At 68.4% G+C, this 57,671-nt stretch carries 46 protein-coding genes and 1 tRNA gene (2 of these 47 running past the window's edge); 27 read left to right on the top strand and 20 right to left on the bottom strand.

Annotation, left to right across the window (positions count from 1 at the left end; genetic code table 11):
- The 3 genes from RPIT_RS00795 to RPIT_RS00785 form a co-directional block, all read right to left on the bottom strand.
- Positions 1–220: the beginning of a cytochrome P450 gene (locus RPIT_RS00795; RefSeq protein WP_077339619.1), read on the bottom strand. 1,001 nt of this gene lie to the left of the window's left edge; only the first 220 of its 1,221 coding nucleotides appear in the window; the start codon lies at positions 218–220; its stop codon lies off the left edge, out of view.
- Between the two features lie 40 nt (positions 221–260).
- Positions 261–1,313 carry an aromatic acid exporter family protein gene (locus RPIT_RS00790; RefSeq protein WP_143028232.1) on the bottom strand — a complete coding sequence of 351 codons (1,053 nt, stop codon included), beginning with the start codon at positions 1,311–1,313 and terminating at the stop codon, positions 261–263.
- 73 nt (positions 1,314–1,386) lie between these two features.
- Positions 1,387–3,657 carry a catalase gene (locus tag RPIT_RS00785; RefSeq protein ID WP_077339615.1) on the bottom strand — a complete coding sequence of 757 codons (2,271 nt, stop codon included), beginning with the start codon at positions 3,655–3,657 and terminating at the stop codon, positions 1,387–1,389.
- A gap of 260 nt (positions 3,658–3,917) precedes the next feature.
- Here RPIT_RS00785 and RPIT_RS00780 point away from each other — a divergent pair, with 260 nt between their 5' ends.
- The 3 genes from RPIT_RS00780 to RPIT_RS00770 all read left to right on the top strand — a co-directional run bounded on the left by RPIT_RS00780 (position 3,918) and on the right by RPIT_RS00770 (position 9,020).
- Positions 3,918–5,603 (top strand): glycoside hydrolase family 10-like protein, encoded by a 1,686-nt coding sequence (locus RPIT_RS00780; protein WP_077339613.1) that lies wholly within the window; start codon positions 3,918–3,920, stop codon positions 5,601–5,603.
- Positions 5,604–5,912: 309 nt separating this feature from the next.
- On the top strand, positions 5,913–7,034 hold the full coding sequence (locus tag RPIT_RS00775; protein WP_162274456.1) for a lycopene cyclase family protein: 1,122 nt from the start codon (positions 5,913–5,915) through the stop codon (positions 7,032–7,034).
- 648 nt (positions 7,035–7,682) lie between these two features.
- Positions 7,683–9,020 (top strand): serine hydrolase domain-containing protein, encoded by a 1,338-nt coding sequence (locus tag RPIT_RS00770; protein WP_077339609.1) that lies wholly within the window; start codon positions 7,683–7,685, stop codon positions 9,018–9,020.
- A gap of 175 nt (positions 9,021–9,195) precedes the next feature.
- Here the strand turns inward: RPIT_RS00770 and RPIT_RS00765 are convergent, their stop codons facing one another.
- The gene (locus RPIT_RS00765) at positions 9,196–9,645 is read right to left on the bottom strand and encodes a YfbM family protein (RefSeq protein ID WP_162274455.1); all 450 of its coding nucleotides are present in this window, start codon (positions 9,643–9,645) and stop codon (positions 9,196–9,198) included.
- A 74-nt stretch (positions 9,646–9,719) separates the two neighbouring features.
- Here RPIT_RS00765 and RPIT_RS00760 point away from each other — a divergent pair, with 74 nt between their 5' ends.
- From RPIT_RS00760 to serB, 4 genes are all read left to right on the top strand, one after another.
- A complete protein-coding gene (locus RPIT_RS00760; protein WP_077339606.1) occupies positions 9,720–10,715 on the top strand; it encodes a class I SAM-dependent methyltransferase in 996 nt (331 codons plus the stop codon).
- A 143-nt stretch (positions 10,716–10,858) separates the two neighbouring features.
- Entirely contained in the window at positions 10,859–12,289 is a 1,431-nt protein-coding gene (locus RPIT_RS00755) for a S1C family serine protease (protein WP_077339604.1), read from the top strand.
- Between the two features lie 232 nt (positions 12,290–12,521).
- Positions 12,522–14,270, top strand: coding sequence for a SulP family inorganic anion transporter (locus RPIT_RS00750; RefSeq protein ID WP_077339602.1), 1,749 nt, complete (start codon positions 12,522–12,524; stop codon positions 14,268–14,270).
- A gap of 21 nt (positions 14,271–14,291) precedes the next feature.
- Complete coding sequence (gene serB, locus RPIT_RS00745) at positions 14,292–15,158, top strand: phosphoserine phosphatase SerB (protein ID WP_226996297.1); 867 nt, start codon at positions 14,292–14,294, stop codon at positions 15,156–15,158.
- A 137-nt stretch (positions 15,159–15,295) separates the two neighbouring features.
- On the opposite strand, the gene RPIT_RS00740 is transcribed toward serB, so the two are convergent.
- Entirely contained in the window at positions 15,296–15,901 is a 606-nt protein-coding gene (locus RPIT_RS00740; protein WP_077339599.1) for a histidine phosphatase family protein, read from the bottom strand.
- A gap of 125 nt (positions 15,902–16,026) precedes the next feature.
- Between RPIT_RS00740 and RPIT_RS00735 the strand changes: the two genes are divergently transcribed.
- The 11 genes from RPIT_RS00735 (at position 16,027) to RPIT_RS00685 (ending at position 27,860) form a co-directional block, all read left to right on the top strand.
- Entirely contained in the window at positions 16,027–17,541 is a 1,515-nt protein-coding gene (locus RPIT_RS00735; protein WP_077339597.1) for an acetyl-CoA hydrolase/transferase family protein, read from the top strand.
- Between the two features lie 236 nt (positions 17,542–17,777).
- Positions 17,778–18,947 carry a M20 metallopeptidase family protein gene (locus tag RPIT_RS00730; RefSeq protein WP_077339583.1) on the top strand — a complete coding sequence of 390 codons (1,170 nt, stop codon included), beginning with the start codon at positions 17,778–17,780 and terminating at the stop codon, positions 18,945–18,947.
- Between the two features lie 61 nt (positions 18,948–19,008).
- Positions 19,009–19,599, top strand: a complete 591-nt coding sequence (locus RPIT_RS00725; protein WP_077339581.1) for a MarC family protein — start codon at positions 19,009–19,011, stop codon at positions 19,597–19,599.
- A 2-nt stretch (positions 19,600–19,601) separates the two neighbouring features.
- Positions 19,602–20,570 carry a non-homologous end-joining DNA ligase gene (ligD, locus tag RPIT_RS00720; protein ID WP_077339579.1) on the top strand — a complete coding sequence of 323 codons (969 nt, stop codon included), beginning with the start codon at positions 19,602–19,604 and terminating at the stop codon, positions 20,568–20,570.
- A gap of 529 nt (positions 20,571–21,099) precedes the next feature.
- The gene (locus RPIT_RS00715; protein WP_077339577.1) at positions 21,100–21,675 is read left to right on the top strand and encodes a hypothetical protein; all 576 of its coding nucleotides are present in this window, start codon (positions 21,100–21,102) and stop codon (positions 21,673–21,675) included.
- 24 nt (positions 21,676–21,699) lie between these two features.
- A complete protein-coding gene (locus RPIT_RS00710) occupies positions 21,700–22,272 on the top strand; it encodes a type II toxin-antitoxin system PemK/MazF family toxin (protein WP_077339575.1) in 573 nt (190 codons plus the stop codon).
- Positions 22,273–22,379: 107 nt separating this feature from the next.
- Positions 22,380–23,393 (top strand): methionine ABC transporter ATP-binding protein, encoded by a 1,014-nt coding sequence (locus RPIT_RS00705; protein WP_077339573.1) that lies wholly within the window; start codon positions 22,380–22,382, stop codon positions 23,391–23,393.
- Positions 23,390–24,070 (top strand): methionine ABC transporter permease, encoded by a 681-nt coding sequence (locus RPIT_RS00700; protein WP_077339559.1) that lies wholly within the window; start codon positions 23,390–23,392, stop codon positions 24,068–24,070. The genes RPIT_RS00705 and RPIT_RS00700 overlap by 4 nt, the downstream gene beginning before the upstream one ends.
- An 85-nt stretch (positions 24,071–24,155) precedes the next feature.
- Positions 24,156–24,959 carry a MetQ/NlpA family ABC transporter substrate-binding protein gene (locus RPIT_RS00695; RefSeq protein ID WP_077339557.1) on the top strand — a complete coding sequence of 268 codons (804 nt, stop codon included), beginning with the start codon at positions 24,156–24,158 and terminating at the stop codon, positions 24,957–24,959.
- A gap of 471 nt (positions 24,960–25,430) precedes the next feature.
- Positions 25,431–26,519 carry a polysaccharide deacetylase family protein gene (locus tag RPIT_RS14795; protein ID WP_093664888.1) on the top strand — a complete coding sequence of 363 codons (1,089 nt, stop codon included), beginning with the start codon at positions 25,431–25,433 and terminating at the stop codon, positions 26,517–26,519.
- 279 nt (positions 26,520–26,798) lie between these two features.
- Positions 26,799–27,860: a GNAT family N-acetyltransferase gene (locus RPIT_RS00685; RefSeq protein ID WP_077339555.1), complete on the top strand. Its 1,062-nt coding sequence runs from the start codon at positions 26,799–26,801 to the stop codon at positions 27,858–27,860.
- Between the two features lie 511 nt (positions 27,861–28,371).
- Here RPIT_RS00685 and RPIT_RS00680 read toward each other — a convergent pair.
- Positions 28,372–29,037: an HAD family hydrolase gene (locus RPIT_RS00680; protein ID WP_077339553.1), complete on the bottom strand. Its 666-nt coding sequence runs from the start codon at positions 29,035–29,037 to the stop codon at positions 28,372–28,374.
- A 119-nt stretch (positions 29,038–29,156) separates the two neighbouring features.
- Between RPIT_RS00680 and RPIT_RS00675 the strand changes: the two genes are divergently transcribed.
- Positions 29,157–30,140, top strand: coding sequence for a DUF368 domain-containing protein (locus RPIT_RS00675; RefSeq protein WP_077339551.1), 984 nt, complete (start codon positions 29,157–29,159; stop codon positions 30,138–30,140).
- Positions 30,141–30,370: 230 nt separating this feature from the next.
- Here RPIT_RS00675 and RPIT_RS00670 read toward each other — a convergent pair whose 3' ends face one another.
- Together RPIT_RS00670 and RPIT_RS00665 are read right to left on the bottom strand one after the other, a co-directional pair.
- Positions 30,371–31,264, bottom strand: coding sequence for a discoidin domain-containing protein (locus RPIT_RS00670; protein WP_162274454.1), 894 nt, complete (start codon positions 31,262–31,264; stop codon positions 30,371–30,373).
- 200 nt (positions 31,265–31,464) lie between these two features.
- Positions 31,465–31,535 (bottom strand) — tRNA-Gly (locus RPIT_RS00665).
- A gap of 70 nt (positions 31,536–31,605) precedes the next feature.
- Between RPIT_RS00665 and RPIT_RS00660 the strand changes: the two genes are divergently transcribed.
- Entirely contained in the window at positions 31,606–34,350 is a 2,745-nt protein-coding gene (locus RPIT_RS00660; RefSeq protein WP_077339547.1) for an FAD-binding and (Fe-S)-binding domain-containing protein, read from the top strand.
- 888 nt (positions 34,351–35,238) lie between these two features.
- Here RPIT_RS00660 and RPIT_RS00655 read toward each other — a convergent pair.
- A complete protein-coding gene (locus tag RPIT_RS00655) occupies positions 35,239–36,360 on the bottom strand; it encodes a 6-phosphofructokinase (RefSeq protein ID WP_077339545.1) in 1,122 nt (373 codons plus the stop codon).
- A 197-nt stretch (positions 36,361–36,557) separates the two neighbouring features.
- Between RPIT_RS00655 and RPIT_RS00650 the strand changes: the two genes are divergently transcribed.
- The 4 genes from RPIT_RS00650 to ppgK all read left to right on the top strand — a co-directional run bounded on the left by RPIT_RS00650 (position 36,558) and on the right by ppgK (position 40,065).
- The gene (locus RPIT_RS00650) at positions 36,558–37,193 is read left to right on the top strand and encodes a DUF1707 SHOCT-like domain-containing protein (RefSeq protein ID WP_077339542.1); all 636 of its coding nucleotides are present in this window, start codon (positions 36,558–36,560) and stop codon (positions 37,191–37,193) included.
- Positions 37,193–37,681 carry a PH domain-containing protein gene (locus RPIT_RS00645; RefSeq protein ID WP_162274453.1) on the top strand — a complete coding sequence of 163 codons (489 nt, stop codon included), beginning with the start codon at positions 37,193–37,195 and terminating at the stop codon, positions 37,679–37,681. Before RPIT_RS00650 ends, RPIT_RS00645 begins: the two co-directional genes overlap by 1 nt.
- 137 nt (positions 37,682–37,818) lie before the next feature.
- A complete protein-coding gene (locus RPIT_RS15485) occupies positions 37,819–39,225 on the top strand; it encodes a PH domain-containing protein (protein ID WP_226996296.1) in 1,407 nt (468 codons plus the stop codon).
- A 69-nt stretch (positions 39,226–39,294) separates the two neighbouring features.
- Positions 39,295–40,065 (top strand): polyphosphate--glucose phosphotransferase, encoded by a 771-nt coding sequence (ppgK, locus tag RPIT_RS15480; protein WP_226996295.1) that lies wholly within the window; start codon positions 39,295–39,297, stop codon positions 40,063–40,065.
- Between the two features lie 184 nt (positions 40,066–40,249).
- Here ppgK and argS read toward each other — a convergent pair whose 3' ends face one another.
- The 7 genes from argS to pgi form a co-directional block, all read right to left on the bottom strand.
- On the bottom strand, positions 40,250–41,884 hold the full coding sequence (gene argS / locus RPIT_RS00635; protein WP_077339538.1) for an arginine--tRNA ligase: 1,635 nt from the start codon (positions 41,882–41,884) through the stop codon (positions 40,250–40,252).
- 186 nt (positions 41,885–42,070) lie between these two features.
- Positions 42,071–43,654, bottom strand: a complete 1,584-nt coding sequence (locus RPIT_RS00630) for a xylulokinase (protein ID WP_077339525.1) — start codon at positions 43,652–43,654, stop codon at positions 42,071–42,073.
- Positions 43,655–43,753: 99 nt separating this feature from the next.
- A complete protein-coding gene (locus tag RPIT_RS00625; RefSeq protein ID WP_077339523.1) occupies positions 43,754–44,527 on the bottom strand; it encodes a DeoR/GlpR family DNA-binding transcription regulator in 774 nt (257 codons plus the stop codon).
- Positions 44,528–44,650: 123 nt separating this feature from the next.
- The gene (locus tag RPIT_RS00620; RefSeq protein WP_226996294.1) at positions 44,651–45,340 is read right to left on the bottom strand and encodes a potassium channel family protein; all 690 of its coding nucleotides are present in this window, start codon (positions 45,338–45,340) and stop codon (positions 44,651–44,653) included.
- Positions 45,333–46,670: a TrkH family potassium uptake protein gene (locus tag RPIT_RS00615; RefSeq protein ID WP_226996293.1), complete on the bottom strand. Its 1,338-nt coding sequence runs from the start codon at positions 46,668–46,670 to the stop codon at positions 45,333–45,335. The genes RPIT_RS00620 and RPIT_RS00615 overlap by 8 nt, the downstream gene beginning before the upstream one ends.
- 48 nt (positions 46,671–46,718) lie before the next feature.
- On the bottom strand, positions 46,719–47,414 hold the full coding sequence (locus RPIT_RS00610) for a SanA/YdcF family protein (protein WP_218121591.1): 696 nt from the start codon (positions 47,412–47,414) through the stop codon (positions 46,719–46,721).
- Entirely contained in the window at positions 47,407–49,080 is a 1,674-nt protein-coding gene (gene pgi / locus RPIT_RS00605) for a glucose-6-phosphate isomerase (protein ID WP_077339519.1), read from the bottom strand. Before pgi ends, RPIT_RS00610 begins: the two co-directional genes overlap by 8 nt.
- A 102-nt stretch (positions 49,081–49,182) precedes the next feature.
- Between pgi and RPIT_RS00600 the strand changes: the two genes are divergently transcribed.
- Positions 49,183–50,148 carry an NAD(P)H-quinone oxidoreductase gene (locus RPIT_RS00600; protein ID WP_077339517.1) on the top strand — a complete coding sequence of 322 codons (966 nt, stop codon included), beginning with the start codon at positions 49,183–49,185 and terminating at the stop codon, positions 50,146–50,148.
- Between the two features lie 431 nt (positions 50,149–50,579).
- Here RPIT_RS00600 and RPIT_RS00595 read toward each other — a convergent pair whose 3' ends face one another.
- Both RPIT_RS00595 and RPIT_RS00590 read right to left on the bottom strand, forming a co-directional pair.
- Entirely contained in the window at positions 50,580–52,052 is a 1,473-nt protein-coding gene (locus tag RPIT_RS00595) for a glycosyltransferase (RefSeq protein ID WP_077339515.1), read from the bottom strand.
- A complete protein-coding gene (locus tag RPIT_RS00590; RefSeq protein WP_077339513.1) occupies positions 52,049–53,341 on the bottom strand; it encodes a nucleotide sugar dehydrogenase in 1,293 nt (430 codons plus the stop codon). Before RPIT_RS00590 ends, RPIT_RS00595 begins: the two co-directional genes overlap by 4 nt.
- Before the next feature lie 153 nt (positions 53,342–53,494).
- On the opposite strand from RPIT_RS00590, the gene tdh reads away from it, so the two are divergent.
- Entirely contained in the window at positions 53,495–54,520 is a 1,026-nt protein-coding gene (gene tdh, locus RPIT_RS00585) for an L-threonine 3-dehydrogenase (RefSeq protein WP_077339511.1), read from the top strand.
- 20 nt (positions 54,521–54,540) lie between these two features.
- Positions 54,541–55,710, top strand: a complete 1,170-nt coding sequence (locus RPIT_RS00580) for a glycine C-acetyltransferase (protein WP_077344142.1) — start codon at positions 54,541–54,543, stop codon at positions 55,708–55,710.
- A 228-nt stretch (positions 55,711–55,938) separates the two neighbouring features.
- On the opposite strand, the gene RPIT_RS00575 is transcribed toward RPIT_RS00580, so the two are convergent.
- Together RPIT_RS00575 and RPIT_RS00570 are read right to left on the bottom strand one after the other, a co-directional pair.
- Positions 55,939–56,928, bottom strand: coding sequence for a Gfo/Idh/MocA family protein (locus RPIT_RS00575; RefSeq protein ID WP_077344141.1), 990 nt, complete (start codon positions 56,926–56,928; stop codon positions 55,939–55,941).
- Between the two features lie 2 nt (positions 56,929–56,930).
- Positions 56,931–57,671, bottom strand: partial view of a DegT/DnrJ/EryC1/StrS family aminotransferase gene (locus tag RPIT_RS00570; protein ID WP_077339509.1) — the 3' portion only. Its footprint extends 348 nt past the window's final position; 741 of the gene's 1,089 nt are visible here — the last part of the coding sequence; its start codon lies off the right edge, out of view — the gene reads right to left on this strand; its stop codon occupies positions 56,931–56,933.

The raw sequence follows: 57,671 nt of genomic DNA, 5'->3' as shown, positions 1-57,671 counted from the left end.
GCGGCTCCCCGTCCATGAACAGGATCGGCTGGTCGGCCATCGTGCCGTCGGGAATGGACTCGGAGTTGAAGCCCGCCTGCGCGGTGGCGTCACGCTGACGCAGGATCTGGCGCACCGCTTCGGTCGAGCGCACGCGCCAGACGCCGTCGAAGCTCTCCACTCTCGGGGAAGTGGCCTCCCCTGGTTTGACGGAGATCCGTCGGCAAGCGCCCTCGCTCATGCCGACCAGCGTACTCCTCGCCCCAGACACACCGGACGGGTCAGGAGTCCTCGACGACGGGCAGACTGCTGAGCGCCGTGCTGAGCGAGAGCTGAGCGGAGGCGGCGATGATCCCCGCCAGATAACGGCCCTCGACGTCGTCGAACTCCGCGTTGTGGACCTGGTTCATCAGGTCGGTGACATCCGCCCGGACCCGCTCCGCCAGCTCCGCGGTCGGGGTTTCGATCACGTCGGCGAGGCCCGCGAAGGCCGTGGCCGTGGCCCGGCGCAGCTGGAGGTCGAGTACCCGGTAGTCGTCGCGCTGCACGTCCTGCAGGACGACCCCGACGTCCTGGACCATGAACGCGATGTGCGCCAGCGACCGCGCCCGATCCTGGAGCGAGCGGCGGACGCCCTCGTAGCGGACCGCCCGCGGGTTGCCCTCGGTGGACCGCTTCACCTTTTCCAGCGCCTGCCGCAGCCGATCGCGCTCGTTGTCGATCTCGTCGAAGACCGCCTCCAGCTGCTCCGCGTCCGGTTCATCTCGCTCGCGCAGCAACTCTGCGACCCGGCGCAGCTGCACCACGAGCTCCGCCCGCAGCCCTTCAGCCGCGTCGCTGAGCGACGTGAGGTTCATCTTCGGCACCGCGGCGTTGACCGCCAGCCCGATCAGCGCACCGGTCAGGATCTGCCCCACGTAGATGAGGATGTAGTCCTGCGGCGGGTCGCCGGAGAAGATCAGCACGAACAGCGCAGCGGTTGCCACCCAGTGCCGCTGCTCCCCGAGGAAACGCAGGCCGCCCAGTGCCGTGCCGATGACCACCACCAGCCCCACGGTCAGCGCGTTGGGCCACGAGATGATCTGCATCAGCGCTGCGACCAGCGCACCGAGTATGATCGCAGCCGTGGCGCGGATCGCCTCGCGCACCGAGTCGCTGATAGCCGGATAGATGACCGAGATGCCGCCCAGCGAGGCGTAGTAGGCGTACTCCGCCATCACACCCGGGAACTGTGCGCCGACAACCCACCCAAGCCCCGCCGCGAGCCCGGACTTGAGCGCCAGCAGAGCACGCTCGTGCAGCATCACCCGGCGGAGCCGGGCGATCAAATTCACTGGTGGGGTCGATCCGCCGCCTCTCGGACGCTGTCGGCCGTTGACGACTCCACGTGATCGGCGTTCGACATGTTCACTCCTTCGCAGTGGGTTTGGCGGTCGGGAACCGTTCCCAGACCCTATGGGTGGCGAGCAACTTTGCCAGCTCGGCGACGGCGGCCGCAGGCTCCTCAGCGACGACGCCGGCCGCGTCCGCCGGGATGCCGGCGGCCTCCAGCACCGCGGTCGCCCCCGGGGTGACGGCGATCGCCTTGCAGTGGCGGAACATCTCGCCGAGCATCTTCACCACCCGCGGGTCGACGGGCTTCCCCGACGTCGAGTGGCCGGCCTTGGCGTCGAAGGTGGGCTCAGCGTCCGGCGCGGGCGCCGGCGCCTCCACCACCACGGCCGCGTCGAACTCGATCGACGCCGCGGTCAGGAACGTGCGATCGACGACGACGTCACCCAGCTTGCCGCCATGGGGAGCGGTGACGAACGGCAGCATGCCCGCGGCCATGACGGCATCCTTGGCCGCCGTGATGGCGGCGGGCTCGGTGTCGGCGTCGACGATGAGCGCGATCTTGCGGCCGGTCACCGGCCACGTGCCCCGGATCTGGGACAGCGCAGGGCTCGGCTCGACGTCTGCGGCTGGCGGCACCGTCGGCTCCGGCGCCGGCAGGCCGAGTGCCTTGGCCACCTCGGCGCAGAGGTCGGCGTCGATGTTGGCCAGGCACTGCAGCTGCCGGACACGGATCGATTCCTCGTAGCACTTGCCAAGCTCGAAGACGTAGGCCCTCGTCAGATGTTGGCGCTCCACGTCGGTCAGCGAGCGGACGAACAGCGTCGCCTGGCTGAAGTGGTCGTCGAAGCTCTCGGACAGCTCCCGCACCTTCGCGCCCTCGACGCGCTGCGGGACGTCGATGAACGCGCCGCTGTCGTCGTCGGCGACGGCCGGGTTGCCGCCGTCGAGCGAGTTCGGGCGGTACGGCGCCACCCCGCCGTGGACGGCGTGCTGGTGGAAGCCGTCGCGGAACATGTCGTTGACCGGGCAGTGGGCGCGGTTGATCGGGATCTGGCTGAAGTTCGGCCCGCCCAGGCGGGTGATCTGCGTGTCGATGTAGGAGAACAGCCGCACCTGCAGCAGGGGGTCGTTCGTGATGTCGATGCCGGGCACCAGGTTGCCGGGGTTGAACATCACCTGCTCCACCTCCGCGAAGAAGTTGGTGGGGCGGCGGTTGAGCGTCATCGTGCCGATGATCTCGACGGGGCAGAGCTCCTCGGGGACGATCTTGGTGGGGTCGAGCAGGTCGATGCCCTCGAAGGTTTCGTCGTCGCTGTCCGGCATCACCTGCACGCCGAGGTCGTAGGACGGGAAGGCGCCGGCGTCGATCGCGTCATAGAGGTCGCGGCGGTGGAAGTCGGGGTCGTTGCCCGCCGTCATCTGGGTCTCTTCCCAGACCTGGCTGTGGATGCCCTGCTTCGGCTTCCAGTGGAACTTCACCAGGCTGGTCTCGCCCGCCTCGTTGATGAGCCGGAAGGTGTGGATGCCGAAGCCCTCCATCATCCGATACGACAGCGGGATGGCCCGGTCGGACATGCTCCAGGCCACGTGGGCCTGTGCCTCTGTGTGGAGGGAGACGAAGTCCCAGAACGTGTCATGGGCGCTCTGCGCCTGCGGGATCTCGCGGTCGGGCTCGGGCTTGACCGCGTGCACGATGTCGGGGAACTTGATGCCCTCTTGGATGAAGAAGACGGGGATGTTGTTGCCGACGAGGTCGTAGTTGCCCTCTGAGGTGTAGAACTTCGTCGCGAACCCGCGGGTGTCGCGGACGGTGTCGGAGGAGCCGCGGAACCCGGCGACCGTCGAGAACCGGACGAAGACGTCGGTCTCGACGCCCTTCTTCAGGAAGGCAGCGCGGCAGATCTTCTCCGCCCGGCCGTTCGCGACGAACACGCCGTGCGCTCCGGTGCCGCGCGCGTGCACGACGCGCTCGGGGATGCGTTCGTGGTCGAAGTGCGTGATCTTCTCGCGGAGGTGGTGATCCTGCAGCAGCACCGGGCCGCGGGGGCCCGCTTTGAGCGCGTGGTCGGTGCTGCGCAGCCGCGCGCCCTGCGCGGTGGTGAGGTACTCGCCCTGCTGCGCCTTGGACTCGGGCGGAGCACCGGTGGGAGCCCCGGTCGGGGTGACCGTCTCGGGAGAACCCTGCGACGGCTTGGGCGGCGGCGGTGCGACGGGGGCCGTCGGCTCCTCCACCGGCGGATTCTCGATGCCGGGGCCGGGCGGCGGAGCCGAGAGGGCGGCGTCGTCGGCAGGTGCGACCTTCTTGGCAGCTGGCTTCTTCGAGGGCGACTTCTTAGTGGCCATTCGCGGTTCTCCTTCGTCGGACCCCCGGACCGCTCGCGATCCAGAGGCATCGGGCCTTTCGAGTCTAGGCAGCAGAGCGGCTCATCCGTGCGGGTTTGCCGGAGCCGAACCCCACCCCAAGGGGTGTGTGACGTGGGCCTTCACTTCCGACGGACTCAGGCGTAGCATCGTCAGTACCGGTGGCACCGAGCAGCGTCGACGCCCGCCCCAGCGCACGCCGCGCAGCCCTCCCTCCGCCATCGGCAACCACGGGAGGAATCATGAGAAAGCTGTTGACCGTCCTCATCGCGGGGGTGCTGGCCGCAGCCACGCTTCAACCGATGCCGGCCGCTGCGGCCCCGGCGTCGCAGTGGCGTTCGCTGTGGGTTGACGCGTTCAACCCGGGCTTGTCCTCGCCGCAACGGATCACCCAGGTGGTGGCCGACGCGAAGGCCGCGAACGTCAACACACTGCTGGTGCAGACGGCGCGCCGCTTCGACTGCTTCTGCAACAACTCGACCTACCCCCGTAGCTCGACGATCGCCACGCCCGCGCCGTTCGACCCGCTGGCCGAGGTGATCCGTCAGGGTCACGCCGCCGGGCTCAAGGTGCACGCCTGGTTCAACGTCGGCACGCTGTGGAACAGCGCCACCGCACCGCCCAACCCCGCGCACGTCTACAACACCCACGGCCCGACCGCCACCGGCAGTAACCGCTGGCTCGACAAGCGCTACGACGGTGTCGAGATCGTCGGAAACAACAGCTACATCGACCTGGGCAACCCGGCCGCGGTCGACTACATCGTCGCGGGCGTCAACTCGATCGTGCGGAACTACGAGGTCGACGGCATCAACCTCGACTACATCCGCTACCCCGACCGCAGCGGCACCATCGCAGGCAACGACTGGGGCTACTCCCTCACATCCCTGCAGAGGTTCCGTGCCGCCACCGGCCGGACCGGCACGCCCCTGCCATCAGATGCGCAGTTCTCGCAGTGGCGTCGCGACCAGGTGACCAATGTGGTGCGCCGCATCAGCCAGACGGTCGCCGCTGCTGACCCCTCGGCGGCGCTGTCGGTCAACGGGATCTCGTACGGCACCGGGCCGTCAGCAACGAAGACCTGGCAGCAAACCGACACCTACACTGGCGTGCTTCAGGACTGGTACGGCTGGACCCGGGCCAAGCTCATCGACGCCGTCGTGCTGATGAACTACAAGCGCCAGCACGACACCGCTCAGGCGGCGATGTTCACCTCGTGGAATCAATTCCTGGTCCGCGTCAAGAGTGAGACCGGCCGCCACATGATCTCCGGCACCGCGCTCTACCTCAACACCATCCCGAACTCCGTGCTGCAGGCGCAGCTGGTCACCTCCGCGGGACTCGGCTGGTCGGGCTACAGCTATGCCAACGCCAGTCAGGCTGCGGCCGCGTCGACCTCGACGACGGTGAAGGCCTCCGAACGGCGGGCGCTGACTGCGGCCCTGAAGGCGAGCGTCTTCCCGACTCCGAGCTCGGTGCCCGAAATGACGTGGAAGCCCGACGCCGACGTGTACTCGACCCCCGGCTACCACCAGGTCAACGGCCGCGAGTGGCGCACCACGTGCGAGCCCTACTCCCAGACCGTGCGGTGCCGCACCGAGATCTGGGCGACGATCGTCGTCTACGACGGCGGCGTGTATATCAAGACCAACAAGTGGGCGTTCAACAACCTCACGTACCTGCCGTACATGACAAGGGACGCGTGGGGCACCAACCCGCTCGCCGTGGACTCCGAGGGCTCGGTGTTCATCTCGTCGGGTCGCCAATGGAAGACGGAATGCGACACCGCCCTGACCGGTCCCAACGCGTGCCGGAGCTTCATCTACGTCTACGGCGTGGTGCAGTCGGTGCAGAACCCCGACGGCACCTGGCGCTACTACCGGACCAACATGTGGGTGTTCAACAACATCGTCCGCTTCAAGGTCTGATCCCCTGAGCAGGGCCAGCGAGCGCAGCGAGCAGCCCGTCCGCCGACTCGATCCCTGAGCAGGGCCAGCGAGCGCAGCGAGCAGCCCGTCCGTCGAGGGGTGGTCCCTGGGCAGCTCACGAGGAACGAGTGAGCGTCCGTCGAAGGGTAACGGCCTCGTTGTCTACCACCGCCCCCGACCACAATGGCGGCGACCGACGTCCCGGCCGTAACCCTTCGACAAGCTCAGGGACCAGGACGCGACAAGCTCAGGGACCAGGACGCGACAGGCTCGGGGAGGCGTAGTGGTGGCCCGTGGAATGATGGGCGGGTGAGCAGTTCGTTCGATGTCGCGGTGGTCGGCCTGGGGCCAGCCGGGCGGGCACTCGCGTCGGCCTGCCTCGTCCGCGGGATGCGCGTGCTGGCCGTCGACCCACGGATTGAAGGCCGCTGGACGCCCACCTACGGGATCTGGGGCGACGAGTTGGGGGCACTGCCCGAGAGCGTGATTCGTGAGCGCGTCGTGCATCCCGAGCTGCGGGCGCACGGGCGCTATCCGCTCCGCCGCGACTACCTCGTCCTCGACAACGCCGCACTCCAGGCCGCCCTGCCGTTGGCCGGCGCCGAACTCAGACAAGCGCGCCTGACCGACGACGACGTCACTGCCCTGCTCAGCGAGGCACGTGTCGTCGTCGACGCCCGGGGCGCGCGACCGAACGGGTCCAGGCCCGACGACCCCGCTCCCGCGCAGACCGCGTACGGCATCGTCGTCGAGGCCGCCGCCGCTGCCCCGGCTCTCGACGGGGCCGCCGGTCTGCTGATGGACTGGCGCACCGACTGGGCGGACGACGACGCTCCCGCTCCCCCGACCTTCCTCTACGCGATCCCCGTGGGCAACGGGCGGATCCTGCTCGAGGAGACCTGCCTGGCCGCAGCTCCAGGGCTACCCATCGAAGAGCTGAAGCGCCGGTTGCGGCGGCGACTCCTCCACCGAGGCGTCGCCCCCGACGCGATCGACCATCCGCTGGAGCGTGAGGTGGTCCGCATCCCCATGCGGGGGCGGGGCGAGCCGGCGCCGGCCGGTGTGCTGGCGGTGGGCACCGCCGGACGAGGCGGCAACATCGTCACGGGCTACTCGGTGGCCCACGCGCTCAAGCGCGCTGAGACCCTCGCCGACGAGCTCGCCGCAGGCAGAGCGCTCCGCTCCGCGGACCCGATCGGGCCGACGGATCTGTTCCGCGAGATGGGGCTGCGAGCCCTGCTGCGGCTCGACACCCCCGGGACACTCGCGCTGTTCGAGGCTTTCGGCCGGATCCCGACGGCGTCCCAGCGGGAGTTCATGTCGCGCGACGCCAGCGCGGCCGGCCTCGCAAGGGCGATGTGGGGCATGTTCGTACGCATGCCCGTGCGGGCCAAGGGGGCCCTGGTCGCCGCGACCCTCGGCCCCGCCTAGCTCCCTGAGCAGCGAGGAGCGTCCGTCGAACCGGTCCCTGAGCAGCTCGCGAGGAACGAGCGAGCGTCCGTCGAAGGGTAACGACCCAGTTCCCCACCGTCCGCCCCCGACCACAGGGGCGGCGACCACCGTCACGGCCGTAACCCTTCGACAAGCTCAGGGACCTGAACCCTGAGCAGCGACGAGCGCCAGCGAGGAGCGTCCGTCGAAGGGTAACGACCCAGTTCCCCACCGTCCGCCCCCGACCACAGGGGCGGCGACCACCGTCACGGCCGTAACCCTTCGACAAGCTCAGGGATCAATGAACGACAAGCTCAGGGATCAATGATGTTCCGCCCCCGCTGACCATCACCCGACCAGGGGCCCCGCCGATCAACCCGGCGGGGCCCCTCGACGCCAACGGACCGCACAGGACGCCAATCGATAGCCAAAGACGCCCGCGAGACTCAGCGACGCCCCTGAGATCTCGGGGGCGTCGCTGATTCTGGTCGGCGGAAAGCGTTGTCGGTTGGCGTTTGCGGCTCTCGGTTGGCGTTCGAACCGCCCGATTGGCGATCGAGCAGTGACTCCGGTACCCGGCGCGACACCACCCTGCGCAATATGTCGATTCACCCGACAACGCCCATGAGGTGCGGTTAGGTTCTCACTGTGAGGGAGCGTCGACGTCTGTGGCCACGCGTCCTGGTGGGTGTGATCGTTGTGATCATCATCGCCCTGCTGGGCGGGTACTGGTACGCGCGCCCTCTGCTCCTCACCGGAACGGGGTATGCCGCCCACAACGAGTGCGCGCTACGGACGATCGGTGGTCGCAGCAACGTCGAGGCCGACCTTCCCTCCAACCCCCTCGTGCCGTACCTGCGCACCACCGACGACGAGGCCTCGGTCCGCGCCAGCGTGCTCGGTGTGCTCGCCGTGCAGCGGGCCCACGCCGCGGAGGGATACGGCTGCACCGTCGGTGCCCAGGCGCCAGAACTGCCGGAGCCCACGCGCGTCCTGGATTCCAACCCCGTGCTCACCAGAGCCCTCGTCCCACCCCCGGCTGACCTTGAGAGCGCCATCAACAGGGCTTTCGGCGACGACCTCGACCACGACGCGAAAGCCGCGCTGGGCACCCGCGCCGTCGTCGTCCTCCACGAAGGCCGCCTCGTGGCTGAGCGCTACGCCGACGGCTTCACTGAGTTCTCCCCCCAACTCGGCTGGTCGATGGCGAAGAGCGCGACGAACCTGCTGGTGGGCCGACTGGTACACGACGGCGTGGTCGACATCGACGAGCCACTCGAGATGGGCTGGGCCGACGACGCGAGTGGGGCGATCACCCTCGATGATCTGCTGCGCATGCGCAGCGGGCTGGCCTGGGACGAGACCTACGACCTCGGCACGCCGATCACCTCGATGCTGTACCTGCAGCGCGACATGGGCGCCTTCGCGGCCGGTCAACCGCAGGAGCACCCAGTCGGAACCGTGCAGGAGTACTCGAGCGGCAGCACCAACATCGTCTGCAAGGCCCTCGTCCAGGCCACCGGCCAGGGCGCGGACCTGCCCCGTTCCGAGCTGTTCGCCCCGCTCGGGCTGAGCCGCGCCGTCTGGGAGCCCGACGGTGCGGGCGTGCCCGTGTGCAGCTCCTACCTGTGGGCAACCCCCCGCGAGTTCGCGGTCCTGGGCCAGTTCGCGCTCGACGACGGCGTCGTCGGCGGGGAACGGCTGCTCCCCGAGGGCTGGATCGCCGAGTCGACGACGGCCGAACCCGTCGTCGAGGCCGAGGACTCCGGATACGGGTCGTCGTGGTGGGTGAACCTGCGCCCCGACGGCACTCTGTCGAAGCCCAATCTTCCCGCCGACGCCTACTGGATGCAGGGCCACGACGGCCAGCGCACCTATGTGGTGCCGTCGGCGGACCTCGTGGTGGTGCGGATGGGCTTCAGCCCGGACGCGCCCGACCTCCGCGCCGACCAGTTGGTGATCGACCTCGTCTCGGTCCTCGGCTGACCGTCGGCCTCTGCCTGACGAACGGCCGCCTGCAAAGAGGATCCCCTCACTTCGTCCTGAAAAAACGACTTGCCAAGACCTATAGCGCGGTCGAGGCACGTTTTCTCAGGATGAACCCGGCCGACTGCGTGCGTTCCCTGGTTCCTCGCGGCCGAAACCCCCGCAAACGAACGGGTCAGGCGATCGAGATCGCGATCGCGTCGCCCCGGCCGGCTGCGTCGCGGAAGAGGTCGGCGAGAGGTCCGTAGTGCTCGAGCAGGTAGTCGCAGGCGGCGTCGCCCTCGCTCCAGATGCCGGGATAGATGTCGAGCTGGTTCATGCGCTGCGGGTCGAACCGGGCGCGAAGCACCTCCTCCATGGGAAGAGTGGCCGCCACCTGCTGCACCTCGTCCGACGACAGGAGCCGCACTCCGTCGTCGGTCAGTTCCCGGCCGCCCATGATCATGAGGCTGAGCGGCGGGTCTCCCTCCCAGTCGGAGCCGGTGAGCAGGAAGTGGATGCCCTGCCAGGCTTTGTCACAGTCAACGGCAACGTCGGCGTAGTCCCGCTCGATCAGGCTCGGGTCCTCGACCACGTCGTCGACGCAGCCAGCCGGGATCGGGGTGAATGTCGCGAGCATTCCCATGTCAGGCCTCCATTCCTTTGCGCCCATCGTAGTTGCGCACGCGCCCACGTGCGCGAGCCCGCTAGGGTCGGTGCATGCGAGACGTGGTGGACGACCTGATCTGGGACGAAGCGCCGAAGGAGGCCAGCGCGGTCGCGCTGCTGGATGCCCCCGCGCTGGTCGAGGACGCACTCACCCTCACCGACGATGTGAGGGTCTTCTGCGACGACTGGCGCGACGCCGCGCTCGTGCCCTCGGAGCTCCTTGTTGAACACCCGACGGATCTGGCCGGCGTCGATCTCGCCCTCGCCCGCCTACCGAAATCGCTGGCCGCGCTCGACGAGCAGGCCGCGCTGGTCCAGGGCGCGCAGGACGTCACGTTCGTGGGCGGGGCCCGCATCAAGCACATGAACCTCACCATGAACGAGGTACTGGGCAAGCACTTCACGGCGGTGGCCGCGAGCCTGGGCCGGTCCAAGTCCCGCGTGCTGCGGGCCTGGGGTCCCAACGGTCTGGAGTCCGACTGGCCCAAGGTGCGCGACCACGACGACCTTGGCTTCGCGGTGGCCGCCCACGGTGCCACGTTCGGCGGCACCAAGATCGATCCAGGCTCGCGCCTGCTGCTCGCCGCCCTCCGCGGGGCCGGGCGCACCCCCGGGTTGGAGGGCGAGGACGTGCTCGATTTCGGCTGCGGCAACGGCACCCTCGCGATGTGGCTGGCGCGCGACGGCCGCACCGTGTCCGCGCGGGACGTGAGCTGGTCCGCGGTCGCGGGCACCGTCGTCGCGGCCGAGGTGAACGGCGTGGAGGTGGACGCCACCTGGGGCGACGGCCTGGCTGACTACCCGGATGATTCCTTCGACGCCATCGTCACCAACCCCCCGTTCCACAAGGGTTTCGCCAAGGACTCCGCCGACACCCTCGCCATGTTCGACGACGCCGCCCGCGTGCTTCGCCCGGGCGGCCAGCTCTGGTGCGTCTTCAACTCGCACCTGCCGTGGCGCAAGGAGCTCAATGTCCGCGTCGGTCGGACCCAGGTGGCGCTTCAGGACCCGCACTACACGGCAACCGTCACCGTCGCGCGCGCCTGACTCTTCGCTCCCTGAGCCAGACTCTTCGATCCCTGAGCCTGTCGAAGGGTTTCTCGACTCCCAGGGAACCGAAGGGGTCTTCACAGCAAGCTCATAGACTTGGGGCGTTACCTGGAACACGTCAATACGTGAGAAAGGCCACCATGAGCAACGAGCAGATGGGAAACCAGAACCCGCACCCCTGGAGCCGCGAAGGCTGGTCCGGGCAGAGTGCGCGCCCTGAGGGACCGTCGTACCCCACCTCGTCGCCGTCCAGACCCGTCTTCCAGCCCTCGGCTCCTCCCGTCGGACAGCAGGGCCAGCCCCAGTCCGATCCGAGCCGCGGAACCTGGCAACAGCCGCGGCCCGAGCAGTACGGCCCGCAGCGGCCGTCGCAGCCGCAGCCTGGCGGGTCCTGGTACGACGCTCCGCCGCAGTACCGGCCCGCGCCGCAGCCCGCCACTACTCAGAAGCCGGCCAAGCGCCGCACGGGGCTGGCCGGCATGTTGGCGGTCGCCGTTCTGGCGGGCGGCATCGGCGGCGGCACGGGAGTGACCGTCACCAAGATGCTGGAGGACCAGCCGACGGCGACCGCCACGACCACGAGCGCAGGCCCCCAGGGCACCACCACCGAGGTGGTCCAGGCCGATCCGGCAAACCCGAACTGGACCGTCGTCGCTGAGGCGGCGGCCGACTCCGTCGTGGCCATCCAGGTGATGGGCAACGGTTCGGGGGGCCAGGGCTCGGGCGTCGTCATCGACAACGAGGGCCACATCGTCACCAACAACCACGTCATCGCCGGCAGCGGGCAGGGCGCGACCATCACCGTCCTCCTGGGCACCACCTCCTACGAAGCGGAGGTTGTCGGCAGCGACCCATCGACCGACCTGGCGGTCATCAAGTTCGTCGACCCGCCGGCCGAACTCTCTGTCATGAGCTACGGCGATGTCGACACCCTCAACGTCGGCGACCCCGTCATGGCCATCGGCAACCCGCTGGGGCTGGCCGACACCGTCACCACCGGCATCATCTCTGCCCTCGACCGCCCGGTCACCACGCGCGCCGTCGGCAACACGACGATGGCGCAGGGCGACGACGTGGTGGTCACCGCCGCCATCCAGACCAACGCCGCGATCAACCCCGGCAACTCCGGCGGCGCTCTGGTCAACGGCTCGGGTGAGCTCATCGGCATCACGAGTTCGATTGCGGCGCTGCCGTCGGCCGGCAGCGCTCAGGCCGGCAATATCGGGATCGGGTTCGCCATCGGCGCTGACCAGGTCAAGTACGTCGCCGACCAGCTCATCGAGACCGGGGTGGCGAAGCACCCCCGGATCGGGGTCAGCGCGAGCGACATCCGCACCACCGGCCAGGTCGGCGCCGAGGTGGCGACCGTGGTCGACGGTTCGCCCGCCGCCGAGGCCGGCATCCAGGTCGGAGACCTCATCACCGCCGTCGACGGCAAGCCGGTGATGAATATGGAATCGCTGGTCGCGCTCGTGCGCGCAGGCCAGGTAGGCCAGGAGATGAAGATCACCGTGCAGCGTGGCGGGCAGGAGCAGGAGCTCACTGTCATTCCCATCGCCGCCTCCCGCTGACTCGTCTCCTCGAGCGGAAACGCACCGATCGCCCCACCAACGGCTGGTCGGTGCGTTTTCGCTTTCCTGAAGCCCGCCTCCGGCGTTGGACGAGACCTGTGGAAAAGCCGCCCCGCAGGGTGGAGGACCGCTCGCGACCAGGCCTGAGCGTGCCTCCCCACTGAGAGGTCGCGCCGAGCGGTCCCTCACCCCGCGTGTGCCTCCGCGAGCGACAGGGAGTAGAACGGGGGCCATGGTCGACGACACCCGGCGCGAAGCCCCCCGCAACACACCAGCCGAGTCCTGGCGCTTTGCCAGGGTGGCCGCCGCACAGCGAGTCGTCGGGCTCCGGGACCTCGTGCCGGGCCCGGGCGACTACCGCGGAGTCGGCAAGTCGTGGTCGAAGGATCTGGTGGCGGGCGTCACCGTCGGCGTCGTGGCGCTGCCGCTGGCGCTCGGCTTCGGCGTCGCCTCTGGGATGGGCGCTGCCGCGGGAATCGTCACTGCCGTCGTGGCCGGCCTTGTGGCGGCAGTGTTCGGCGGGTCCCACCTGCAGGTGTCGGGCCCGACCGGCGCGATGACCGTCGTGCTGCTCCCCGTCATCGCCCAGCACGGGGTCGGATCCGTGCCGTTGCTCGCCATCCTGGCCGGGATCATCGTGGTGGCCGCCGGAGTAGCTGGTCTCGGCCGCGCTGTCGACATCATCCCGGCGCCGGTCGTCGAGGGCTTCACCATGGGCATCGGCGTGATCATCGCGGTCCAACAGGTGCCACTTCTTCTGGGCACCGAGGCGGTTCGGCACGAGTCGACGGTGGTGTCGAGCTGGCTGACGGCCGTCCAGACAGACTGGGCCGGGGCCTGGGCTCCGTTGACCGTCGGAGCGCTGGTGCTGGTGATCGCTGCGGCGCTGACCAGGTTCGCGCGCAAGCTGCCGGCCGCGCTCATCGCGATCACGGTGGCGACGGTCGTCGTCGAGCTGACCGGGCTCGAGGTCGAGAGGATCGGGTCGCTTCCCGCCGGGTTGCCGCTGCCCCAGCTGCCTACGGTGTCGATCGGCCTCGTCCAGCAACTCGCGGCACCTGCGCTGGCAGTAGCTGCCCTCGCCGCTCTTGAGTCGCTCCTCTCCGCTCGAGTCGCCGACGGCATGCGCCCCGACCTCACCCGGACCAGGCCCGACCGCGAACTGGTCGGGCAGGGTCTGGCGAACGTCGCGTCCGGCCTCTTCGGAGGGCTGCCCGCCACCGGCGCCATCGCCCGCACCGCGGTCAACGTCCGCTCCGGGGCCCGCACCAGGCTGGGATCGATCAGCCACGCGCTTGTGCTGCTGGTCATCGTGTTGGTCCTCTCCCCGGTCGTGGAACGGATTCCCCTGGCTGCCCTGGCTGGCGTACTGGTGGGCACCGCCTTGCGAATGATCGACGTCAGCCTCGCCAGCCGCATGGTGCGGGCCACCAGGGCGGACCGCAACACCTTCCTACTCACGCTGGCCTGCACCGTCGCCCTCGACCTCATCGCCGCCGTCCTTCTCGGCGTTCTCATGGCGGGGGCCATGAGCCTCAGGCACATGGCGTCGTATTCGGTGGTCCGGCGGCAGTCGCTCCCCGTCGACACCCGGGCCGGGCGCGTCGACATCCCCACCGACGCCGAGTGGCTGCGTCCGCTGCTGGGCATGGTGCGGGTGGACGGCGCGCTGTTCTACGGCGACGCGAGGAGGTTCATCCGAGAGGTCACCAGCAAGGAACGCGCCGCCATCATCATCCGCTGCCACCGACTGCAGGTGATGGACGCCTCCGGGGCGTTCGCGCTGAAGGAATCCATCGAGGAGATGGAGCGCCGAGGCGTGGTGGTCGTGGTGCAGGGGATGACCGAATCCCAGATCCGCACGGCCCTACTCCTTGAGGCCATGCGCCCCGAACAGCACTTCCACGAGCTGCCCGACGCGATCGCCGCCGTCCGCGACGCCCTTGCCCCCACCCATGGACCCGTGGCAGGCCGCGGGTGACTCGCCGCTAGCCTGAAGCCCATGCAGATTCGCGTCACCATGGCATCGCAGGGACCCATCCCCACGTCCCTGGTGTCGCTGGTCCCCACGCCCGAGTACGTGATCTCCGACCAGACGCCCTACGGCCACCGCACCAGCATCCTCACCTCCCACGATGATCCCGACGCCCTGCGCACCGCTCTGCGCGCCTTCGCCGGGAATGTCGCGGTGGCCGTCATCACCGGACCACTGGCGCTGCAGCGCGCCAAGCTTCTCCTCATGGATGTCGACTCCACGCTCACCACCACCGAGGCCATCGATCTGCTGGCCGATCATGCGGGGGTCGGAGAAAAGGTGGCCGAAATCACCGGGCGCGCGATGCGCGGCGAACTCGACTTCACCAGCTCCCTGACCGAACGCGTCGCCACCCTCGACGGGCTGCCAACGAGCGTGTTTGACGAGGTGGCCGCAGCCATGACGCTCTCCGACGGCGCGGAGGAACTCATCCGCACCGCCCAGTCCGCTGGCGCCAAAGTGGGCGTCACCTCGGGCGGCTTCACGCAACTGGTCGCTCCGCTCGCCCAGCGGCTCGGCCTGGACTTCTACAACGCCAACGATCTGGAGACCGTCACCGCCGACGGCGTGGAGCGCCTGACCGGCAGGTGCGTCGGGAGCGTCGTCGACCGGGACCAGAAGGCGCGGGACCTGTTGCGCTTCGCCCACGACAACTCGATCGACCCGGCGCTCACCGTCGCAGTCGGCGACGGCGCCAACGACCTGGCGATGTTCGCCGCCGCGGGGCTTTCGGTCGCGTACTGCGCCAAGCCCGTCACCGCCGCCAAGGCCGACGTGTCGCTCAACTTCCCGCGCCTCGACGCCGTCGCCCCCTTCGCCTTCGCCGGCTACTGACCCCGACCTCGATCCCTGAGCTTGTCGAAGGGTCACGGCCTGGGCTGTGGTCACCGCCCCCGCGCCAGGGGCGGCGGTCGGTGTGAGGCCGCTACCCTTCGACAAGCTCAGGGACCAACGAGCGCCAAGCTCAGGGGTCAGACTTCAGCGTTCCACCGGACGATCGCCGGGTTCTCCTTCTCGTAGCCCAGCACGCACAGCGTGCCGGTCTGGAGTGGGAAGTGCGCGGCGAACTCGACGGGCGCGTCGAGCCAGACCATCGCCAGGGCGCGCATCGCGTGGCCGTGGCCGAAGGCGAGCACCCGTCGATGCCCGGAGGACCGCACGCGCTCGACCACCCGGCCCAGCCGCTCAGCGACGTGCTCCTTCGTCTCGCCCGGCTCGTAGCCTTCGCGGTCCAGCTTCGGCGCTCCGTGGGTCCAGATGCGCCAGCCCGGGATCTGCTCGCGGATCTCGGGGGAGGTCAGACCCTCGCCGGGACCGTAGGCCCACTCGACGAGGTCGTCGTCGATCGTGACGTCGTCGAAGCCTGCCAGCTCCGCGGTCTGGATGGCGCGCAGTCGCGGGCTGCTCAGCACCATGCCGAATTCGACGTCAGCGAGCCGTCTGCCCACCTTTTCCGCGTTGGCGCGGCCCTTCTCCAGGAGCCCCAGGTCGGTCACGCTCGTGTGTTGTCCGCTCTCGGACCATTCCGTCGCGCCGTGGCGCACGATCCAGAGCTGAGTGCGGTCGTCGTCGGTCATCGGGGTGTCTCCCTACTCTCGTCCCTCTACCATAGGGCCGCCCGGCCGCGATTGTGAGGTGTGCGGCGAGCCGACCGGGCGAGCCGGTAAGGTGGGCCCCGCACCGCAATCTTCAAGGAGGACAGATGTCAGGTCGCATCCGCAGCGAGGCGTTCAAGAGCAAGGTGATGTCGGCTGTCGACGCCGCCGCGATCGTCGAGAACGGATGGAATATCGGCTTCTCGGGCTTCACCGGCGCCGGCTACCCCAAGGTTTTCCCGCCTGCACTTGCCGAGCGCATCCGCGAGGCGCACGCCCGTGGCGAGGAGTTCATGGTCAGCAGCTGGACAGGCGCGTCGACGGCTCCCGAGCACGACGGTGCTCTGGCCGAGGTCGACGGCGTCCGGTTCCGCGCCCCGTACCAGTCCGATCCGGTGCAGCGCGCCAAGATCAACGACGGCACGACCTACTACTCCGACATCCATCTGTCCCACATGCCCAACCTCGTCGCCCAGGGCTTCCTCGGCGACCTGGACCTGGCCGTCATCGAGGTCACCGCCATCACGGAGGACGGCGAGCTGGTGCCGTCGTCGTCGATCGGCGCCAACCGCACGTACATCGAGAAGGCCAAGCGCATCATCCTCGAGGTCAACGAGTGGCAGTCCGAGGGCCTCTTCGGCATGCACGACGTCTACTACCCGATCGGCAACCTGCCCCCGCACCGGCCGCCGCTGCCCATCACCTCCACGGGTGACCGCATCGGCACGCCCACGATGAAGATCGACCTGGACAAGGTCGTCGCCATCATCGAGACCGACGCACCCGACCGCAACACCCCGTTCAAGGACCTCGACGAAGATTCGCTGAAGATCGCGGGCTACTTCCTCGACTTCCTCGCTGCCGAAGTGAAGGCCGGGCGCCTGCCGGAGAACCTCAACCCGCTGCAGTCGGGCGTCGGCAACATCGCCAACGCGGTGCTCGCGGGCCTGCTCGAGGGGCCGTTCGAGAACATCACCTCCTACACCGAGGTGATCCAGGACGGCATGGTCGACCTGATCGACTCGGGCAAGCTGGCCGTCGCCTCGGCCACCGCCTTCTCGCTGTCGCCGACGGCGGCCGAGCGGATGAACGACAACGCGGCTCACTACGCCAAGAAGATCGTCCTGCGCCCGATGGACGTGTCGAACAACCCTGAGGCGATCCGCCGCATGGGCGTCATCTCCTGCAACGGCATGATCGAGGCCGACATCTACGGCAACGTGAACTCCACCCACGTGATGGGGTCGCGCATGCAGAACGGCATCGGCGGTTCGGGTGACTTCACCCGCAACGCCTTCTTCTCCTGCTTCGTGTCGCCGTCGACGGCGAAGGGCGGCGCCATCTCGGCGATCGTCCCGATGGTCAACCACGTCGACCACACCGAGCACGACGTGTCGGTCATCGTCACCGAGCAGGGTCTTGCGGACCTTCGCGGCCTGGCTCCCCGCCAGCGCGCCGAGAAGATCATCGAGAACTGCGCCCACCCGGATTACCGGGAGCCGCTGCGCGAGTACGTGAAGCTGGCCCACACGAAGGCCAACGGCATGCACACGCCGCACGACCTGCGCACAGCGCTGGGTTGGCACGTCCGCTTCCTCGAGACGGGGACGATGAAGGAGTGACCTGATCCGCGCGTTCTGATCCCCGGTCGGACCACAACGCCAACGGTCAGCGGCTCACGCCACCGAGACCCAGCGACGCCCGCGATATTTCGCGGGCGTCGCTTATTACTGTCGGCGTTCGGCCTTGTCCGTTGGCGTTTGGGCCGATCCGTTGGCGTTCCGGCTTCTTTGCTGGCGCGCTGGTACCAGGTTCGCTGGGGGCTAGCGGGCGGAGTGGATCTGCTAGGAATAGGTCCATGATCGATCTCATCGCCGTGCGCCGCGAACTGCACCAGATCCCTGAGGTGGGGCTCGACCTCCCCCGGACCCAGGAGGCTGTGCTCAAAGCTCTCGACGGCCTGCCGCTCGAGATCACCCTCGGCGAGTCCCTGACGAGCGTCGTCGGCGTGCTGCGTGGCGGCCGCGAGACGCAGGGCAAGCGCCCCGTCGTGCTGCTACGCGCCGACATGGACGCGCTTCCCGTCAAGGAACTGACCGGCCTCGACTACGCCTCCACCAACGGCAACATGCACGCGTGCGGCCACGATCTCCACATGACCATGCTCATCGGCGCTGCACACGAACTGTGCGCTCGGCGCGGCGAGCTGGCGGGCGACGTCATCTTCATGTTCCAGCCCGGCGAAGAAGGGGTCGACGGCGCCAGGTACATGCTCGAGGAAGGGCTCCTCGACGTCGCCGGGCCGCGTCCCGACTACGTGTACGCCATCCACGTCTGGTCCGCACTGGATCCCCACGGCGTGTTCTCCACGAAGCCCGGCACCGTCATGGCCAGCTCCGACATCGCGAAGGTGCGGGTGCTGGGCCGCGGCGGCCACGGCTCGACGCCGCAGCTCGCCGCCGACCCCGTACCGGCCCTCGCCGCCATCACCACCGGTCTCAACACCATGGTGACGCGTAATTTCGACGTTCAGAACCCGGTGGTGGTCACCGTCGGCCTCCTGAGCGCGGGCACCATCGCCAACGTCATCCCCGAGGAGGGGCGGCTGGAGGCGACGCTGCGGACCTTCGACACCGACGTGCGCGCCAAGCTCTTCCAGACGATCGAGCGGCTGGTCGACGGCATCGCCGCCGGCCACGGGGTGACCGGCGAGACCGAGTTCGTCGAGCAGTACCCCGTCACCGTCAACCACGACGCCGAGGCCGACGTCGTCGCCGACGTGGTGCGCGACCTGTTCGGGGACGAGCGCCACCGTCGCTGGGAGAAGCCGCTCGCCGGGGCGGAGGACTTCTCCCGGCTGCTCGAGGAGGTTCCGGGCTGCTTCATCGGGCTGTCGGCCTGCCCTCCCGACGCCGACCCGGACACGGCGCCCTTCAACCACTCGGCCTACGCCCGGTTCGACGACGCCGTTGTGCCCGACGGCGCCCGCCTCTTCGCCGAACTCGCGCTGCGCAAGCTCACCCCGTGAAAGCCGTGGGGGCGCACGCCGTACAGTTGAGCGCCGGCTCCAGAGAAGAGGTATCCCGACGATGACCATGTTGTCCGCTGCCATGACGTTCTTCCTCGTCATGGACCCGCTGGGCAACGTGCCCCTGTTCCTGGCGGCCTTGCGGAAGACGGCCCCTGAGCGTCGGCAGTGGGTGATCCTGCGCGAATGTCTCATCGCACTCGCGATCATGGTCACGTTCCTCTTCGTCGGCCGATTCTTCCTCGAGCTGCTGCACATCGAGAACGCCTCGCTGCAGGCCGCCGGCGGCGTCATCCTCATGCTCATCGCCGTCCGCATGATCTTCCCCACCCCCGAGCGTCCGCTGCATGAGCCCATGACCCACGACGAGCCGTTCATCGTGCCGCTGGCGGTGCCCTACGTCGCGGGCCCGTCACTGCTCGCCGTCGAGGTGGTGCTCGTCAGCCAGAACCCGAGCGGTTGGCCGATCTTCCTCGGCGCCCTCATTGCGGCCTGGCTGGTCGGCACGCTGATCCTCTACTCGTCGGGTTTCCTGCGTCGGGCCGTCGGGGAGCGGGCCCTCATCGCCGTGGAGCGACTGATGGGCATGATCCTGGTCGTGCTCGGCGTGCAGATGCTCTTCGACGGCATCGACACCTTCTTCACGAGCTGACCATGCGCCCGATGCTCGCCACCCCGACGTCCACCCCTGGCCAGCCGCCGACGGGACCCGGCTGGGTGCACGAGGTGAAGTGGGATGGGATCAGGGCGATCGCCACCATCCGCGACGGGCAGGTTCGGTTGACCAACCGCAACGAAGGCGACATCTCCGTCGCCTACCCGGAGGTGGTGCGCGGCGGTGCGGGACTCCCCGACTGCACGATCGACGGCGAGCTCATCGCCCTCGATGATCAGGGCCGGCCGAGCTTCCACGTCATCGCCCACCGGATGCACGCCAGGAACCCGACGCGGATCGTCCGGCACGCAGCCGAACGCCCCGTCACGTTCGTCGCGTTCGACCTGCTCGAGCTGGGCGGGCGGCGCCTGACCTCGTTGCCGCTCACGGAGCGACGCTCCCTGCTCGAAACGCTCGACCTCAACCGCCCAGCGTGGCAGCTGTCGGATCTCTTCGACGACGGCGACGCCCTCGCCGCGCACACCCGCGAGGCGGGGCTGGAGGGGATCCTCAGCAAGCGTGCAGACTCGCCGTACCTCGAGGGCGTCCGCAGCCCGCACTGGGTGAAGACACCGCACCGCTCCGAGATGATCGCGGTGATCGGCGGCTGGATCCCCGAGACCGACTCCCCTGGCAAGCTGGGCGCGCTATGGGTCGGCCATCCCTCCGACGAGGACACCTTCGAGGCGAACCCGGTGCTCTACCCGGTGGGGCGCGTCGGCTCCGGGCTCGGCCACGCGCAGCGCGACGTGCTACTCCAGGTGTTGAAGGACACCGAGCGCCCCACCCCCCCGTTCGACCCAGCCCCGACCGGCCCCGACGCGCGCCGCTCCCGCTGGGTGGAGCCGATGCTCTGCGTCCACGTCCGCTACCTCAACGTCACCCCCGACGGCGTCCTGCGCCAACCGGTGCTGCTGGCACTCCGCCCGGACATCAGCCCTGTCGCCGCTGCGACCACGGTTCCCTGAGAAAAGAGCAAGGAATGAGGGACCGCCCCAAAACGCCTCCCTCACTTGGAAGTGGGCTTCTCTCTTGCCCACTCTGAAGGGGTGAGTTTGGTGACACGCGCGACCATAGTGGTCGTACATGTCGCTGAATGGCACCTTTCGGGACGTGCCGCCTTCCCTCCCCACGATGCCGGAACAACGGGGAAGCTGAGTAGCGGCCGCGAGGAACGAGCAACCGCCCCGAACGTCTCCCTGAGTAGCGGTCGCGAGGAACGAGCAACCGCCCCGAACGTCTCCCTGAGTAGCGGTCGCGAGGAACGAGCAACCGCCCCGAACGTCTCCCTGAGTAGCGGTCGCGAGGAACGAGCAACCGCGTATCGAAGGGCTCGCGACACGACCGCTCACCCCGGTGCAGTGCGACGTCGAGGGACGCCCCTCGATACGGTCGCTCGTTCCTCGCTCCCTACTCGGGGAAACGGAAGGGAAACGTCGCTCGTTCCTCGCGCCCGCTACTCAGAGACATCTGTCGTGCCTCGCGTAGGCTGGTGGGGTGACCGAGCCGAAGCAGATCGCGACTCTCCCCCCCAACGAGGAGATTCGCCAGGAGGTGCCGCGCAGCCCGCGCACAGGGGAGCCCCCTCGACCGGTCCTCGTCGCGATCGCCGCAGTCGCCCTCTACCTCGCAGCCGCCGCGCTCGCCGTTGTCTACGGCATCCGCTGGTGGGAGGCCGCCCATCCCGAGACCTACCCCACCTCCGCGCGCCTGCTCGAATGGGTGCAGCCCGAGCCGGGGAGATGGCTGTCCCTCGCGCTCGAGGGCGTCTTCGCGGGCGCACTGGTCCTCGCAGCCGGAGCCTGCGGCGTCGTCGGGTTCCAGGCATGGAACGGGTGGCGCTGGTCTCGGTGGGCGGGCCTGGTGGCGCTCGGTTTCGTCGGCGGGTTCGTCGCCATCGTCGACGACTGGGCTTTCGTGGGGCTCGGTCTCGCGGCGATCGGGGTGACGCTGCTGTTCCTGCCTCCCGTCACGCGATACTTCCAGCGCTGGGCCGCCGTTCGCGCCGAGCAGCCGGCCCCTTACCGGCGGCCGTCGCAGATCCACTACGGCAGGCTTCCCCGCTTCCGTTGATGTTCGGGCCGCTAGGCTCGACGCATGGCTCGACATCCCCTCGTCAACGGTTTGACCCGGATCCTGCGCGACGTCGCGACCCGCGCCGTGGATCGCGCAATTCAGAACAACCGTCGGTCTGCCCGCCGCACTGACGCAGGCGATGCGCCCGGCAGGAGGCCTCAACCACGCCGAGACGCGCGACGTCAGACCACCGGGTACCCGGGCGACTACGAGCAGAGGCCGTCGATCGTCTACAACCCGCACAAGGACGGCGAGCCGGACCCAGGCGAGATCGTGTGGACCTGGGTGCCCTACGAGGAGGACTACTCCCAGGGGAAGGATCGTCCCGTGCTGCTCATCGGGCGCGACGGCGACTGGCTGCTGGGCCTGCAGGTGACGAGTCAGGACAAGGACGATCACCGCGAGCGCGAGGCTCGGGCCGGGCGATATTGGATCAACATCGGTACCGGTGCGTGGGACCACGAGCGGCGCGAGAGCGAGGTGCGGGTCAACCGCATCATCCGCATCGATCCGGACGCTGTGCGACGGATCGGCGCCATCCTCGACGAGCAGCGGTTCAACACGGTGGCCAGCGAGGTCGAGCGCCACTACTGAGCCTGAGCCTTTCTCTGTCGGTGAACAACGGACCTCCCGATGCGGGAGGAAAGGGCTCGTGCTGATTCAATATTGAACGTCTGCAGACGGAAGAGGCGAACCAGCACATGATCACAGTGACCGACCTGACAAAGGTCTACCGCCAGGGCAAGCGCGAAGTGCGCGCGCTCGACGGTGTGTCGCTGACCGTCCCGGAGGGCTCCATCCACGGGATCATCGGCCACTCGGGTGCAGGCAAGTCCACGCTGGTGCGCTGCCTGACTCTCCTCGACCGCCCCACCTCCGGCCGGGTCGAGATCAACGGCGTCGACCTCACCCAGGCTCGGTCCGACGCGCTGCGCACGGCCCGACGTCGGATCGGGCTGGTCTTCCAGCAGGCCAACCTCTTCGACTCGCGCACGATCGCGGACAACGTCGGCTACCCTCTCGAGCTGATCGGCGTCGACAAGGCCAAGCGCGCCGAGCGCGTCCAGGAACTGCTGGGTCTCGTCGGGCTGCCCGACTCCGGCGACGCCTACCCGGCGCAGCTCTCGGGCGGCATGCGGCAGCGCGTCGGCATCGCCCGCGCCCTCGCGTCGGACCCCGACGTCCTGCTTTTCGACGAGCCGACCTCGGCGCTCGACCCGAAGACCACCAACGAGATCCTCGACCTCATCTTGTCGCTCAAGCACCTCGGCAACCTCGCGGTGCTCGTCATCACGCACGAGATGCACGTGGTCAAGCGCATCTGTGACTCCGTCTCGCTGCTCGACGCCGGCCGCATCGTCGAATCCGGCCCGCTCGTCGACGTCGTCAACACGCTCGACGGCCGGCTGGCCGAGGCGCTGCTGGGCATCCCCGCGCACAACCCGGTCGACGAGGTCGGGGGCACGCTGGTGGACGTGCTCAGCTCCGGGTCCAAGGCGGCGACCCCGGTCGTCGCGCACACGTCGCGGATCGTCGGGAGCGAACTCAACATCGTCGCCGGCAGCGTCGAACACCTCGCCGGTGCGACGTTCTCGCACCTTCGCATCTCCGTCCCCGACGGCACGGACCCGCAAGACGTCATCGACGAGCTGCGCCGCCAGGGCGCCGACGCCAAAGTGACCGACCCGCGCGACCTGCTGGAGGAACAGGCATGATCCTCCTCGACACGTGGCTCAACAACCCAGCGCTGCAGAAGGCGCTGCTGCCCGCCATCTGGGAGACCCTCCAGATGGTCGGCATCTCCAGCGTGGCGACCGTCCTGCTCGGGCTACCGCTGGGCGTCGTCCTCTACACGACGGCGAAGGGCGGGCTCGGCGAGAACCGGGCCCTCAACGCCGTGCTGTCCGGCGTGGTGGTCAACATCACAAGGTCGATCCCGTACGCCATCTTGATGCTGGCCCTCATCCCGGTAACGCGCTGGCTCGTCGGCACCTCGCTCGGGCCGTTGGCCGCGTCGGTGTCGTTGGCCATCGCCGCGATCCCCTTCTTCGCCCGGCTCGTCGAGACCGCGCTGCGCGACGTCCACTCCGGCAAGCTCGACGCGGCGCACGCGATGGGGTCGACGAAGATGCAGTCGGTCACCAAGGTGCTGATCCCGGAGGCGATGCCCGGCATAGTCGCCGGTATCACCACAACGGTGGTCACGATCATCGGTTACTCGGCGATGGCCGGCCTGATCGGCGGCGGGGGCCTTGGGCGCCTTGCCTACAACTACGGCTTCCAGCGCTACGAGCTGGACGTCATGGCCATCACGATCGTCGTGATCGTGGTCATGGTGCAGCTGGTCCAGTGGGTGGGCGATCTGATCGCCCGCCGCGTCGATCATCGCTAAAGACTTCCTCCGGAAGACCAGCCTCTCGAGGCTGGGTCAGAAGAACGGCCAACTTGTTGTTGGCCCCGAGCAAAGGAACATTCCTGTGCGAAAGATTCTCATCACCCTGGCTGCCTCGTTGGCAGCCACCCTGTCCCTGACCGCCTGCGGCGCGGACGACTCGACGCTGGTGGTCGGCGCGAGCCCGCTGCCCCACGCGAAGATCCTCGAGTTCGTGCGCGACAACCTCGCCGAGGAGGCGGGGATCGAGATCGAGATCCGCGAGTTCGATGATTACGTGCTGCCCAACGAGGCCCTGGCCTCGGGCGACATCGACGCCAACTACTTCCAGCACCTCCCCTACCTGGAAAACCAGATGGAGGAGAAGGGCTACGAGTTCGCCCACGGCGAGGGCGTCCACATCGAGCCGCTGACGCTGTTCTCCGACCGGCACGCGACCGTCGAGGACATCCCCGACGGCGGCACCGTCGTCATCACCAACGACGTGTCGAACCAGTACCGCGGCCTCAAGCTGCTGGAGTCGTCCGGTCTGCTGACCAACGTGCCCGAGGGCGCGACCGTGCTGACGCTCACCGACGCTGAGAACCCGAAGGGCCTGCAGTTCGAGGAGACCATGCCCGAGGTCGTCGTGCAGCAGCTGACCGACCCCGCCGTGGACGCGGCCGTCATCAACGCCAACTTCCTGCTCAACGCGGGGCTGAAGGCCGACGACGCGCTCGCCGTAGAGGCGGTCGAGGGTAACCCGTACGCCAACGTCCTGGTCTGGGAGGAGGGCACCGACAACGCCGCAATCGCGACGCTCGACGAGCTGCTCCACTCGGCCGAGGTGGCCGACTTCATCAAGCAGGAGTGGCCGAACGGGGACGTCATCCCCGGCAACGCCGAGTAAGGATTTCCTCTCGAGGGCCGCCGCTGATCGTCAGCGGCGGCCCTTCGGCGTCTCTGGCCCCTGAGCAGCTCGCGAGGAACGAGCGAGAGTCCGTCGAATCGGTCCCTGAGCAGTGACGAGCGCAAGAGCTAAGGAACGTCCGTCGAAGGGTGGTCCCTGAGCAGCTCGCGAGGAACGAGCGAGCGTCCGTCGAAGGGTAACGACCTCGCGACCTTCCGCCGCCCCCGACCACCAGGGCAGCGACCACACCCCAGGCCGCAACCCTTCGACAAGCTCAGGGACCACGGAGGGACAAGCTCAGGGAACACGGAGGGACAAGCTCAGGGACCACGGAGGGACAAGCTCAGGGACCACGGAGGGACAAGCTCAGGGAACACGGAGGGACAAGCTCAGGGACCAGGGCCGGGACCATAGGAGAAAACCGTGGTCAGGCCTAGGCTGTCCTATCGGCAGTTTTGGAAGGTTTCGATCATGCTCCGCTCCCTCTTCGGGCTCGCACTCGCGACCCTCATCGCTCTCGGCGGGGCGTTTGCTCCACCCGCCGCGGCTGACATCGACGTCTACTCCACCCCGGGCGAGCACACGATCAACGGACGCCAATGGCGAACCTGGTGCGAGCCCTACTCTCAGACGGCACGGTGCCGCACTGAATTGGTCGTGGCCGGCAAGTGGACCTTCAACAACCTGACCTATCTGCCGTCGCCGAAGAGCCTCTGGGTGGGCAACCCGCTCGCCGAGCCCGGGGAGCACACCATCGGCGGCCGCCTCTGGTACACCGAGTGCGAGACCCCGGCTACGGGCCGCAACGGCTGCCGCTCCTACATCTGGAGTGGGGACCGCTTCGTGTTCAACAACCTCGTGCGGTTCGGAGTCATACCGAGCAATCTGGAGGAGCTGTACGTCTACCGGCCTCCGGCAGACCCCACTCCCCCGACGACGCCACCTACGAGCCCGCCGATCACGAACTACAGCATGTACAAGGGCCCGAATCCGACCAGCCGGGTGACGCTCACGTTCGACGACTGTCCGAACTCGCTCAGCGCGTTCAAGACCACCGCGGCCGCCGCACGGGACCTCGGCATCTCCCTGCAGCTCTTCCCCACGGGCAACTGCATCACGTCGGGGAAGTTCGACCCGGCTTACGCCCGCTCGATGGGTCACTATGTGTTCAACCACTCGGTCAGCCACCCGAACCTGACCACCCTCAGCTACGACGCGGTGCTTCGGCAGCTGAGCGCACCCGGCGTCGTGACCACCTACGGCCGCCCTCCGTACGGCGCCTGGAACGACACGGTCAAACGCGCCTACGACGCCAAGGGCATGCGGATCTGGCTGTGGAACATCGACACTAACGACTGGCGCAGCAAGACCACCTCGCAGGTGGTGAGCTACGTCGTCGCCAACGCGAAGCCCGGCAACTCCGTGCTCATGCACATGCAGTGGAACGGCTTCAACGGTCCGGCCCTCAAAGCGATGCGCGACGGCCTCGCCGCGAAGGGCATCGGCGTCTGCCGCAACCAGGGCCCGACTGAGGTGAAGCCCGCCAGCCTGATCTGCTGAGCTCTCGCCCCTGCGTCCAGGCGGGCGAGACTTGAGCAAATAAGACGGGTGAACGAATAGCAACGGCGTTACACCGGCGTGTCGCAGAGTTGACCCATCTCACTTGCTCAACTCGCACCCCGGTCCGGCGGAAAACCGTTGCGTGCCGCCGCGACGTGTGGCAAGGTTTCGCCCATGATGATCAGGAAGTGACGCGTCCCACCGTGCCTCGCGATGCCTCGAGTTCACCTCGGCATCCGTCTTTCCCTGCACCCATCCTTCTCACCCCAAGGCGCACTCATGCTCACCATTACCGAAATTTCCCTGCCTGAAACCGTCGACGACGACTGGCGCGAGTACCAGCGCATCGACAGGGCCCACTACCACGAGCTGATCGGCGGCCCCGAGTGGGACGTCACCGACGAGGCCGCGCTCACCGCTGCGCGGGCCGACTCCGAACACACCGTGCGTCGCTACCTGGCACGCCTCGACGGCGAACCCGTCGGCAACGCGCGGTCGAGGGTCAACCTCGTCGACGAACCCGAACACATCATGGTCTTCGTCCTCACCCTTCCTGAGTTCAGGGGCCGCGGGATCGGCACGGCGCTGGCTGAGCGCATCCGGGCGGATTCCCCCGGTTTCACCTGCTACCAGGCCTGGGCCGAGTGCCCGATCCCCGGCGACGGCGTCGCCACCATCAGCCCGCCCAGTGGAGCCGGCGCCCTCCCGGCGGATCACCCCGCAGTTCGCCTCGCGTTGCGGTACGGATTCAAGCTGGGCCAGGTTGAACGGGTGAGCCGGTACGACTTCGCCAACCCTCTGGTGGATCCGGCAGAAGCGCTCGCCGAGGCGCGTGCCCACGCTGGCGACGACTATGAACTCATCGCCTGGGAGGGGGCTGCCGGCGACGACATCCTCGACGACCTCGCGACGCTTCGGCAGCGGATGGCCACGGACGTGCCCGCGGGTGATTTGACCGTCGTCGAATGGCAGTGGGACGCCGAGCGCATGCGGCGCTCGGACCAGGAGCGGCTGCTGACCAACCGGATGTTCCGGACCGTCGTCCGGCATCGCCCCAGCGGCACCTTGGTGGCATTGAATGAGTTGATGCTCGACAGGTCCAACCCCGACGCCTTCGTAGACCAGTGGGACACGATCGTGCTGCCGGAGCACCGGGGTCGTCGGCTGGGGATGCTGGTGAAGGCGGCGAACCTCATCGCCGTCAAGCAGGCAGTGCCGCAGGCCGTGTCCATCGTCACGTGGAACGCGGAGGAGAACCGTCACATGCTGAACGTCAACGAGGCGCTGGGGTACTACCCCATCCTGGTCGAGGGGGGCTTCGAACTCCGCCCCGAACGCTGACCCCCTCCCCGTCTCCCCCTATCTCCCCGAGTAGCGACCGCGAGGGACGAGCAGCCGCCCACTCCATCTCCCTGAGTAACGACCGCGAGGGACGAGCAGCCGCCCACTCCGTCTCCCTGAGTAACGACCGCGAGGGACGAGCAGCCGCCCACTCCGTCTCCCTGAGTAACGACCGCGAGGGACGAGCGGTCGCGTATCGAAGGGCTCGCAACATCATCGCCATCCCTAGTCAGCGGTTATTTGCGGCACGCCCTTCGATACGGTCGCTCGTTCCTCGCTCCCTACTCAGGGAGACGAAGCGGGCGGTCGCTCGTTCCTCGCTCCCTACTCAGCTTTCTGGCCGTGCCGGCACCGTGGGTGAGGGAAGGCAGGCGTCCCGAAAGGTGCCGTTCAGCGACATGTACGACCACTATGGTCGCGCGTGTCGCCAAACTGACCCCTTCAGAGTGGGTATAGAGAAGCCCCTTCCAGGTGAGGGAGACGAAGCGGGCAGTCGCTCGTTCCTCGCTCCCTACTCATGGAGACGGGAGGGGCCGAGCAGGAGCGCCGTCACCTCTTCAGCCGTGTCGACGACATACTCGGCCTCGGCGAGCTCGTCGCGAGTCGCGGCGCCCGTGGTGATGCCGAGCGCGGGCATGCCAGCGGCGTGGGCCATCGCCACATCCGACGACGCATCGCCGACGTACCAGGTCTCCCCCGGCTCCGCGCCGAGATGCTCGAGCGCCTTCAGCGCCGAGTCGGGATGAGGCTTGCCCCGCTCCACGTCGTCGGTGGTCACCAGCACGTCCACCAGATGGCTCAGCTCCGTGATCGTCAGCAGATGCTCCGCGGCCAGCCGGCCCTTGGCGGTCACCACGCCGATGCGGAAGCCGGCGTCGCGCAGGTCCGCGAGCATCTCCCGCACGCCGGGCAGGACCAGTCCGGGCCCCACCTCGTTGACCGCGAGGTGCAGCGCCGCCCGGTACTCGTCGATCACGGTGTCGCGGTGGGCTAGGTCCGCGAAGTCGTGCAGCTCGCCCATGGCGTCGAGGATCGGTCGACCGATCAGCGGGTAGACGTCGCGCGGCACGCAGGCGATGCCATGAGCGTTGAGGGACGCGCTCATGTGCTCGGCGATGAGGGGGACGGTGTCCGCCAGGGTGCCGTCGAGGTCGAACAAGGCTGCCTTCACGCTCATGCCCCGACCCTACCCGGAGTCGACTGAGCGCCGTCGGGCGGCTGGAGCCCACCGCTCGGAAGTTGGCGGGGGTGGAGAGCGGTACGTATCGTGGGGACGCACGCACCCAGGAGGACCCTATGGCCAACCCCGCCCCGCGCCCGACGCCGACATCACCGGTCAACCGACCAGACTCGGTCGGCCAGTGGTTCGCGCGCCTGGCCAAGGGCATCGCCGTAGGCGTCGGCGCGATCCTTCCAGGCCTGTCGGGCGGGGTGCTCGCCGTGATCTTCGGGCTCTACGACCCGCTCATCCGATTTCTGGCCAACGTCACCAGGAACTTCCGGCGCAATGTGATGTTCTTCATCCCCGTCGGGATCGGCGTGGGGCTCGGCATCCTCGGCTTCTCCGCCGTCGTGGCCAAGGCCTTCGAGACGTACGCCGCTCACTTCACGTGCCTGTTCATCGGCTTCGTCATCGGCACGTTCCCGTCGCTCTATCGCCAGGCGGGCAAGCAGGGGCGCTCCGGCGTCCACTTCGGGATTCTCGGCGCAGCCGCCGCGGGTATCTTCGTGCTGATGCTGCTGGGCGGCAACGCGCTCATCCAGGTGACGCCGAGCATCCCGGTGTGGTTCGGCTCGGGCGCGCTCATCGGCCTCGGCCTCATCGTCCCCGGCATGAGCCCATCGAACTTCCTCATCTACTTCGGCCTCTACGACAAGATGGCCGAAGGCATCAAGGACTTCGATTTCGGCGTCATCATCCCGCTGGCGCTCGGTGTTGTCGCCTGCGTGCTCGTCCTGGCGAAGGGCGCGGCCTGGCTCTTCGACCGGTACTACGCCGGCGCCTACCACTTCATCCTTGGCATGGTGGTCGGCTCGTCGCTGGCCATCTTCCCGACGGTGGTGTTCCCCGCCTTCACTGACGAAGGCCTGCGCGAGAGCGGGCTCAGCCTCGGCGGTTCCGTGGCGTTCGCCGTCGCCATGCTGGTGGTCGGCACCATCGCCTCCTATCTGTTCAGCCGCGTCGAGGCCCGCTACGAGGCCAAGCGCGAGGCGATCGAGAAGGCGGCCAACGTCGATCCTGACGAGCAGAACCCGGTCGAGATCGCTGTGCGCAACTGACCCTCAGCACTCGTCCTGAAAAAGCGATGTGCCAAGGCCCATATAGCGCCGGCAGCACGTTTTCTCAGGGTGAAGCGGGGAAGACAGCCACGGCCGTCACCCTTCGACAAGCTCAGGGAGCACGGAAACCAAGCTCAGGGAGCACGGAAACCAAGCTCAGGGAGCACGGAGGACGAGCTCAGGGAACGAAGAAGAGGGCCCCGCCGCGCGAAGCGACGGGGCCCTCCCCTTCAGCGATGACCGATCAGCTGGGTCGGAGCATCACCATGTTGTTGAACACCCACTTGTTCTCCTGGCCGAACGTGTAGCCACCCCCCGGGCTTCGGGGATGCGTTGTACACGGTGGTCCAGCGGAACGTGCGGCACGTGTTCTTGCCGGTCAACGCGGTGTCGCACTCGGTGCGCCACCTGGAGCCGTCAGTGGCGGTCCAGGTGCCGGTGTAACCGAGCGGGTTGTTGGCCCACTGAGCACGGGTCATGAACGGCAGGTACGTCAGGTTGTTGAACGCCCAGCCGACCGGATCGGTGGGATCGACGCCGGAGTCGGTGGCGGTGTCCGCGTTGAACTCCGCCAGCGTCGCGACCTGCTCCACGGGGGAGATGGGATCGGATCCCTTGGCGCCGCCCCACGAGCTGAGGTACACGACCTTCGCGCAGGTGGCGTCGACGGGCTCATCGAGCGTGATGGTGCGCACCTCGGAGTACGTGGCCACCTCGCCGGGGAACGAGCCCTCGGCGACCTTGGCGTAGGTGGCGGTCTCACAATCGCCGACGGCGGTGTGCAACTCGTATTCATGGACGCGACCGGAGCCGTTCGACGACTGACGCGGGGTCAGGTGCACCCGGCCGAGGCTGACGGCCTCGTCGGCGAGCTTGACCGTGATGTGGTGCGGCAGCGGATCGATGCCACCTTGCCACTTGGTGTGCCAGTAGGTGTCGATGTTGCCGTCGAGCGCCAGTTCGCCCGGGCCGTTGGTGCCCTCGCCCGTCAGCTCGACCGAATCGACCTCGACGACCGACATCTGGTCTTGACTGATCGGCGTGTACTCGTACGCCGCATTGGCGACGGTCTGCGGGAAGGCCAAGCCCGCCACCGCCAAGGCGGCAGCGGCTGAAACCGCCACTAACCGCCGTGTTGTCACTCTGGACATCTGTGTCCCTTCGCTAGGTGGTGCCTACCCCCCGACGGGCAGACATTCGTTGACGCTTGCACACTAACTTTGGGGTGTTGGGAAGTCCCGCCCGTAAGGCCATTCACTCGTTGCAGGTGAACGTTTCGCCGATGACGTAGAAAAGGCGCGGGCCTGGGCCCGCGCCTTCATCGAGCGGGCGACGGGAATCGAACCCGCGTGTTCAGCTTGGGAAGCTGACGCTCTACCATTGAGCTACGCCCGCGTGCGGCCTAGATTAGCAGCCCTTCAACGCGGTGACGATTTCACCTCACCCCCACCTATAGGCTGATCTCGTGACCAGTGCCACCATCGGTCGCGACGATCGCGCAATCACGAGGTTGGCGCGCGCGCACGACGCGTCGCACTTCCTGCTGACGCCGTCGTCGGTGGCAATTCCGCAGACTGCGGAGGACGTGGCGGAGCTCATGATCGAGGCCCGCCGGAGGCGGATGCCCATCACGTTTCGAGCCGGAGGGACCAGCCTGTGCGGGCAGTCCGTCACCGACGGGATGCTCGTAGATGTGCGACGGTCCTTCCGCGACATCGAGGTTCTCGACGAGGGCTTGCGCGTGCGAGCAGGGGCGGGCGCGACGCTGGCCGCCGTCAACGCGCGGCTGCGCCCGTACGGCCGACGCCTTGGCCCCGACCCCACCAGCGAGATCGCCTGCACCATCGGCGGCATCGTCGCCAACAACTCCAGTGGCATGCTCGCCGGAGTGGAGTCCAACAGCTACCACACACTGGACTCGATGGTCTTCGTGCTCCCCAGCGGACGCGTCGTCGACACCGCCGACCCGACGGCGGACATGACGCTCCGACTGGACGAGACGGCGCTGGTCGGTGGCCTGCACATGCTTCGCACGCGGCTCCGCACCAACCCCTCCTCCATCGCAGACATCAACCGGCTGTTCGCGCTCAAGAACACCATGGGCTACGGCATCAACGCGCTGCTGGAGTTCCACAGGCCGGTCGACATCATCCCGCACCTGCTCATCGGGAGCGAGGGGACGCTCGGCTTTGTCGCGGAGGCGACGTTCCACACGGTTCCCCTGGCCGCCCACAGCGCGGCGGCCCTGGCGCTCTTCCCCACGCTCGACGACGCCGCCTCAGCCGTGCCGGGGCTGGTCGAGCACGGGTTCGAGGCCATCGAGCTCATGGACGTCGCCTGCCTCAGGGTGGTCCGGGACCAGCCGACCGCCCCCGCGCTCCTGCGCGAGACCGAACTGACCACCCAGGCCGCACTGCTGATCGAGCTGCACGACGTCGACGAATCCGCCCTGGCCACCCGGGTGGCTGCCGCGGAGGAGGCGCTCCGGGAGCTCGAGGTGGTCGACCGTGTCGAGCTCACCACCGAGGACCAGGAGCGAAACGCCCTGGTCGAGCTGCGCCGGGGCCTCTACGCGCTCGTGGCGGGCGCCCGCACGTCGGGGACCACAACGCTGCTCGAAGACATCTGCGTGCCGCTGGAGCAGTTCGCCAGCATGTGCAGAACGCTGGACGAGCTGTTCATGAAGTTCGGGTACGACATCCTCGACGTGCCCCTGTTCGCCCACGCCCGCGACGGTAACATCCACTTCCTTCTGAGCGAACGGTTCGACGAGCAGGCCGGGCTCCTGCGCTACCGCCGGTTCGCGCGGGCCCTCGTCCGGCAGGTGCTCCGCCACGGCGGCGTCCTGAAGGCCGAGCATGGCACCGGGCGCGCGATGGCGCCGTTCGTCAACGACCAGTACGGCGACGAGCTGTACGACGTCATGCGCGAGATCAAGCACCTGTTCGACCCCGCCGGGGTGCTCAATCCCGGCGTGATCATCTCGGAGGATCCCGACATCCACCTCAAGCACCTCAAGCTCATGCCCACTATCGAGCCCGAGGTGGACCAGTGCATCGAATGCGGCTTCTGCGAGCCCGGGTGCCCGTCACGGGATCTGACGCTGACCCCCCGGCAGCGGATCGTGCTGCGGCGCGAGCTGACCGCCAGGCGCGACGACCGGGAACTCGTGGCCCAGGTGGCCGCCGACTACGAGTACGAGGCGATCGAGACGTGCACGGCAGCCGGCATGTGCGCGGTGCACTGCCCGCTCGGCATCGACACGGGGGAGTTGGTGCGCAACCAGCGCGCGGAGCGGGCACACGGCGTCGAGAAGCGCGCGTGGAACCAGGCTGCGAAATCCTGGGGGCTGGCCACCCGGATGGGGTCGGCGGCGCTCACCTCCGCCAAGTCCGCCGGACCTATTGCGTCCGTCGTCGCGAAGGCCGGCCGTAAGGCGCTCGGGAGCGACGCCGTCCCGACGGTGGACCGCGATCTCCCCGCCGGCTCGGGCCTGCGCCGTCGACCGAAACTGCGGGACCGACGAAAGGGAGGGGTGGCGGCCTACTTCCCCTCGTGCCTCCAGACCATGCTGCGCTCCCCCGGCCAGGGCGTGTTCTCCGCCCTCGACGAACTCTGCCGACGGGCAGGCGTCCCGGTGCGTCTGCTGGATGCGGCGGACCTGTGCTGCGGTGCCCCCTGGAAGTCCAAGGGCCTCGTCGACGGCTACGAGACCATGCGGGAAAAGGTCCGCGGTCAACTTCGCTCACGCGAGGGCATGACGGTGGTCTGCGATTCGTCGAGTTGCACGGCGGCCCTGACGGAGATGGCGGAGTACTGGAACGCCGACGTGCTGGACGTCGTCGTGTTCGCCGCCCGGGAGCTGCTCCCACGGCTGACGGTGACCGCCCCCATCGACTCCATCGCCCTGCACCCCACCTGCACCTCCTCGCGCTTGGGGATCAACGACTCGCTCTTGGCGATCGCCGAGTTCATTTCCGACGACGTCGTGGTGCCCGCGAGCTGGGCCTGCTGCGGTTTCGCGGGAGACCGTGGCCTGTTGCACCCCGAGCTCACGGCCAGCGCCACCGCCGAGCAGGCAGCGGAAATCGGTAGCAGGCAGTTCGCCGCCTATGCCTCCTGCAACCGCACGTGCGAGCTCGGGATGAGCCGTGCCACGGGACAGCCCTACGTGCACGTCCTCGAACTGCTCGCGCAGGCCACCCGCTGATCCGGGGCCAACGAGCGCCCGTTGTCCCGTCTCCCCGAGTAGGGAGCGAGGAACGAGCGCACGTCTGTCCCGTCTCCCCGAGTAGGGAGCGAGGAACGAGCGCCCGTCCGTCCCGTCTCCCCGAGTAGGGAGCGAGGGACGAGCGCCCGTCTGCCCCGTCTCCCCGAGTAGGGAGCGAGGAACGAGCGCCCGTCCGTCCCGTCTCCCCGAGTAGGGAGCGAGGGACGAGCGACCGTATCGAGGGGCAGCCCACAAGGTAGGCCTGACCCTGGGTCCGCGGTCTTGTCACGAGCCCTTTGATACGCGGTTGCTCGTCCCTCGCACCCGCTACTCAGGGAAACGAACGAGTCGCACTCCACCTTCCCCCGTCTCCCCGGGCGAACAACCAGCCCCAATTACGTCTCCCCGTTTAGGGAGCGAGGAACGAGCGACCGTCTGTCCCGTCTCCCCGAGTAGGAGCGAGGAACGAGCGACCGTATCGAGGGGCAGCCCACAAGGTAGGACTGACCCTGGGTCCGCGGTATTGTCACGAGCCCTTCGATACGCGGTTGCTCGTCCCTCGCACCCGCTACTCAGGGAGACGTTTGGGGTCACCTCTCGTTCCTCGCGGCCGCTACCCGAAAGGTGCCATTCAGCGACATGTACGACCACTATGGTCGCGCGTGTCACCAAACTGACCCCTTCAGAGCAGGGGCGAGCAAGGACCCTTCGATACACGGCCGCTCGTCCCTCGCGGCCGCTACTCAGGGAGACGTAGGGGTCACCGCTCGTCCTTCGCGGCCGCTACTCAGGGAGACGTAGGGGTCACCGCTCGTCCCTCGCAGCCGCTACGCAGGGAGACGTAGGGGTCGCCCCTCGTCCCTCATGCCCGTCAGGGAGACGGGCGGGTCAGTCCCCGAGGCCGGTTCCAACCGCGCGGGCCGCCTTGATCCACGCGTGGTCAACGGGCACGGTCTTGAGGTTGCCCGCCACATCGGAGAGGGGCACTGGCACCGCCTCGCCCGATTGCGAGGCGACCGTGATGCCGAACTCCTTGTCAGCCACCAGCGCTGCGCCGGCCGAACCAAGCAGGGTGCCGAGCATGCGGTCGTGCGCGTCGGGGGTGCCCCCGCGCTGCACGTAGCCGAGGATCGTCACCCGCGACTCGAGTCCCGTCGCCTCCTCGAGGGCGGATGCCACTTTGAAGGCATTGTCGCGGTGGGCGGCCTCAATGGAGTCTCGATGCTTGGTCGCGGCAGCCTTCTCCTCCGGCGCCGAGGCGCTCTTGCGGAGCGCCTCGGCTGCGGCGAGATCAGCGGTGTCCTGTTCGTCGCGCGCCCCTTCGGCGATCGCGATGACGGAGAAGCTCCGGCCGGACTTCGCCCGGCTGTGCACCGACTCGGCGACCGACTCGATCGAGTAGGGGATCTCCGGGATGAGGATGATGTCGGCACCGCCCGCGACGCCGGACCCGAGGGCCAGCCAACCAGCCTTGTGGCCCATGATCTCGGCGATGATGACGCGGTGGTGCGAGTGCGCCGTCGAGTGGAGCCGGTCGATCGCGTCGGTGGCGATGCCGAGCGCCGTCGAGAACCCGAAACTCGTGTCGGTGTGCGCGATGTCGTTGTCGATGGTCTTGGGCAGGTGGATGACGTTCAGGCCCGCCTTTGCGAGGCGGTTGGCGTTCTTCGCCGTTCCCCCACCTCCGATGCAGACGAGCGCATCGAGCTTGTTCTTCTCGTAGTTCTCGACGATCGTCGGGACCATGTCCACCGTCTCGCCGTCGATCACCATGCGGTGCGGCTTGTCACGCGAGGTCCCCAGAACCGTGCCGCCGACGGTGAGGATGCCCGAGAGTGCCGCGGAGTCGAGCACCCGCCAGCGGTCTTCCGCCAACCCCCGGATCCCCTGCTCGAAGCCGATCAGTTCCATCCCGTGCTGCCCGATCGCAGCCTTCCCGAATCCCCGAATCGCAGCGTTGAGCCCCGGCGAGTCCCCGCCCGCCGTCAGAATGCCAACCCGCTTCGCCATAGCCTGCTCCCAGCTCTCGATCCTGCTGCCAACCCTAGTGCGGGCTGCCGTCGAGAGGGGGCAGTCGACGGCAATCCCGACCGGCGGATCTGGAGTCGACTACGCCACCAGATCTGCCGATCGAGGGCTGCTGGACAGGGTCGGGGCGGGGTTTCACCCGATGAGCCGATGGTCTGAGCGTCAGTAGACTCAGGGGTATGCCGAACGTTCCCGACCGCCTCGAAGTGCTGCGCTGCGCTGACCAAGACCGCGAGGTGGTCGCCCAGCTGCTCAATACCGCCTACACCGACGGCAGACTCACCATCGACGAGCACACCGACCGGATCGCAGCGGCCTACGACGCCAAGACGTTCGGCGATCTCAACCGGCTGACCGTCGATCTCGTGCCCCCTCCCACTCCCCGCCCGGCCCACTTCGCGCACCCCGTGAGCCACAACGGAGCCGGTCCCGTCGCCCCCGGCGCCTACACCGGCGGCAACGCGATGCTCTCGACGCTGAAGCCCGGCGTCATCGGCTGCCTCGCGCACGACGTGACGCTCAACGCGTGGCTGGGAGAGATCCGCCTGGACCTCGTCGGCACCGCGTTCGCCAGCCGCTCCACGACACTGCGGCTGGGCGGGTTCATGTGCGACATCAAGATCCGAGTGCCCGAGGGCGTCACCATCAACACCAGCGGCCTCACCTCGGTGCTGAGTGATTCGAAGATCGATGGGGTGGTCGGCCATCCGGACGGGGTGGTGCTCAACCTCGTCGGCACCATCGTTATGGGCGACGTCAAGGTGCTGGGACCCCAATGCCGCAACCCGCGCCGCTACGAGAGGTTCGTGCGTTGATGGACGATCTGTTCGCCCCTCCCGGAACGCCCTGGCAACGCCTCTCCCCCAACTACCTCAAGATGAAGCTCATCCTGATCCCCGTGGTCTGGCTCCTGCTCGCGGCACCGGCGCTGTTGGTCGCCTTCCTGTGGGGGCCGTCGTGGGCAGGGTGGGCGGCGGTCGCCGTCGTCGCCGGCTGGATCGCGTGGCGCATGCTCCGCGCACCGCTCGTGTTCAAGCGGTGGGGATACGCGGAGCGCGACGAGGACGTCTACCTGACCAAGGGCCTGGTGTTCCGCCAGCTCGCCTGCGTGCCGTACGGCCGGATGCAGCTGGTCCAAGTCAGCTCCGGACCGTTGCAGCGCGCCTTCGGGCTGGCCTCCGTCGAGATGATCACCGCCTCCAGCCAGGGCGGTATCGCCATCCCGGGTCTTCCCGCCGACGACGCAGCCGCCCTGCGCGACCGCCTGATCCGGCGGGGCGAGACCCAGCAGGCCGGCATCTGATGCAGGGTCCCGATCCGGAGCCCCCAGCCGACGCGCCCAGCTTCGTCCCGCCCGCCGACTCGGCCCAATCCCCCCGGCGGTGGCCACCGCCCGACCCACCGACGGCGGCTTGGCCCCCGCCGTCGCCACCCGGCCCAGTGGCCACCGACCAACCCTCGACCAGCACATCCCCGGAGTCTGCGCCGACCCCCGCGGAGAAGGTCGTCGAGCGCCCCAGCCCGCTCACCGGAATCGCCCACAGCGGCATCGTCCTCGCGGGATCCGTCGTGCTGTTCGTGCGCGAGATCAGCGAGAACGGTCTGAGCGATCTCACCGGCATGGCAGTCGTGGTCGGCGTCATCGCGCTCGGGTCGGCCCTCATCGCTTTCGGTGCTGGCATCGCAGCCTGGCGGACCACCACGTTCATCGTCGACGACGAAGAGTTCCGTGTCGAGCGCAAGTTCCTGTGGACGTCGTCGTCGCGGGTCGACTACACCAAGGTGCAGTCCGTCGAGATCAACCAGCCGTTCATCGCCCGGCTCCTGGGCCTCGCGAAGGTGCAGATCGACGTCGGAGGCGCCGGGGGGGTCGCCCTGTCCTTCCTCACCCTGAGCCGCGCGGAGGCGCTGCGCGAGCACATGTTGGCGCGGATGCGTCGGGCCAGGGCAGTCACCCCGGTCGGAACTCCGCAGGGCCCTGCCGTCCCCGACGGCGAGGCCGCCTCCGGCCCTCCGGAGACCGCCCTGGCCGAGGAGCCGGAGGTCCTCGTGCACGCCGTCCCGGTGCACATCCTGTTCCTCGGCACCCTGGTGTCCTCCACCGCCTTCAGCCTCGGCACCGCCGCGCTCATCCTGCTCGCCCTCTACATCTGGCAGGACACCGGCTTCACAGTCCTCGGCGCACTCGTGGCGGTGGCGGGCTGGCTGTGGGCCAACATCGGCAGCAACTGGGGCTTCACCGTCACTCGGCGCGGAGACACGCTCCGCGTACGCCGCGGACTCACCTCCACCGCCACGCAGGGCCTCCGACCGGAGCGCATCCAGGGGATCAGCATCAGGCAGGACCTGTTCCAGCGCCTGACCGGGCTCTACCGGGTGCGCGTCAACGTTCTCGGCATGGCCGGCCAGTCCGGCGACGACGGCAAGGTGGACACGAGCGTCCTCCTCCCCTTCGGGAGTTGGGACGACGTGCTGAAGATCCTCCACGTCGTCTGGCCGCACGTCGATCTGTCCGAGATCCAACCGCATCCACAGCCAGGCCGCGCCCGCTGGCTCACCCCGCTCAGCCACAGCGAACACACATGGGGCGTGGGTCGCGACGTCGTCGTGGCGCACCACGGTCTGATCGAACACACTCTGACGATCGTCCCGCACGTGCGGATGCAATCGCTCAGCCTGCACCAGGGGCCTCTGCAGCGGCGCCTCCGACTGGCGAGCGTCGCTCTCCACACCACCGACGGACCCGTGTCGTGCCGCCTGTACCACCTCGACGAGCACACGGCCAGGCAGGTCTTCTTCGAGCAACTCGAACGCGCACAGGCAGCTCGGAGCGCGGCCGGGGGCTGACGAAGCTCCGCGGCGCGGAACTGGAACCAGACATCGATCGACCGGTGCCCACCCGGTAGGCTTCCACCCATGAGCATCTTTTTGGGCATCGACGTTGGCGGCTCGGGCATCAAGGGCGCGCCCGTCGATCTCACGCAGGGCGACTTCGCCGCTGACCGGCTCCGCATTCCGACGCCGGCCAAGTCGACGCCGAAGAACGTGGCCCAGGTGATCGGGGAGATCATCGAGGCCTTCTCCGACGAGATCGGCGACAACCCCGTCGGGCTGACGATCCCCGCGCCCGTGGTCCACGGCCGAGTGCCGTTCATCGCCAACCTCGACCAGAAGTGGGCGGGGCTACAGGCCGACGAGTACTTCGAGGACGCGCTGGGCCGCCCGATCACGCTCGTCAACGACGCCGACGCCGCGGGCCTGGCCGAGGTGCACTTCGGTGCCGCCAAGGGGCACGAGGGCCTCGTCATTCTCACCACGCTGGGCACGGGAATCGGGTCGGCGATCATCTACCGCGGGGTGCTCATCCCCAACGCCGAGCTGGGCCACGTCGAGCTCGCCGGCTACGACGCGGAACGGCGTGCGGCGTCGTCGATCAAGGACAAGGAGGGCCTCTCCTACGAGGAGTGGGCCACCGAGCGCCTGCAGCCCTACTACGCGCACCTCGAGATGCTGTTCTCCCCCGACCTGTTTGTCGTGGGCGGCGGCGTCTCCAAGGACTGGAACCAGTTCGGCGATCTGCTCAACCTCAAGACCGAGATCATCCCCGCGAAGCTCCGCAACCGTGCCGGCATCATCGGCGCCGCGCTGGCGGCCCAGGACGCGCAGGAGCACCCCGACCTGCAGTGATCGGTCCCTGAGCCTGTCGAATCGGTCCCTGAGCCTGTCGAAGGGTAACGGCCCAGTTCCCTGCCGCCGCCCCTAACCACAGGGCGGCGACCACAGTCGCGGTCGTGACCCTTCGACAAGCTCAGGGATCAAGCACGACCAAGCTCAGGGATCAAGAACGACCAAGCTCAGGGATCAACGATCGTCACATGCGCTCGGGGGCGTCGATCCCGAGGAGGTAGAGGCCCTTCGCGAGCACCTGCTGGGTGGCTGCGCAGAGCGCGAGCCGGGACGCGCGAACGTCACCTTCGGATTTGAGCACGGGGCAGGCCTCGTAGAACGCGGAGAGGCCTCCGGCCAGATCGTAGAGGTAGCCGCAGAGCTTGTGCGGTGCCAGAGTCTGCGCCACCTCGTCGACGACGTCGCCGAACCCGCTCAGGAGCAGCGCCAGCTGCTGTTCAGCCGGCTCGTCGAGGACGCTCACCGAACCCCAGTGGATGCCCTCAGCCTCGGCCTTGCGCAGGATCTGGTTGACGCGTGCGTGGGCGTACTGGAGGTACGGCCCGGTGTCTCCGTGCGTCTGCACCATGCGGGAGGCGTCGAACGCGTAGTCCTTCTGCAACCCGCTGCTGAGGTCGGCGTACTTGATGGCGGCCAACGCGATGTTGGGCGCCGCTTCTGCCTCCGCCATGTCGAACAGCGTGTTGAGCGGTACCGCGGTGCCTTCGCGGGTGGAGAACTTCTTGCCGTCGGCTCCGAGCACCTGCCCGAACCCCACATGCTCGGCCTTCACGTCCTGCGGGAGGTAGCCGGCCAACCGGGCGACGGCGAAGACCTGCTCGAAGTGGAAGGTCTGCGGGGCACCCACGACGTAGATGATGCGGTCAGCGCCCAGCGTGTTGACGCGGTGCCTGATCGCGGCGAGGTCGGTGGTGGCGTAGCCGTAGCCGCCGCGCTGGTTCCGGATGATCGCCGGCGCGTTGAAGCCGTCGACGAACACCACGAGTGCACCGTCGTCGACGGCCGCGATCCCACGGTCCTCGAGGTCGGCGGCCACGACGGGCAGATCGTCGTTGTAGGTCGACTCCCCCGCGATGTCGTCGTCGGTGAGCAGCACGTTCATCCGGGCGTAGGTCTCGTTGAAGCCGGCCACGGAGATGTCGATGAGCTGCTGCCAGATGCGCCGGGTCTCCTCGTCGCCGGCCTGGAGCTTGACGACGCGGTCGCGGCTGCGCGTCGCGAACTCCTCGTCCGACTTCAGGTGCTCGTTGGCCCGCTGGTAGAGCGCCTCGGCCCCCGGCAGGTCGAGAGTTGCGGGGTCGAGGCCCTCCTCCAGGATCTGCTCGACCAGCATGCCGAACTGCCTGCCCCAGTCGCCCACGTGGTTCTGCGGAATGACGGTGTGGCCGAGCGCGGAGAGCACCCGGTTGAAGCAGTCACCGATGATCGTGGAACGCAGGTGGCCGACGTGCATCTGCTTCGCGACGTTGGGCGACGAGTAGTCGATGACCACCCGCTGCGGGTAGCGGGCGGGGTTGATTCCACCGTTGGGGTCTTCCAGGAGCGCCGTCGCCGACGCGGCCAGCACGTCGGTGCGCATGCGGAAGTTGATGAAGCCCGGGCCGGCGATCTCGAGCGGCTCGCACAGATCGTCGACGTCCAACCGCTCGACGATGTCGGCCGCCACCTCGCGGGGCGGACGACCCTCCTGCTTGGCGAGCCGGAGCGCGACGTTGGACTGGAAGTGCCCGAACTGCGGCTTGGTGGCCGGACGCATCTCGGGGTCGACGCCGGTCAGGTCCCGGAGGCGGGCGTCGAGGAGCGCGGGGAGAGACTGCATGGGCGCCATTGTCTCACCTGCCCCCGACGCATCGCGAACCGTGGGCCGGCCCCGAGAGAGTGCGAGTTGAGCAAATGAGATGGGTCAACGCAGCGACACGCCGGTGTAACGCCGTCTGGATTCGTTGACCCCTATTACTTGCTCAAATCTCCGCCCACCAGTCGAGCCCGGCCCGGCCGCCCGCTCTCAGCGCAGGGCGTCGACGGCGGCGCGCTCGATCGCCAAGCCGGCGCGGTAGCGCTCCATGAACTGGTCGAAGCCGGTCACGTCGTCAGGATCGGGCTCCACGGTGGAGACGTCGGCGCGGGCGAAGACCTCCGCGCCGAGCCAGCCGGCCAGGTCTTGACCCTGACCGACGAACTTCGCCAGCAGCGCCATCCCCCAGGCGCCGCCCTCACCCGCGACCTCGCCCACCGACACCGGCGTGTTCATCGCGCCGGCGAGGAACCGCTGGGCGACGCCCTTGGTCTTGAACAGACCGCCGTGGGCGAACATCGAGTCGAGCTGCACGCCCTCGTCCTTGAGCAGGACGTCCATGCCCACGCGCAGCGCACCGAGGGAGGCGAACAGCTGGGTGCGCATGAAGTTGGCCAGCGTGAAGCTGCTCGACGGGGTGCGCACGAACAGCGGCCGCCCGGCCTCCAGGCCGGTCACGTGCTCGCCGGCAAGGTAGTTGTACGCCAGCATGCCGCCTCCGTCGGGATCACCGTCGAGCGCTGCGGTGTACAGCGCCTCGAACAGCTCGTTCATGCCGATCGTGGCTCCGACCGCGGTGGCAACCTCCCCGAAGAGCGACACCCAGGCGGAGAGATCGATCGTTCCGTTGTTGCAGTGGGCCATCGCGACGAGGTCGCCCGCCGGGGTCGTCACGAGGTCGATCTCCTCATGCAGTGCCTTCAGCTGACCCTCCAGCACCACCATGGCGAAGATGCTGGTGCCGGCGGACACATTCGCGGTGCGGCGGGCGACCGAGTTGGTGGCCACCATTCCGGTGCCCGCGTCGCCTTCGGGCGGTGCGACGGCGACGCCGGGCTGGAGCTGGCCCGTCGGGTCGAGCAGGCGGGCGCCCTCGTCGGTGAGCGTCCCCGCGGCGGCGCCGGCGGGCAGCACGCGCGGCAGGAGGTCCGCCAGCCGCCACGGATACCCCTTGTCCGCCACGAGCTCGTCGAACTGGCCGAGCATCCCCTCGTCGTAGGTGCCGGTGGCCGGATCGATCGGGAACATGCCGCTCGCGTCGCCGACGCCGAGCGCACGCTCGCCGGTCAGGCGCCAGTGCACGTATCCCGCGAGGGTCACGAGGTAGTCGATGTCCGTGACGTGCTCCTCGCCGCCGAGGACGGCCTGATACAGGTGCGCGACGCTCCACCGCTGCGGAATGTTGTGCTGGAACAGCTGGGTGAGCACGCCCGCGGCCTCACCGGTGATCGTGTTCTGCCAGGTCCTGAACGGCACGAGAAGCTCGCCGTCGGCGTTGAAGGCGAGGTAGCCGTGCATCATCGCGGAGACACCCAGGGCACCGACGGTCTGGAGCGTCACCCCGTGGCGCTCCTGCACGTTCGCGGCGAGGTCGGCGTAGGCGGCCTGCACGCCGGCCCACACGTCGTCGAGGGAATAGGTCCAGACACCGTCGACGAACGACGACTTCCACTCGTGTCCGCCGGTTGCCAGCGGGGAGTTGTCCGGTCCGATGAGAACGGCCTTGATGCGGGTGGATCCGAACTCGATGCCCAGCGCGGTCTCGCCTCGGCTGATGGCGGTGCTTGCGTCCATGGTGCCTCCTTGCAGTGTCGTGCACCATCATTGCGCGCTGGCCTTGACGGTGCAGGGTCAGGGTGCCCTTGCGCCTCGAACCTTACGCGTCCGGGTCGGTCAACGGGTGCGTCCGGCGTCAACCCGGACGCCTGCAGCACGCCAGCGGGACACCACGTCGGCCGGCAGCCCGGGGTCGGTGAAGATGCCCGTCACCTCGTCGGGGCCGAGGTACGTGTGCGCGGCCGTCTCGTCGGCCTTGTCCGACGTCAGCAGGGCGTAGCGCTGGGGAGCGAGCAGAGCCAGGTGTCGCTTGGTGGCTGCCTCGGCCTCATCCGGTTCCCCCAACCCGAGCTCAGGGGAGGCGGAGTGTGCACCGCCGAAAAACATCTCGATCTCGACGCTGGGGGCCCCCAGATCCGCCGGCGGCATCACCGCTCTCGTCGATCGTGACAGCACCCCACCGAGGAGGTGGACCGTGGCCGTCGAGCCGTCGAGCAGCAGGGAGGCCGTCGGGAGCGAGTAGGTCACGACGGTCAGGCCGCGCCGCTGCAGCAGTTCCTTGGCGAGGAAATACACGGTGCTGGAGGAGTCCAGGGCGATGACGGCCCCGTCCGGCACCCGTTGGGCAGCGCGCCGCGCGATGTCGCGCTTCTCCTGCGGGCAGAGGCTCACCCTGCTCGGGAAGGCGCTGCCGTCGGACGCCCGCAGCCGTGTGGCCGCGCCGTGCACCCTCCTCAGCACGCCGCGTCGTTCGAGAGCGTTGAGATCCTTGCGGATGGTGACCGTGGAGACGGCGAACTCGCGGGCGAGGTCGGCCACCCGCGCGCGGCCGATCCGCTCGACCGAATCAGCGATCGCTTGTTGACGGGCGCCTTCGTCGAGACGTTCCATTGCGGCTCCGAACCGTTTGGCCCCCCTGAGCTTGCATTGCCGCCGTGATGGTACCCGGTCCGACACCCTCGTCGCAGCGTTGGGATCCTGGTGTCTCGAACTTCCGATCGGCCGACGGAGTTGTCACTTCAGGTGGAAGCGCTCCGCCTTCGCGATGGGTCCGGTCAGGAGGATCTCATCGCCGTCGGCCAGCACCGTGTCGCCCGTGACGTCCTTCCAATCGCCGTCGGATCCCTTCGAGGCGATCACCGTCACCCCGAAGTTGCGGCGCACGTGGATCTCCCTGATCGGGCGGCCGATCACCGCGGCCGGCGGGGTTGTGCGCACCAGCGCGTACCCGCCGCCGAGTTCGATGTAGTCCTGGAGTCGGGCGCGCAGCAGGTGCGCGACGCGGCGCCCGATCTCGCGCTCGGGGTGCACCACGTGGTGGACGCCGATCTGCTCGAGAATGCGGCCGTGAGCGTCAGACACGGCCTTCGCCCAGAGCTGGGGCACCCCGAAGCTGAGGACGAGCGACGACGTCAGGAGGCTCGCCTCGATCGAATCGCCAATCGCGACCACCACGTACTCGGCCTCATCCACGCCGAGCTGGCGGAGCACCTCCTCGCGGGTGGCATCGGCCTGGACTGCATGGGTGAGCCGCGCGTTCATCCGCGCGACTGGGTCTTCTCCTATGTCTATTCCCAGCACGTCGGCGCCGGTGGCCATGAGTTCCAGTGCCACGGACTCGCCAAATCGGCCGAGCCCGATCACCACCACGTGATCGGCCATCCCGGCGGAGTCGGGTTTGCGGAGGGAGCGCAGATTAACCAATGATCGGCCTTTCCTTGGGTAGTTCGAACAGCCTCCTGCGCGGCGTCAGCGCCAGTGCGGAGGCGAACGTGATGGGTCCGAGCCGGCCCACGTACATGAGGAAGCACAACACGAGCTGCGAGACCGGGTCCAGGGCGGCGGTGATGCCGGTCGAGAGCCCGACCGTGCCGAACGACGACACCACCTGGAACAAGACGACGTCGAGGGTGAACGGGGTGAGCAGCAGCAGCGCCATGGTCGACATGACGACGAGGGCGACGGCGAGCAGCGCCACCGAGATCGCCTGCCGGTGGACCGCGCGGGACAGTCGCTTGCCGAAGATGTGGACTGCGGTGTCGCCGCGCAGTTCGGTCCAGATGATGAAGAAGAGCACGGCGAAGGTGGTGACCTTGATGCCGCCGGCGGTGCCGGCCGGGCCGCCGCCGATGAACATCAGCACGTCCATGCCGAGGCGGGTCGCGCCGTGCATGGCGCCGATATCGACGGAGTTGAAGCCCGACGTCCGCGTCTGCACCGAGTGGAAGAAACTCGCCAGCAGCTTGTCCGGCCAGGACAGAGGTCCCAGCGTGCCCGGGTTGGACCACTCGAGCACCCCGATGAAGAGCCAGCCGCCCAGCAGCAGGATGGGGCTGAGCACGATGACCAGCCGGGTGTTCATCGACCACCGCATGACGTCGATACCGCACCGCTTCAACTGGAGGAGCACGGGGAAACCAAGCCCTCCGAGAATGGTGGCGGCCGCGAGCGGCAGGCAGATCCAGGGGTCGCCCACGAACCGCATGATGTTGTCGCTGTAGAGGGCGAAACCGGCGTTGTTGAAGCTCGACACCGCGTGGAAGACACCGCGCCAGGCCGCCTCGGGCAGCGAATAGGGGTAGCCGACCCAGAATCGCAACGTCAGCGTTGCCGCGGTCACCGACTCGATCAGCAGGCTCGCCAGGACGATGCCCTTCAGCACCTCACCCAGACCGCCCGGCCCCGCGGTGTGCGCCTCCGTGGCGGCGGTGAGCTTCGAGCGGAGCGACAGCTTGCCGAGCACCGCGAACCCTATGAAGGTGGCCAGTGTCATCACGCCGAAGCCGCCCACCTGGATGAGCAGCATGATGATGACCTGCCCGAACGGCGTCCAGTAGTGCTCGGTGTCGACGGTGGTGAGGCCTGTCACGCAGATGGCGGAGGTGGCGGTGAAGAACGCCTCCAGGAAGGAGGCCCCGCCGGGGCCGCGCTTGGCGATCGGGAGCATCAGCAGCCCGACGCCCACCCACACGGCCGTGGTGAATGCGACGAGGATGGCCCGCAGGGGGCTCAACCTACGCAGAGCAGTGAGCACTCGCGCAACCGTACTCCTGACAGTGCCGTTTGCAGCACCCGGCCGCCGCTACCGGTCCCCGACCGCCTCCAGCAGCGCGCCGTCGAACGGGTCGGACTGCGGCGGCCGGGCCGTCAGGAGGTCCCACTCCATCTTCACGTTGGCCGGCCACTCGCGCAGCCAGCCCTTGATCCAGTTGAGGGGGTAGCGGCCGAACATCGACGTGTCGCCCACCCCGACGGCGTCCATCCCCGCGGCCCGGCAGATCGTCAGCGCCCGGCCCAGGTGATAGTCCTGCGTGACCAGAATCAGCTCGCGCACGCCGTACACCTCGTGGGCGCGGACGCACGAGTCGTAGGTGTCGAAACCAGCGGGGTCCTCGACGATGTGTTCATCCGGGATGCCCCGCTCGACGAGATAGTCCCTCATCGCAGCGGTCTCTGAGCTGGGCCGCTCCCGCCCGTCGCCGCTGACGAGGATGGCGCTGATCTTGCCCTGCCGGTAGAGCCGACGCGCCACCTCGAGCCGTGCCGCCAGGAAGTCCGACGGCCCGTTGGGTCCCGCCTTGGCCCCGAGGACCATTCCGACTGCGCGCTCCGGGACGCCCTCGACGTCGTAGGCACCGCCCCAGGAGCCGACGCCCACGTGGACGGCCGCTCCCAGCATGGGAGCCACCGCCAGCGCGACCACCAGGCCCAGCACCCAGCGCAACCTGCGGCGACGGGGGCGCGCCCCGTCGCTGCTCGAGCCGACGTCGTCAGTCACGCTTGGCCAGGTACCAGCTCACCATCGCCTGCGTCGAGGGGTCCTGCGCGGCGAGCGCCTCTGCGTCGCCGAAGACCGCCGGAGCGATCTCCAGCGCGAGCTTCTTGCCCAGCTCGACGCCCCACTGGTCGAACGAGTCGATCCCCCACACGATGCCCTGCACAAACGTGATGTGCTCGTACAGGGCGATCAGCTGCCCGACCACCGACGGCGACAGCTCCGGCGCCATGATCGAGGTGGTGGGCTTGTTGCCCTCGAAGACGCGCGCGGGGACGATCTCCTCGGCCGTGCCCTCGGCGCGCACCTCCTCCGCGGTCTTGCCGAACGCCAGCGCCGCCGTCTGGGCGAAGAAGTTGGCCAGGAACAGACCGTGGACGTCCGTATCGCCGTCGGAGACAGGGTGGGCGGGGTTGGCGACGGCGATGAAGTCGGCCGGAATCAGGCGGGTGCCCTGGTGGATCAGCTGGTAGAACGCGTGCTGGCCGTTGGTGCCCGGCTCGCCCCAGAACACCTCCCCGGTGTGCGACGTCACCGGGGTGCCGTCCCACCGCACCGACTTGCCGTTGGACTCCATCGTCAGCTGCTGCAGGTAGGCCGGGAACCGGTGCAGGTACTGGGCGTAGGGCAGCACGGCGTGGGTGTGGGCGTCGAGGAAGTTGACGTACCAGATGTTGAGCAGGCCCATCAGCAGCGGCACGTTGCGCTCGGGAGACTCGTTGAGGAAGTGCTGGTCGACGGCGTGGAAGCCCGCGAGGAAGTCGCGGAAGCCGTCGGGTCCGATGGCGATCGCGACGGGCAGCCCCACCGCCGAGTCGACGGAGTAGCGGCCGCCCACCCAGTCCCAGAAGCCGAACGCGTTGGCAGGATCGATGCCGAAGTCGGCCACCTTGTCCAGCGCCGTGGAGACGGCGACGAAGTGCTTGCCCACCGCGTCGCGCCGGGCGTTGTCGGTGCTGTCGATGGCACCGGCCTCGGCGAGCTTGTCGAGCAGCCACGACCGCGCCATCCGGGCGTTAGTGAGCGTCTCCAGGGTGGTGAAGGTCTTGGAGGCGACGATGAACAGCGTCGTCGTGGGGTCGAGGTCGGCGAGGGTCTCGGCGCAGTCGCTGGGGTCGATGTTCGAGATGAAACGGCAGTCGAGGCCGTCCTGTTTGTACGGAAGCAGCGCCTCGTAGACCATGACGGGGCCGAGATCGGAGCCGCCGATGCCGATGTTGACGACCGTCTCGATCCGCTGTCCGGTGACGCCCACCCATTCGCCGGAGCGCACCTTGTCGGCGAACGCGTACATCCGGTCGAGGACCTCGTGCACGTCCGTCACAACGTCCTGGCCGTCGACGGTGAGTTCGGCGTCGCGCGGCAGCCTCAGCGCGGTGTGCAGCACGGAGCGGTTCTCGGTGACGTTGATGCGCTCACCGGCGAACATCGCATCGCGACGGCTCGCGAACCCCACCTGCTCGGCCAGCCGCATGAGCGCCGCGACGATGTCGTCGGTGATGAGGTTCTTCGACAGGTCGATCCGCAGGTCGGCGAGGTCGTAGCTGAGGTCCTCGGCCCGCCGGGGGTCGGCTTCGAACCAGGCGCGGAGATCGGGGACGAGGGCGTCCTTGAGCGTGCGCAGGTCAGCCCACGCTTCGGTGGTGGTGGCGTCAACCGGTGTGATCATGGGCCTAGCCTAGGCCAAACCTCCGTGCTGGCTACTCCCACCCCGCTCCTCCCCACCCCCTGTCTCGGTGGGCAGCCGCGGGCGATGTGGCAGGGTTGGAGCATGCGTGCAGTTGTAGTTGAGAATCCCGGCGACGTCGACGCCCTGACCATCCAGGATGTGCCCACCCCGGAGCCCGGACCCGGTGAGGTCCTCGTCAAGACGGTGGCGTCCGGCGTGAACCGCGCCGACGTCCTGCAGCGCCAGGGTCACTACCCCCCGCCCCCCGGCATCACCGATGTCATCGGATTGGAGGCCTCCGGCGTCGTCGAGGAGGTCGGCCAGGGGGTCACCCGCTGGAGGAAGGGCGACGAGGTTGTCGCGCTGCTCTCCGGCGGCGGGTACGCGGAGTTCTTCGTCGCGCCCGAGGGCCAGTTGATCCCCCCGCCCCCGGGGGTCGACCTCGTCTCCGCGGCCGGCGTCCTTGAGGTGGCGGCGACCGTGGTGTCCAACCTCAAGGTCGGTCAACTCTCTCCCGGCGAGACCTTCCTCGTGCACGGCGGGGCAGGAGGCATCGGCACGTTCGCCACGCAGTACGCCAAGGCGCTCGGCGCCACCGTCGTCGCCACCGCCGGCAGCGACGCCAAGCTGCAGCACTGCCTGGCGCACGGCGCCGATCACGCCCTCGACTACCACGGGGACTGGGTCGAGGCGCTCAAGGCGGCCACCGGTGGTGCCGACGTCATCCTCGACATCATCGGCGCGAAGTACCTGGAGCTCAACCTCAAGGCGCTGAAGAAGCGCGGACGGATCGTCGTGATCGGGCTGCAGGGTGGAGTCAAGGGCACGCTGAACCTCGGGGCACTGCTCAGCAAGCAGGCCTCGATCGCCGCCACCTCGCTGCGGTTCCGCCCAACCGACGAGAAGGCGGAGATCTGCGCCGCCGTCGAGGCCGAGGTCTGGCCGATGCTCGCGGACGGCCGAATCCGCCTCTCCCCCGAGACCCGCATCCCGTTCGACGAGGTGCGCCGTGCCCACGAGCAGCTGACCGGCGGCGACAACGTCGGCAAGATCGTCCTCGTGCACTGACGGCGGGGGGCGTCGTCGAGGGGCGGGCGCCGATGACACGGTCGCTGTCGGGCAGCTGCACCGCAATCGGCGTGCCGTCGGGCGAGGTCCGGTCGTCGAGCGCGTGGGGCTGCAGCAGGCTGAGCGCCGAACACAGCGCAGGACCGGCTGTCAGTCCTCCCGGACGTCGGGGGCAGCGGCGCCTCCGGCAGCGGGCAACGCAGAACGCCAACGGGCAGCGGGAAAGGCCAACCGATATCAGGTCACGCCTGCGAGACTCATAGACGCCCGCGAGATCTCGCGGGCGTCGCTTGGTCTCGTCGGCGTTGCGCCCTGTCTGTTGGCGTTTCCCTCTGTCTGTTGGCGTTTCCAGCTGACCGTTGGCGTTTCCCGGTGACCGTTGGCGAATCGCGCCCGACGGCGAACTGCAGGATCGGGCGTCGGCTCAGGGATCAGGCGGGGGTGACCTCCGTCGTGCCGAACTCGCCGTCGGCCAGGGTGCCGGGGAAGCCGGTCAGGCGGGAGTACGCCTCGATGATCCTCGGCTCGTTCGCCTGCCAGCTGAACTTCTCTGCCAGCGCGTGCATGTGCTCCTGGCTCACTGGGTTGCGCAACTCCAGGGAGATCGCGCGGGCCAGGTCGACGGGGTCCTCGGAGCGGAAGACCTCACCCATGCCGTTGTCGACGACGAACTTCGCCATGGTCTTGGCGTCGGACGACACCAGGGGCAGCTCGGCGTGCATGTATTCGAAGAGCTTGTTCGGCAGCGTCCGGTCGTGATTCGGAGACCCGCCGGGAAGCGGGTGCACGGCGATGTCGGCCCCGCTGAGGTAGTAGCTGAGGTGAGCTTGCGACACAGGGTCGACGAAGTGGATCCGATCGAGGACCCCGAACTCCTCGGCCAGCGCCTCCAGCTTGGGCTTCATCGGGTGCGGGTTCGGGACCGACACGATGGCCAGATGCACCGCCTCGTCGACCATGCTCATCGCTTCGATGAGCGTCTCCATGCCGCGGGCCCAGCTCATGATGCCGGCGTAGACGAGCAGCGGGGTGTCCTCGGACAACCCGGCCGCCTCACGAACCGTAATGTCGCCCACCATGGGCTGGAAGACGCTCATGTTGACGAACGTGTCGGGTAGGACGGGCAGGTTGTACTTTTTCTTGAGCAGCTCGGCGTGCGATTCGGTGACCGTCCAGACGTAGTCGGCGAAGGGCATGAACCGCTTCTCCATCTCCAGCACCGCGTCGAAGGCGTTGCGGGACCCGATCTCCTTGTCGGGCAGCCCGGCGAAGTCCTCGCGGACGTCGTAGCTGAGCTTGACCGTTTTGCCCCGTGCCTTCAGCCGCACCATCGCCTCGTACGCAGCAGGCAGTGCGACCGGGTTGTGGGCGTGCAGCACGTCGGGCTCAAGCGAGACGAGCAGGTCCGTCAGGGTGTGGGTGATGTTGTAGGCCTGGGGGTGGTTCGCGGCCAGATCGAGGCTGTTGAACGGATGGTTCCGCTCCACCAGCGCCACCTTCGCGCTGTTGGCGCGGCGGAGCAGAGCCTTGGCGAACCTGTTGCCCCGCATCGAGGCCAGACGTCCCGACGTCAGGCCCCACTTGATGGCCGACTTGGCCGACCTGGCGTCCAGGCCACTGACACGCTGGGCGTAGACCTTGCGCTGGCGGCGGAGCTTGTCCGCGTCGGCGGCCACCTGCGCCGCCGGCTTCGGCGCCGCGGGTGCCACCTTGAGCGGCACGCGGATCACGCGGATGTCCCCGCCGAGCAGGAACTCGCCCGACTCGCCGTCGGCCGGCTCAACGGAGATGATGATCGGCTCGAAGCCGCCGCGTTGCAGCGTCCGGGCAACGCGCTTGATGCGGGAGTCGAAGTCGACCGGCGCGTGCCGGAACAAGACGATGCGGGGGGCCTTCACAGTCATTTTCCCTTTCCAAGGACGACAAGGTTCACGTCGGTGAAGCGATCGGGGTCCAGCGAGCGGCGGCCGTCGACGACGACCCTCGCGCCCGGGAAGTCCGACGAGGACAGCTCACGGTAGGCGGCGTGGTCGGTGTGGAGGATGACCACGTCCACCTCCTCGCCCAGATGGTAGGGGCTGAACCCGAGCCGGGCGAGCTCCTCGTCGGTGTAGAGGGGGTCGTGAACTCCGACGTGGGCGCCGCGCTCGAACAGCGCCGCGACGACGGGGAACACTCCCGAGAGCGCGGTCTCCTTCACGCCTCCCCGGTAGGAGGCGCCCAGGACCGCGACGCGCTTGCCGGTCAGCCCGCGCGCCGCCTGGTCCGCCAGTTCGACGGCGTAGGCCGGCATCGCCGCGTTCGACGCCCGGGCGGTGCGCACGATGCTGGCGTGAGGGTCGGTCCAGAGATACAACTTGGGGTAGACGGGGATGCAGTGGCCGCCGACCGCGATGCCAGGGCGGTGGATGTGGCTGTAGGGCTGGGAGTTGGACGCCTCGATCACCTGATAGACGTCGATGCCGTTCTCGCTGGCGAAGCGGGCGAACTCGTTGGCCAGGCCGATATTGACGTCGCGGTACGTGGTCTCGGCGAGCTTCGCCATCTCGGCCGCCTCCGCCGACCCCAGGTCCCACACGCCGTTGGGGCGGACGAGGTCGCGCCGCTCGTCGAACGTGAGCACCGCCTGGTAGAACGCCGTGGCCCTGGCGGCGCCCTGCTCGGTCAGCGCCCCGATGAGCTTGGGGTACTTGCGCAGATCGGCGAACACCCGACCGGTGAGCACACGCTCGGGCGAGAACACGAGGTGGAAGTCGTCGCCCTCCGTGAGCCCGGACCCCTCCTCCAGCATGGGCTTCCACCGGTTGCGGGTGGTGCCGACCGGCAGCGTCGTCTCGTAGCTGACCAGAGTGCCCGGCTTCAGCCCGGCCGCGATGGCGCGGGTGGCGTCGTCCATCCAGCGGAAGTCGGGGGCGCCGTCCGAGTCGACCATCAGCGGCACCACGACGACGACGGCGTCGGCTTCGCGAACGGCGGCGGTGGTATCGGTCGACGCGCGGAGCTTGCCGGCCGGGACGAGGCGGGAGAGCTTCTCCTGGAGCTGGGCTTCTCCCGGGAACGGCTCCTTGCCCGCATTGATCGTCTCGACGAGCGCGCTGTTGACGTCGGTGCCCACCACGTCGTGGCCGGCGTCGGCGAACTGGACGGCCAGCGGCAGGCCGATCTTCCCTAGGGCGACGACGACGATCTTCAAGTGTGTCTCCTTGGCTGAAGCTGGCGGCCGGAGGGCCTGGGCCAGTCTAGCGCCGGGGCCTCCGATCCCGGACGTGGCGGTTCCGGTGCCCCTGCTGCGCCTGGGGCATCGGGCCTGGAATGATCGGGTCGGGAGCTCACAGAGAGGATGCGCATGAAGGCGCTGGTGAAGACCGGTCCCGGGCCCGGCCTGGACCTGATCGACGTGCCGGAGCCCGTCGTCGGCCCGAACGAGGTGCTGATCAAAGTCCAGCGCACGGGCATCTGTGGCACCGACGTGCACATCGAGCGCTGGGACGGCTGGGCCGAGCGGACGGTCGCGACGCCGCGGATCGTCGGGCACGAATTCTGCGGCACGATCGTCGAGCTCGGCTCATCGGTGACCGACCTCGAGGTCGGCCAGTTCGTCTCCGGTGAGGGCCACTACGTCTGCGGTCGCTGCCGCGCGTGCCTCGCCGGCAAGCGCCATCTGTGCGGCAACACTCGAGGGATCGGGTACCACGTCGACGGGGCATTCGCCGAGTACTTCGCGATGCCCGCGGGCAACGTCTGGGTCCACCAGCCGGGGCTCGACCCCGACGTCGCCGCCATCTTCGACCCGTTCGGCAACGCCGTCCACACCGCGCTGCAGTTCCCCGCGCTGGCCGAGGACGTGCTCGTCACGGGCGCCGGACCGATCGGCATCATGGCCGCGCTCGTCGCGCAGTTCCAAGGCGCGCGTCACGTCGTCGTCTCCGACATTTCCGACGAGAGGCTGGAACTGGCGCGCGGTCTCGGACTCCAACACACCGTCAACCCCGGCCGCGATTCCCTGAGCGAGCTCTACCGACGCATCGACATGAAGGAGGGCTTCGACATCGGGCTCGAGATGTCGGGTTCCCCCGCGGCGCTGACGTCGATGATCGATCACATGGTCCACGGCGGGCGCATCGCCCTGCTCGGCACCCCCACCCGGGAGGTTCCGTTGGATCTGGCGAAGGTCATCTTCAGCATGCTGACGCTGCAGGGCGTCACCGGACGCCAGATCTTCGAGACGTGGTACGCCATGAGTTCGCTGCTCAGCTCCGGTCTGGACATCTCCGGGGTCATCACCCACCGCTTCGACCACACCGATTTCGCCGAAGCCTTCGCCGTGGCCGCCGATGGGCGCTCCGGCAAGGTCATTCTGAACTGGGAGTAGACATGGACATCCTCACCCACCTGCGCGACGAGCTCGCGTCCCTCCGCGAGCAGGGCCTCTACAAGGAGGAAGCGGCGCTCACGACCCCTCAATCCGCGCGGATCGGCGTGGTGGACGGCCGCGAGGTGCTCAACCTGTGCGCCAACAACTACCTCGGGCTGGCCGACTCCCCCGTGCTCATCGAGGCCGCGAAGAAGGCGCTCGACGAATGGGGCTTCGGCATGGCATCGGTGCGGTTCATCTGCGGCACCCAGACGCTGCACCAGCGGCTGGAGGCCGCGCTCACCCAGTTCCTGCACCCCGGCGCCGACGGCTGGGACACGATCCTCTACAGCTCCTGCTTCGACGCAAACGGCGGCCTGTTCGAGGTGCTCTTCTCAGAGGGCGACGCGATCATCTCCGACGAGCTCAACCACGCGTCGATCATCGACGGCGTCCGCCTCAGCAAGGCCGCCCGGTACCGGTACCGCAACCGCGACATGGCTGACCTGGAGGCGCAGCTCATCGCGGCGAAGGACGCGCGCTTCAAGATTGTCGTCACCGACGGGGTGTTCTCGATGGACGGCTACGTCGCCCCGCTCGACGAGATCTGCGATCTGGCCGAGAAGCACGGCGCTCTGGTCATGGTGGACGACTCGCACGCCGTCGGCTTCGTCGGCGCCACCGGTGCCGGCACTCCGGAACGGTTCGGCGTCCAAGACCGGGTGGACATCGTGACGGGCACGCTCGGCAAGGCCCTGGGTGGCGCCTCGGGTGGCTACACCTGCGCCCGCGCGGAGGTGGTGGAGATGCTGCGCCAGCGGTCCCGACCGTACCTGTTCAGCAACTCCCTGGCGCCGTCGATCGCGGCCGCCGCGCTGGCGACGCTGGACCTGCTCAAGGAGAGCTCCGAGCTGCGCGACCAGCTGAACGCCAACACCGCCTACTTCCGAGAGCAGATGGTGGCCCGCGGCTTCGAGATCCCCGAATCCGATCACGCGATCGTGCCGGTCATGATCGGCGACGCCGTCATGGCGGCGAAGATGGCCGATGAGATCCTCGCCCGCGGCGTCTACGTGCGGGCGTTCAGCTACCCGGTCGTCCCGAAGGGCAAGGCGAGGATCCGCACGCAGATGTCGGCCGCGCTGACCCGCGAGGACCTGGACACGGCCATCCGCGCCTTCGAGGACGCCCGCGCGGCCCTCGACTGACCCTGAGCTTGTCGGTTTTTGATCCCTGAGCTTGTCGGTTTTTGATCCCTGAGCTTGTCGGTTTTTGATCCCTGAGCTTGTCGAAGGGTTACGGCCGTGACCGTGGCCGCCGCCCTGTGGTCGGGGGCGGCGAAGACCACAAGGTCGTTACCCTTCGACGGACGGGCTGCTCGCTGCGCTCGCCGGCCCTGCTCAGGGACCACCCTTCGACGGACGCTCAGGGAGCGGTCAGCTGACCGAGATGAACTGGCCCGTCTTGGCCGACTGGATCATCGCCTCGCAGACCTCGACGACGCGGGCGCCCTGCTCCAGAGTGACGATGTCCGCGTCCTTGCCCAGCACCGCGTCGCGGAACGCCTCGTGCTCGGTGCGCAGCGGCTCCGGCTTCGAGATGGCGAACCGGGTGACGTCGCCCTCGGAGACGCCGCGGAACTGCGCGATGTCGTCCCAGGTGGTGGCAACCTGGCCGTTGGCGTAGAACGTCAGGTCGGCCGTCAGCGTGTCCGCGACGAACATGCCCTTCTCGCCCGTCACGACCGTGAGCCGCTCCTTGGTGGGCGTCAGCCAGTTGACGAGGTGGTTACTCATCAGGCCACCTTCGAGCTGGCAGGTCGCCGACACCATGTCCTCGTACTGGCGGCCGGCCTTGCTCATCGTGCGGGCGGCCACCAGTTCAAACTTGCGCTGGGTCACCCACGCGGTGAGGTCGACGTCGTGGCTGGCGAGGTCCTTGACCACGCCGACGTCGGCGATGCGCGCAGGGAACGGGCCCTGACGGCGGGTGGTGATCTGGTAGAGATCACCCAGATCGCCGGCCTCGAGGCGCTTGCGCAGACTCTGCAGCGACGGGTTGTAGCGCTCGATGTGGCCCGTGGCACCCACCAGCCCCTTCGACGCGAATGCCTCAGCGAGACGGCGGGCAGCACCGGTATCGGCGGCCAGTGGCTTCTCGATCAGCGCATGCACGCCGGCGTCGGCCAACGCGAGACCGATGGCCTCGTGGTAGACCGTCGGGGTGGCCACGACGACGTAGTCGACGCCCTGGGCGATCAGCGCCTCGACATCGGGGAGGACCTCGAGCGAGCCCGCGACGCCGTGCGGGTCGCCGCCGGGATCGGCGACGGCCACCAGGTCGACGCCGTCGATGGAACGCAGGTTACGGGCATGGTGGCGGCCCATGCTGCCCAGGCCGATGAGGCCGGCACGGAGGTTCGCCACGGTCACGCACCAGCCTTCGCGACGGCGTTGACGGCCTCGACGATGCGCTCCAGGTCGCCCTGGCTCAGCGACGGGTGCACAGGCAGCGACAGGCACTCGCGGGCGGCCTGTTCGGTGTTGTCGAGCTGGACGTCTGCCATGAACGGCTTGAGGCGGTGGTTGGGCACGGGGTAGAACATGCCGGACCCGACGTTGTACTCCTCCTTCAGCGCCTTGGCCATGCCGTCGCGGTCGCCCTCAACGCGCACCGTGTACTGGTGGTAGACGTGCACCGCGCCATCGGCGACCGACGGGGGCACGACGCCGTCGAGGTTCGCAGTCAGGAACGCAGCGTTGTCCTGGCGCTGCTTCGTCCAGGCGCCCACCTTGGTGAGCTGGACGCGGCCGATCGCGGCGTGGATGTCGGTCATCCGGTTGTTCAGCCCGACGACCTCGTTGTGGTACTGCTGCAGCATTCCCTGGTTGCGGTAGAGCCGCAGGTTGCGCTCGACCTCGTCGTTCGCGGCCGACACCATGCCACCCTCGCCGGAGGTCATGTTCTTGGTGGGGTAGAGCGAGAACATCGCGAAGGTGCCGAACGCGCCGACGGGGGTGCCGTTGAGCGCGGCCCCGTGGGCCTGTGCGGCATCCTCGAACAGCATGAGGCCGTGCTTCTCCGCGATGGCCTGGAGCGCGTCCATCTTCGCCGGGTGTCCGTAGAGGTGCACCGGCATTATGGCCTTGGTGCGCTCCGTGATGGAGGC

The sequence above is a fragment of the Tessaracoccus flavus genome (genome assembly GCF_001997295.1).
GTDB classification, from domain to species: domain Bacteria; phylum Actinomycetota; class Actinomycetes; order Propionibacteriales; family Propionibacteriaceae; genus Arachnia; species Arachnia flava.
Note: the sequence above shows the minus strand (reverse complement) of the source record. Positions and strands in the feature narration are given on the sequence as shown.

What these genes read in the sequence shown, in the direction of transcription:
- RPIT_RS00785 (WP_077339615.1), bottom strand. Translation starts at nt 3,657, where the DNA reads ATGGCCACTAAGAAGTCGCCCTCGAAGAAGCCAGCTGCCAAGAAGGTC.
- RPIT_RS00780 (WP_077339613.1), top strand. Translation starts at nt 3,918, where the DNA reads ATGAGAAAGCTGTTGACCGTCCTCATCGCGGGGGTGCTGGCCGCAGCC.
- RPIT_RS00765 (WP_162274455.1), bottom strand. Translation starts at nt 9,645, where the DNA reads ATGGGAATGCTCGCGACATTCACCCCGATCCCGGCTGGCTGCGTCGAC.
- RPIT_RS00760 (WP_077339606.1), top strand. Translation starts at nt 9,720, where the DNA reads ATGCGAGACGTGGTGGACGACCTGATCTGGGACGAAGCGCCGAAGGAG.
- RPIT_RS00755 (WP_077339604.1), top strand. Translation starts at nt 10,859, where the DNA reads ATGAGCAACGAGCAGATGGGAAACCAGAACCCGCACCCCTGGAGCCGC.
- RPIT_RS00750 (WP_077339602.1), top strand. Translation starts at nt 12,522, where the DNA reads ATGGTCGACGACACCCGGCGCGAAGCCCCCCGCAACACACCAGCCGAG.
- serB (WP_226996297.1), top strand. Translation starts at nt 14,292, where the DNA reads ATGCAGATTCGCGTCACCATGGCATCGCAGGGACCCATCCCCACGTCC.
- RPIT_RS00740 (WP_077339599.1), bottom strand. Translation starts at nt 15,901, where the DNA reads ATGACCGACGACGACCGCACTCAGCTCTGGATCGTGCGCCACGGCGCG.
- RPIT_RS00735 (WP_077339597.1), top strand. Translation starts at nt 16,027, where the DNA reads ATGTCAGGTCGCATCCGCAGCGAGGCGTTCAAGAGCAAGGTGATGTCG.
- RPIT_RS00730 (WP_077339583.1), top strand. Translation starts at nt 17,778, where the DNA reads ATGATCGATCTCATCGCCGTGCGCCGCGAACTGCACCAGATCCCTGAG.
- RPIT_RS00725 (WP_077339581.1), top strand. Translation starts at nt 19,009, where the DNA reads ATGACCATGTTGTCCGCTGCCATGACGTTCTTCCTCGTCATGGACCCG.
- ligD (WP_077339579.1), top strand. Translation starts at nt 19,602, where the DNA reads ATGCGCCCGATGCTCGCCACCCCGACGTCCACCCCTGGCCAGCCGCCG.
- RPIT_RS00710 (WP_077339575.1), top strand. Translation starts at nt 21,700, where the DNA reads ATGGCTCGACATCCCCTCGTCAACGGTTTGACCCGGATCCTGCGCGAC.
- RPIT_RS00705 (WP_077339573.1), top strand. Translation starts at nt 22,380, where the DNA reads ATGATCACAGTGACCGACCTGACAAAGGTCTACCGCCAGGGCAAGCGC.
- RPIT_RS00700 (WP_077339559.1), top strand. Translation starts at nt 23,390, where the DNA reads ATGATCCTCCTCGACACGTGGCTCAACAACCCAGCGCTGCAGAAGGCG.
- RPIT_RS14795 (WP_093664888.1), top strand. Translation starts at nt 25,431, where the DNA reads ATGCTCCGCTCCCTCTTCGGGCTCGCACTCGCGACCCTCATCGCTCTC.
- RPIT_RS00685 (WP_077339555.1), top strand. Translation starts at nt 26,799, where the DNA reads ATGCTCACCATTACCGAAATTTCCCTGCCTGAAACCGTCGACGACGAC.
- RPIT_RS00680 (WP_077339553.1), bottom strand. Translation starts at nt 29,037, where the DNA reads ATGAGCGTGAAGGCAGCCTTGTTCGACCTCGACGGCACCCTGGCGGAC.
- RPIT_RS00675 (WP_077339551.1), top strand. Translation starts at nt 29,157, where the DNA reads ATGGCCAACCCCGCCCCGCGCCCGACGCCGACATCACCGGTCAACCGA.
- RPIT_RS00655 (WP_077339545.1), bottom strand. Translation starts at nt 36,360, where the DNA reads ATGGCGAAGCGGGTTGGCATTCTGACGGCGGGCGGGGACTCGCCGGGG.
- RPIT_RS00650 (WP_077339542.1), top strand. Translation starts at nt 36,558, where the DNA reads ATGCCGAACGTTCCCGACCGCCTCGAAGTGCTGCGCTGCGCTGACCAA.
- RPIT_RS00645 (WP_162274453.1), top strand. Translation starts at nt 37,193, where the DNA reads ATGGACGATCTGTTCGCCCCTCCCGGAACGCCCTGGCAACGCCTCTCC.
- ppgK (WP_226996295.1), top strand. Translation starts at nt 39,295, where the DNA reads ATGAGCATCTTTTTGGGCATCGACGTTGGCGGCTCGGGCATCAAGGGC.
- argS (WP_077339538.1), bottom strand. Translation starts at nt 41,884, where the DNA reads ATGCAGTCTCTCCCCGCGCTCCTCGACGCCCGCCTCCGGGACCTGACC.
- RPIT_RS00630 (WP_077339525.1), bottom strand. Translation starts at nt 43,654, where the DNA reads ATGGACGCAAGCACCGCCATCAGCCGAGGCGAGACCGCGCTGGGCATC.
- RPIT_RS00625 (WP_077339523.1), bottom strand. Translation starts at nt 44,527, where the DNA reads ATGGAACGTCTCGACGAAGGCGCCCGTCAACAAGCGATCGCTGATTCG.
- pgi (WP_077339519.1), bottom strand. Translation starts at nt 49,080, where the DNA reads ATGATCACACCGGTTGACGCCACCACCACCGAAGCGTGGGCTGACCTG.
- RPIT_RS00600 (WP_077339517.1), top strand. Translation starts at nt 49,183, where the DNA reads ATGCGTGCAGTTGTAGTTGAGAATCCCGGCGACGTCGACGCCCTGACC.
- RPIT_RS00595 (WP_077339515.1), bottom strand. Translation starts at nt 52,052, where the DNA reads ATGACTGTGAAGGCCCCCCGCATCGTCTTGTTCCGGCACGCGCCGGTC.
- tdh (WP_077339511.1), top strand. Translation starts at nt 53,495, where the DNA reads ATGAAGGCGCTGGTGAAGACCGGTCCCGGGCCCGGCCTGGACCTGATC.